The organism is Bradyrhizobium sp. UFLA06-24 (assembly GCF_054967145.1).
In genome coordinates, this window is sequence record NZ_JADFUE010000053.1 from 1 (window position 1) to 43,717 (window position 43,717).

The 43,717-nt window shown below is 64.2% G+C and carries 43 protein-coding genes; 25 read left to right on the forward strand and 18 right to left on the reverse strand.

The annotated features are described in order from the left end of the window. From IF809_RS29690 to IF809_RS29710, 5 genes are all read left to right on the forward strand, one after another. Positions 1 to 295, forward strand: a 295-nt coding sequence (locus IF809_RS29690) for a putative quinol monooxygenase (protein ID WP_462839346.1), incomplete at its 5' end; no start/stop codon positions are given. A 6-nt stretch (positions 296 to 301) separates the two neighbouring features. After that, entirely contained in the window at positions 302 to 937 is a 636-nt protein-coding gene (gene ureE, locus IF809_RS29695; protein ID WP_453995052.1) for an urease accessory protein UreE, read from the forward strand. Then, positions 918 to 1,646: an urease accessory protein UreF gene (locus tag IF809_RS29700; RefSeq protein ID WP_453997525.1), complete on the forward strand. Its 729-nt coding sequence runs from the start codon at positions 918 to 920 to the stop codon at positions 1,644 to 1,646. Before ureE ends, IF809_RS29700 begins: the two co-directional genes overlap by 20 nt. 48 nt (positions 1,647 to 1,694) lie before the next feature. Further along, positions 1,695 to 2,318, forward strand: coding sequence for an urease accessory protein UreG (gene ureG, locus IF809_RS29705; protein WP_128964087.1), 624 nt, complete (start codon positions 1,695 to 1,697; stop codon positions 2,316 to 2,318). Between the two features lie 294 nt (positions 2,319 to 2,612). Further along, on the forward strand, positions 2,613 to 4,271 hold the full coding sequence (locus tag IF809_RS29710; protein ID WP_453995054.1) for a CHASE domain-containing protein: 1,659 nt from the start codon (positions 2,613 to 2,615) through the stop codon (positions 4,269 to 4,271). Positions 4,272 to 4,293: 22 nt separating this feature from the next. On the opposite strand, the gene IF809_RS29715 is transcribed toward IF809_RS29710, so the two are convergent. From IF809_RS29715 to IF809_RS29740, 6 genes are all read right to left on the reverse strand, one after another. Beyond that, on the reverse strand, positions 4,294 to 4,647 hold the full coding sequence (locus tag IF809_RS29715; RefSeq protein WP_462839347.1) for a RidA family protein: 354 nt from the start codon (positions 4,645 to 4,647) through the stop codon (positions 4,294 to 4,296). Between the two features lie 57 nt (positions 4,648 to 4,704). Beyond that, complete coding sequence (locus tag IF809_RS29720; RefSeq protein ID WP_462839348.1) at positions 4,705 to 5,313, reverse strand: TetR/AcrR family transcriptional regulator; 609 nt, start codon at positions 5,311 to 5,313, stop codon at positions 4,705 to 4,707. Between the two features lie 106 nt (positions 5,314 to 5,419). Then, entirely contained in the window at positions 5,420 to 6,562 is a 1,143-nt protein-coding gene (locus IF809_RS29725; RefSeq protein WP_462839349.1) for an OpgC domain-containing protein, read from the reverse strand. Positions 6,563 to 6,751: 189 nt separating this feature from the next. After that, a complete protein-coding gene (locus IF809_RS29730; protein ID WP_128964092.1) occupies positions 6,752 to 7,204 on the reverse strand; it encodes a hypothetical protein in 453 nt (150 codons plus the stop codon). An 85-nt stretch (positions 7,205 to 7,289) separates the two neighbouring features. Next, complete coding sequence (locus tag IF809_RS29735; protein ID WP_453981924.1) at positions 7,290 to 7,661, reverse strand: ElaB/YgaM/YqjD family protein; 372 nt, start codon at positions 7,659 to 7,661, stop codon at positions 7,290 to 7,292. Positions 7,662 to 7,739: 78 nt separating this feature from the next. Continuing rightward, positions 7,740 to 8,852 (reverse strand): AI-2E family transporter, encoded by a 1,113-nt coding sequence (locus tag IF809_RS29740; protein ID WP_453995060.1) that lies wholly within the window; start codon positions 8,850 to 8,852, stop codon positions 7,740 to 7,742. Between the two features lie 207 nt (positions 8,853 to 9,059). Between IF809_RS29740 and IF809_RS29745 the strand changes: the two genes are divergently transcribed. Then, positions 9,060 to 9,830: a L,D-transpeptidase gene (locus tag IF809_RS29745; protein WP_462839350.1), complete on the forward strand. Its 771-nt coding sequence runs from the start codon at positions 9,060 to 9,062 to the stop codon at positions 9,828 to 9,830. A gap of 19 nt (positions 9,831 to 9,849) precedes the next feature. Next, positions 9,850 to 10,503 carry a DUF2865 domain-containing protein gene (locus IF809_RS29750; protein WP_462839351.1) on the forward strand — a complete coding sequence of 218 codons (654 nt, stop codon included), beginning with the start codon at positions 9,850 to 9,852 and terminating at the stop codon, positions 10,501 to 10,503. Positions 10,504 to 10,511: 8 nt separating this feature from the next. Here IF809_RS29750 and IF809_RS29755 read toward each other — a convergent pair whose 3' ends face one another. Continuing rightward, positions 10,512 to 12,605, reverse strand: a complete 2,094-nt coding sequence (locus tag IF809_RS29755) for a methyl-accepting chemotaxis protein (protein ID WP_453995066.1) — start codon at positions 12,603 to 12,605, stop codon at positions 10,512 to 10,514. Positions 12,606 to 12,872: 267 nt separating this feature from the next. Here IF809_RS29755 and IF809_RS29760 point away from each other — a divergent pair, with 267 nt between their 5' ends. Then, a complete protein-coding gene (locus tag IF809_RS29760; RefSeq protein ID WP_008546817.1) occupies positions 12,873 to 13,028 on the forward strand; it encodes a Thivi_2564 family membrane protein in 156 nt (51 codons plus the stop codon). Between the two features lie 71 nt (positions 13,029 to 13,099). Here the strand turns inward: IF809_RS29760 and IF809_RS29765 are convergent, their stop codons facing one another. Next, positions 13,100 to 15,265, reverse strand: coding sequence for a malate synthase G (locus IF809_RS29765; RefSeq protein WP_453995068.1), 2,166 nt, complete (start codon positions 15,263 to 15,265; stop codon positions 13,100 to 13,102). Between the two features lie 159 nt (positions 15,266 to 15,424). Next, the gene (locus tag IF809_RS29770) at positions 15,425 to 16,345 is read right to left on the reverse strand and encodes a LysR family transcriptional regulator (RefSeq protein WP_453995070.1); all 921 of its coding nucleotides are present in this window, start codon (positions 16,343 to 16,345) and stop codon (positions 15,425 to 15,427) included. Positions 16,346 to 16,474: 129 nt separating this feature from the next. Between IF809_RS29770 and IF809_RS29775 the strand changes: the two genes are divergently transcribed. Further along, positions 16,475 to 17,290 carry an alpha/beta fold hydrolase gene (locus IF809_RS29775; protein WP_453995072.1) on the forward strand — a complete coding sequence of 272 codons (816 nt, stop codon included), beginning with the start codon at positions 16,475 to 16,477 and terminating at the stop codon, positions 17,288 to 17,290. Positions 17,291 to 17,366: 76 nt separating this feature from the next. Here IF809_RS29775 and cysC read toward each other — a convergent pair whose 3' ends face one another. Both cysC and cysD read right to left on the reverse strand, forming a co-directional pair. Then, positions 17,367 to 19,283, reverse strand: coding sequence for an adenylyl-sulfate kinase (cysC, locus tag IF809_RS29780; protein ID WP_453995074.1), 1,917 nt, complete (start codon positions 19,281 to 19,283; stop codon positions 17,367 to 17,369). Between the two features lie 22 nt (positions 19,284 to 19,305). Next, a complete protein-coding gene (gene cysD / locus IF809_RS29785; protein WP_092293395.1) occupies positions 19,306 to 20,100 on the reverse strand; it encodes a sulfate adenylyltransferase subunit CysD in 795 nt (264 codons plus the stop codon). A 244-nt stretch (positions 20,101 to 20,344) separates the two neighbouring features. On the opposite strand from cysD, the gene cysG reads away from it, so the two are divergent. The 12 genes from cysG (at position 20,345) to IF809_RS29845 (ending at position 31,534) form a co-directional block, all read left to right on the forward strand. Next, positions 20,345 to 21,769 (forward strand): siroheme synthase CysG, encoded by a 1,425-nt coding sequence (gene cysG, locus IF809_RS29790; RefSeq protein WP_453995076.1) that lies wholly within the window; start codon positions 20,345 to 20,347, stop codon positions 21,767 to 21,769. Continuing rightward, positions 21,766 to 22,083 (forward strand): DUF2849 domain-containing protein, encoded by a 318-nt coding sequence (locus IF809_RS29795; RefSeq protein ID WP_128964101.1) that lies wholly within the window; start codon positions 21,766 to 21,768, stop codon positions 22,081 to 22,083. Before cysG ends, IF809_RS29795 begins: the two co-directional genes overlap by 4 nt. A gap of 11 nt (positions 22,084 to 22,094) precedes the next feature. Continuing rightward, positions 22,095 to 23,750 (forward strand): nitrite/sulfite reductase, encoded by a 1,656-nt coding sequence (locus tag IF809_RS29800; protein WP_453981932.1) that lies wholly within the window; start codon positions 22,095 to 22,097, stop codon positions 23,748 to 23,750. After that, positions 23,737 to 24,252, forward strand: a complete 516-nt coding sequence (locus tag IF809_RS29805) for a DUF934 domain-containing protein (RefSeq protein ID WP_128964103.1) — start codon at positions 23,737 to 23,739, stop codon at positions 24,250 to 24,252. Before IF809_RS29800 ends, IF809_RS29805 begins: the two co-directional genes overlap by 14 nt. Beyond that, on the forward strand, positions 24,249 to 24,974 hold the full coding sequence (locus tag IF809_RS29810; protein ID WP_462839352.1) for a phosphoadenylyl-sulfate reductase: 726 nt from the start codon (positions 24,249 to 24,251) through the stop codon (positions 24,972 to 24,974). Before IF809_RS29805 ends, IF809_RS29810 begins: the two co-directional genes overlap by 4 nt. A 112-nt stretch (positions 24,975 to 25,086) precedes the next feature. Then, positions 25,087 to 26,088: a sulfate ABC transporter substrate-binding protein gene (locus tag IF809_RS29815; protein ID WP_462839359.1), complete on the forward strand. Its 1,002-nt coding sequence runs from the start codon at positions 25,087 to 25,089 to the stop codon at positions 26,086 to 26,088. Positions 26,089 to 26,124: 36 nt separating this feature from the next. After that, positions 26,125 to 26,961: a sulfate ABC transporter permease subunit CysT gene (gene cysT / locus IF809_RS29820; protein WP_462839353.1), complete on the forward strand. Its 837-nt coding sequence runs from the start codon at positions 26,125 to 26,127 to the stop codon at positions 26,959 to 26,961. Between the two features lie 9 nt (positions 26,962 to 26,970). Continuing rightward, on the forward strand, positions 26,971 to 27,879 hold the full coding sequence (cysW, locus tag IF809_RS29825; RefSeq protein WP_462839354.1) for a sulfate ABC transporter permease subunit CysW: 909 nt from the start codon (positions 26,971 to 26,973) through the stop codon (positions 27,877 to 27,879). Beyond that, the gene (locus tag IF809_RS29830) at positions 27,869 to 28,906 is read left to right on the forward strand and encodes a sulfate/molybdate ABC transporter ATP-binding protein (RefSeq protein ID WP_462839355.1); all 1,038 of its coding nucleotides are present in this window, start codon (positions 27,869 to 27,871) and stop codon (positions 28,904 to 28,906) included. The genes cysW and IF809_RS29830 overlap by 11 nt, the downstream gene beginning before the upstream one ends. A 79-nt stretch (positions 28,907 to 28,985) precedes the next feature. Next, positions 28,986 to 29,489 carry a CAP domain-containing protein gene (locus IF809_RS29835; RefSeq protein ID WP_453995087.1) on the forward strand — a complete coding sequence of 168 codons (504 nt, stop codon included), beginning with the start codon at positions 28,986 to 28,988 and terminating at the stop codon, positions 29,487 to 29,489. Positions 29,490 to 29,567: 78 nt separating this feature from the next. Then, entirely contained in the window at positions 29,568 to 30,743 is a 1,176-nt protein-coding gene (locus tag IF809_RS29840) for a DUF3734 domain-containing protein (RefSeq protein ID WP_462839356.1), read from the forward strand. A 2-nt stretch (positions 30,744 to 30,745) separates the two neighbouring features. Then, a complete protein-coding gene (locus IF809_RS29845; protein ID WP_128964110.1) occupies positions 30,746 to 31,534 on the forward strand; it encodes a 3-hydroxybutyrate dehydrogenase in 789 nt (262 codons plus the stop codon). Between the two features lie 137 nt (positions 31,535 to 31,671). Here IF809_RS29845 and IF809_RS29850 read toward each other — a convergent pair whose 3' ends face one another. The 3 genes from IF809_RS29850 to IF809_RS29860 all read right to left on the reverse strand — a co-directional run bounded on the left by IF809_RS29850 (position 31,672) and on the right by IF809_RS29860 (position 35,218). Further along, entirely contained in the window at positions 31,672 to 32,496 is an 825-nt protein-coding gene (locus IF809_RS29850) for a sulfite exporter TauE/SafE family protein (protein WP_128964112.1), read from the reverse strand. 195 nt (positions 32,497 to 32,691) lie between these two features. Further along, positions 32,692 to 34,059, reverse strand: a complete 1,368-nt coding sequence (locus IF809_RS29855; protein ID WP_462839360.1) for an oligosaccharide flippase family protein — start codon at positions 34,057 to 34,059, stop codon at positions 32,692 to 32,694. A 319-nt stretch (positions 34,060 to 34,378) separates the two neighbouring features. Continuing rightward, positions 34,379 to 35,218 carry a protein-disulfide reductase DsbD domain-containing protein gene (locus IF809_RS29860; protein ID WP_462839357.1) on the reverse strand — a complete coding sequence of 280 codons (840 nt, stop codon included), beginning with the start codon at positions 35,216 to 35,218 and terminating at the stop codon, positions 34,379 to 34,381. A 142-nt stretch (positions 35,219 to 35,360) separates the two neighbouring features. Here IF809_RS29860 and IF809_RS29865 point away from each other — a divergent pair, with 142 nt between their 5' ends. Continuing rightward, the gene (locus IF809_RS29865) at positions 35,361 to 36,005 is read left to right on the forward strand and encodes a YqgE/AlgH family protein (protein WP_453981938.1); all 645 of its coding nucleotides are present in this window, start codon (positions 35,361 to 35,363) and stop codon (positions 36,003 to 36,005) included. Between the two features lie 139 nt (positions 36,006 to 36,144). Here IF809_RS29865 and IF809_RS29870 read toward each other — a convergent pair whose 3' ends face one another. After that, complete coding sequence (locus IF809_RS29870) at positions 36,145 to 37,032, reverse strand: TauD/TfdA dioxygenase family protein (protein WP_462839358.1); 888 nt, start codon at positions 37,030 to 37,032, stop codon at positions 36,145 to 36,147. Positions 37,033 to 37,128: 96 nt separating this feature from the next. After that, positions 37,129 to 37,908, reverse strand: a complete 780-nt coding sequence (locus tag IF809_RS29875; RefSeq protein ID WP_128964116.1) for an SDR family NAD(P)-dependent oxidoreductase — start codon at positions 37,906 to 37,908, stop codon at positions 37,129 to 37,131. A gap of 98 nt (positions 37,909 to 38,006) precedes the next feature. Between IF809_RS29875 and IF809_RS29880 the strand changes: the two genes are divergently transcribed. Next, positions 38,007 to 38,744, forward strand: a complete 738-nt coding sequence (locus IF809_RS29880; protein WP_128964117.1) for an SDR family NAD(P)-dependent oxidoreductase — start codon at positions 38,007 to 38,009, stop codon at positions 38,742 to 38,744. Between the two features lie 77 nt (positions 38,745 to 38,821). Further along, on the forward strand, positions 38,822 to 39,196 hold the full coding sequence (locus IF809_RS29885; RefSeq protein ID WP_128964118.1) for a CsbD family protein: 375 nt from the start codon (positions 38,822 to 38,824) through the stop codon (positions 39,194 to 39,196). 157 nt (positions 39,197 to 39,353) lie between these two features. On the opposite strand, the gene IF809_RS29890 is transcribed toward IF809_RS29885, so the two are convergent. Then, positions 39,354 to 41,039, reverse strand: coding sequence for an SGNH/GDSL hydrolase family protein (locus tag IF809_RS29890; protein ID WP_128964119.1), 1,686 nt, complete (start codon positions 41,037 to 41,039; stop codon positions 39,354 to 39,356). A 149-nt stretch (positions 41,040 to 41,188) separates the two neighbouring features. Next, complete coding sequence (locus IF809_RS29895; RefSeq protein WP_188637355.1) at positions 41,189 to 42,559, reverse strand: lytic murein transglycosylase; 1,371 nt, start codon at positions 42,557 to 42,559, stop codon at positions 41,189 to 41,191. A gap of 202 nt (positions 42,560 to 42,761) precedes the next feature. On the opposite strand from IF809_RS29895, the gene IF809_RS29900 reads away from it, so the two are divergent. Continuing rightward, positions 42,762 to 43,637: a UTP--glucose-1-phosphate uridylyltransferase gene (locus IF809_RS29900; protein ID WP_128964121.1), complete on the forward strand. Its 876-nt coding sequence runs from the start codon at positions 42,762 to 42,764 to the stop codon at positions 43,635 to 43,637. Positions 43,638 to 43,717: the final 80 nt, after the last annotated feature.

Here is a 43,717-nt window from a genome sequence, read left to right on the forward strand (position 1 = left end):
CTACGTTGTTGCTACCTTGACCATCAAGCCTGAAACCCGCGCCGAATTCATTGCCGCCGCCATCGCCTGCATCAAGGAGACGCGGAAAGAGCCCGGCAATATCGCCTATGATCTGCACGAGAGCGTCACCGATCCCACCAGGATGGTGTTCGTCGAGCAGTGGGAAAATGCCGAGGCGCTGGTGCCGCATCGCGCCCAGGAACACATGAAAACGTTCGGTCGAGTCGCGGTGAAGTGCTTTACCGCTCCGCCGAAGATCGAGATCATCACGCCCGAGAAGGTCGAGACGAGGTAACAGCGCATGATCCGGGCGACGCAGGTTAGGGGACAGCACCGCTTCACGGAAACGCCGGCGGATACGGTCGTGCTCGACTTCGACGATCGGCACCGCCGCCGCATGGCGATGACGGGGACGCGGGGGCTCGAGTTCCTGCTCGACCTGGAGAACGCCGTCGCGCTGCGCGGCGGAGATGCGCTGGTGCTGGAGGACGGAAGGCTGGTCGAGGTGGTCGCGGCGCCCGAGCCGCTGCTCGAGATTCGTGGTCGCGATCCGCACCACCTGATCCGCGTTGCCTGGCATCTCGGCAACCGCCATCTGCCGACGCAGCTGATGGCCAAAGCCTTGCGTATTCGCCGCGACCACGTGATCGAGGCGATGGTGAAGGGCCTCGGCGCGCGCGTGGTCGAGATCGAGGCACCGTTCGATCCCGAAGGGGGCGCCTATGCCGACGCTGGCCATGCGCATGCGCACGACGATAATGCGCATCATGATCATGGTCACCACGGTCATGGCCATCATCACCATGATCATCACGACCACGGCCACGGCCATGACCATGCCGCGCATGACCATGGCCACGATCACCACCATCACGACGATCATTGCGACCATCCCGACCATCACCACGGCCACAAGCATGCTCATGACCACAAATGAGCCTGTCGGCGCGGGCGACCTCGCCGAGCGTGAGGCGGCGGCGCTGTACCGGCTGATGACGTGGTTGTCGCCGGCGTTCCCCGTCGGCGGCTTCTCCTATTCCAGCGGCATCGAATGGGCGGTCGAAGCCGGGGATATCACCGATATCGCGACGCTCGCCGACTGGCTCGATGCCATGCTCGGTGACGGCTCGGGCTTTTGCGACGCGACGTTCCTGGTCCAGGCCTACCGCGCCGCTGAAGCCGGCGAAGACGCCGCCTTGAATGACATCGCAGAGCTCGCGGCCGCCTTTGTGCCGTCGCGCGAGCGGCAGCTCGAGACGACCTCGCAGGGCCGTGCCTTCATCGACATCTCCCGCGCCGCGTGGGATGCCGAGGGTTTGGATGCCATGGTCGCGGCATGCCGCACGCCATTGGTCTATCCCGTCGCCGTCGGGGTCGTCGCCGCGCTGCACGGCGTACCGCTGGCACCGACGCTGCACGCCTTCCTGCATACGCTGGTCTCGAACTGGATTTCGGCCGCGAGCCGCCTCATTCCGCTGGGCCAGACCGACAGCCAGCGTGTGCTGGTGAAACTGGAAGCTGCTGTTGCCGCGACCGCCAATCGTGCGCTGAATGCGACGCTGGACGATCTCGGCAGCGCGACCTTTCGCGCCGATCTCGCCGGTATGCGGCACGAAACGCAATATACGCGGCTGTTTCGCTCGTGAGCACGAGGCCATCCTGTCGCCGGGACGACATCAAGAGAGAGCAATTACATGACAACTTCTCACGGCCCGTTGCGTGTCGGCGTCGGTGGCCCGGTCGGATCGGGCAAGACCGCGTTGATGGATCTGCTCTGCAAGACCATGCGCGAGCGCTACGACATCGCCGCGATCACCAATGACATCTACACCAAATGGGATGCGGAGTTCCTTGTGCGATCGGGATCGCTGACGCCGGACCGCATCGCCGGTGTCGAGACCGGCGGCTGCCCGCACACCGCGATCCGCGAGGACGCTTCGATGAACCTCGCCGCCGTAGCGGATATGCGCGCGAAATTCCCCGAGCTCGACCTCGTGCTGATCGAATCCGGTGGTGACAATCTCGCTGCCACTTTTTCCCCGGAGCTCGCCGACCTCACGATCTATGTCATCGATGTGGCCGCCGGCGACAAGATCCCGTCCAAAGGCGGTCCCGGCATCACCCGCTCAGACCTCCTGGTCATCAACAAGATCGATCTCGCGCCCCATGTCGGGGCGTCCCTCGAGAAGATGAACACCGACGCCAAGCGCATGCGCGGCGAGCGTCCCTTCGTGATGACCAACCTGAAGAAGAGCGAAGGGCTCGACCGTATCGTCGGCTTCATCGAGGCTAAAGGTGGATTGAAACGGGCGGGCTGACGGGCCGCGGCGACATGGCGCAGGCATTTTCTAACGTTAACGTCTGAGGCAAGGCCGGCCAAGCGGAACTAAATTCGGACGTAGCGATTGTCTACCTCCGGTGCCCGGACCAAAGCCGCGGCTTGACGATCGGGGGCAGATTAAGCTTTTTGGGCGACCCAAGTTGCGTATAGATGCCTCCTCCGTCATTATCTCTTTCACGGGGCCCCACCCTGTTTCGGCACATGGCCGTTCGAGCGGCGTTGATATGCTCCGCGTTTATTGCCGACCTCCCGCTTTCGGTTGAGTAGTCCCGTGGTCCGGCTGGGTTTCATCATCGGCTTCATCGCTCTGCTCGGAGCCTTGCTCTCCGGGCTGGCCGCGTATCGCGTTCACGACCAGGAGCTGGCGTTGGACCGGATCGCGTTGGCGCGCGCGATCGATGTTCATGCGAGCCTGGTCCAGGACAGGTCGACTGAGCGCGAGCTGTTGGCGCGTGTCGCGTCAGGCCTGTTCCGCGCGCCCTCGGTGCTGAAGCCCAACATGCTGGAGCCGCTGCGCTCGGCCATCTACGCCTTCAAGACCGATTTCGTCGTGGCCGGCTGGGTTGCCCGTCTGCAGCCGAGCGAACTTGCCGCGGCACAGACCGCGCTCGCGGCCGCCGGCTTCCCGAAGCCGCAGATACGCGACTACGGCGACAGGCCGATCGACCCGGCAAGCCTGACCCAGCCGATCGACGTGCTGATGGACCTCGAGCCGCGCAGCGACGAGACCAAGGGGTTGCTCGGTCGTAGCTACGATAACGATCCCGTTCGCAGCGCGATGCTGACGCGCGCCAGGGTCGAGAAGCGATCGATCGCCTCAGACCCCGTGCCGCTGCTGCGCGACAACGGTTCGATCGGCGTCATTGTGGCGGCCCCCGTCATTCCCGAAGGTGCAACCGAGCCGGCCGGCTTCGTCACGTTTTCTTACGAGCTGGCCTCACTGATGCTGACGAATGACGATTTGTCGTTGTTCTCTGTCGCGCTGAAGGACCCGCGCAAGGAAGGCAGCGAGCTCGTTGCCAACGATCAGGGCGTCGTCTCCACCCGCATGACGTCGCCGGAGGGGCCGTCGCCGTCGGCGACCCGCACCATCAGCTTCGGCGGCCGGGACTGGCAGCTCGGCTATTACGCCAAGTCCAATTCGGCGCGTCGCGCCGAGCAGACCGCGATCATTGTCGCCGCCATCGGCTTTGCGATCACCGCGATGGTGTGCGGCCTGTTCGGCTACGTCGCCTACAACAATCTGAGACTCAGCCGCGAGATCCAGGTGCGGATCGGCTTCGAGCGGCGGCTGACCGCGGTGATCGACGAGCTGAATCATCGCGTGAAGAACATTCTCGCGGTGATCCAGTCGATCGTGACGCGCACGCTGCGCCATGGGTCGGACATCGATGTGGCGCGCGAGCTCCTGATCGGCCGCATCCACGCCATGTCCAACGTGGTCTCGCTGCTCAGCGAGAGTCAGTGGCAGGGCGTCAAGCTCAAGGGACTGTTCGAGGCGCGCGCCATTCCGCACGCCGATCGCATCGCCGTCAGCGGCCCGGACATCGCCGTCAGTGCGCGCGCCGCCCAGAGCCTGTCGCTGCTGTTCTTCGAACTCGCGTCGCATTCGGACGAAGGCTTGTCGTTGGTCGGCAAGCATCCGCATATCACCGCGAACTGGACGGTGACGGGCGAAGAAAATGGCGAGATCTTCCACTTCCGCTGGGAGGAGTTCAACACCAGCGAGGCGACGCGCCGGCCGGATTCGGATTTCGGCCTGATCCTGCTCGACCGGGTCGCTCCGGAAGCGCTTGGCGGCACCGCCAAGCGCTACTTCACCGACGTGTCCTATGTCTACGAGCTGACGGCGCCGATGGAGACGGTCGTTGATATGACCGAGCGCGACCGTACGGACAAGATCTCGGCGCCGGTGCGGCCCGCGAAGTAGATCTCGTGCCGGAGCTTGAATTCTAGCCGGGTCGAGCCGCCATTGCCGTCATCTCGAGTTTGACGTTCGGGCCGAGATCGGCCACGCCGACGGCGGCGCGCGCCGGCAGGTGAGCTTCGGCGAAATGCGCCTTCCAGGCGGCATTGAACGCAGCCTTCTCGCTCAGGTCGGTCATGAAGATGGTCACCTGCAAGACCTTGGACATATCTGATCCGAGAGTCGCCAGCAGGCGCGACATCTGGCCGAGCACATCGTGAGCCTGGCCAGACATATCGAGGCTCGTGTCCTCGGGGACGATTCCACCGATGTAAAGCACACCTGCGTGCTCGACCACTTCGTGGAGCAAGCCTTCGTACGGCGAGATGCGTTTGATCATGACGAGAATGGTGCTCCTGTCGAAAGAGGGATGAGATTGGCCGCATCTAGCGCCGGTCTAGAACTTCGGCCGCAGCACCAGGTCGACCAGATTGCGCGCGTAGGCCGGCGTGATCGGCGCGATACCGAAGACGTAGCGGTAGAACAGGCTGCCATAGATGGCGTCGTACAGATCTTCCGGCGGGCCTTCGGCGAGAATGCTGCCATCCTTTTGCCCGGCGGCAATCATCTTCACCAGCGCGTCGCGGCGGAATTGCAGGTAGCGGGCATAGAACAGTTCGGCCGAGCCGGTTTTCGAGATGCATTCGGAGATGACGGCCAGCTGCACCTTGCCGAACTCGCCCTGCAAGGCTTCGGCATAGGCCGCGGCATGGCGGCGCGTGCGCGCCGCGGGCGTGCCCGCGCTCACCGGGGGCAGCGGCAGCATTTGGGCTGCGTGATGGAGAAAGGCGTCGATCAGCAGCGCCTCTCGCGAGGGCCACCATTTGTAGATCGTCATCTTGGAGACGTTGGAATGGCGTGCGATCGCATCAATCGTGGTTGCGACAAGGCCGGTTGCGGCCATCAGCGCGTAGGCGCTTTCGAGAATGGCGTTGCTGGTCTCGATCGAACGCGGCCGGCCGCGCCGGGGAGCGCCCTCGGCCGCATCGCTCGTGTCTTTCGCCATGACCAAGCCGGTCTCTCCTCGTGCAGAGGCCGCCATTCCGCGGCAGCCTCGTCACGCATAGCGTAGCGGGGGGCTCCGGCCTAGCGAAATCGCGCGGTCGTTGCGGCTAGGCCCGTTGACGCAAGGCCGCCGGCTCGTCCTGCCGCTTCGACCAGGAGATATAATAGGCCACAGCCGTCATCGCAGCGAAACCGACGAGGCTCACGCCGATCTGCATCACGACCAGATTGGCGCCGGTGATCAGGATGAGATGACCGGCGAAGGACAGGAATACGGCGACGCAGAACACGGCGAGCCATTCCTCGCCGCATTTGATGACCATCCGGAGCGGCTTCAATTGCAGCCCCGGATGGTCGGCCGGAATGAGATAGGTTGCGATGAAGGCGAGCGCCAGGAAATGGACCACGCGATAGGGCGCGAGATTTTCCTTGTCGGTCGGCGAGATGCCGTTGAGCACGACATCAGGGAGATAGGCGGACAACGCCGGCGAATGGCGCATCAAGGTGATGGCCATCGCCGACAGCAGATAGACACCCGCGAGTGCGCGCAGCCAGGACAGATTGCGCAAGCCGTGGCCCGAGGCGCCGGTGACCGCGAACCAGCCGCCCAGCACCATCAGCATCTGCCAGCAATACGGATTGAACGTCCATTCCCGGTCGGGAAAAGCGTGAAAATTCCAGCCGAACCAGCGCGCCGCGAGATACAGCGCGACCGAGGCAGCCAGCGTCAGGTTCGGGTGTCGTAGCAGACCCCACAAGGCGAACGGGAAGAACGCCATCAACGGAATCATCAGCTGCAGGAGGTCGAGATTGAGCGGCTCCTCCTGCAGTACCAATCCCTGGACCAGGATGCGCAGCGGGTGCTCGAGAATTCCCGAGATGTTGTATTCCTCGATGATCTCAGGCGCCATCGATTGAGAGGCGACGTAGGCAATGGCGTCGATATAAATCACGAACAGGACGACATAGGCCGCATAAAGCCGCCAGACCCGGCGGAAGATGCGGGTCGCGGCAACGACATAGCCGCGCTCGAATGCCATCCTGCCGTAGATGATGGCCACCCCATAGCCCACCACGAACACGAACAGGTCGGCCGCGCCGCTGAAGCCGAAATTGCGCAGCGTCAGCAAGTTGACGACATTATTGGGGATGTGGTCGACGAAGACCGACCAGTTTGCAATGCCGAGCGTCAAATAGAGCCTGGCGTCGTGTTGGAATGCGGCAAGGTTCGCCTTGACGGACGGTTTCATCGTGAAATTGACTTCTGGAATCAGGGGCGATGCTTTTAGCGGCAACCGCCAGCCTATCCGAGTAGCGATTGCGTGAGGCCGGATGGATTTACCGCGCCTTATGAAATATTGCGCAGAGGCGGGCCATCGGATTCCTGCCAGCCGGCGTCTCCCGGCCCGCAGCGCAACTTTCTTAATGCGGTCTCACTCTTACTCCGCCGGCTCGGCCGAAGTCTCGTCGATAGCGCCGCCGCGGCTTGCCATGATTCCGAGCGCGACGCCACCGATCGCCAGGATCGGCAGCAGGCGCTTGACGCCGATGGCGCGGACGATCTGCAGGCCTGTGGCGAGCAGCATGGGATCGGCGAGCATGCTCGGGGCCGCCTTCGCGGCGCGCTCGGCGGCGAGATGTGCTTCCCGACGCAGCTCTCGTTTATAGGCCCAATAGCTCACTGCCGCGGTCAGCGTCAGCAGGAAGAAGACGCCGGCACCTGCGAGGCAAGCCTGCACCGGACCGTATTTCTCCAGGACCGAGATGAAGGCCGCCGCGCACAGGAAGCACGTGGTGATGAAGAGTGCGAAGGCCGCGCCCGCCGCCAGCGAGGTCAGCCGGACCGTCGTGCCGGTTGAGGCACTGATGCCGTCGAGAATACGCTGAAACATGGCCTAGCTCCTCAAATCACGCGTCGCCATAAGCCGGCATCGGCGGCGCTGCGGCCGCGCTGTGCTTCCAAGATTGCTTCGCCTCTCACCGGCGCCAGGCGAACCCGATCAGAAAGCCGATGCCGAGGGCAATGCCGACGGTGGCGAGCGGCCGCTGCGTGATCGCGTCTTCGAGTGTTTCCTCGATCGAGCCGTAGGCGTCCTGCGCCGCGTCCATCATCGCGCTGCCGCGCTCCGAGAAATCGTCGAGCGTCGTATCCATGTTGTCGCGGGCCTGCTTGTAACCGCGCCGCGCCTGCTTGCTCGTGGCGTTGGCGAAGGTATTGAGCGCGTCGGTGATCTGGTCGGTGAGGGCGGCGATATCGCTTTTCACGGCTGCTACATCCTTCTGAAGACGTTCTGCATTGGCCTTGTCAGTCCAGCCTCTCATCCCGGCTTCGGTATCGGTCGTGGACATCGGGGGCTCCGAGCTGTTCGGCGGTTGAGATGGGCGGAAAACGTTTCGTCGGGACGGAAGTTCCGTCGCGGAAACCAGTCATTCCTCCGGCAGCTGCGGCGAATTCTCCGGCAACAGATGCTCCTTGAGGATCAATCCGACGATCAATAGCGGCGACGACAGGAACGCGCCCATCGGTCCCCACAGCCAGGTCCAGAACGCCAGCGCGACGAAAACGGCGAGCGCATTCAGCGCCAGTCTGCGACCGATAATGGTGGGCGTGACGAAATGCCCTTCCAGGAAGGTGATGCCGCCGAAGGCGATCGCCGCGGCGAGCCCGCCGCCGATGGTCGGGAAGGTCAAAACGCCGACGAGGGCCAATATGAGGAACATCGCGACCGGCCCGATGATCGGGATGAAGTTGAGCGTTGCAGCAAGGGCGCCTAGGCCGGCCGGATTGGGCATGCCCGTGATTGCGCAAACGATACCGGCCGCAATGCCCACGCCGACATTGATGATGGTCACCGTCAGCAGATAGTTGCCGAGATGGACCTCGATCTCGTTCAGGATTCGCAGCGTGCGCAGCCGGGCATCGCGCTCGGCGAACGTCATGATCAGCGCTCGCCGCAGATCGCGCCAGCTGGCGATGAACAGGATCAGGGTCGCGAAGAACAGCAGGAATTCGGCAAAGGTCGGCGACAGGAATTCCAGCGTCGGCTGCACCCATTCCATCTTGGGCAGCTGGAAGTTTGGCAGCCCGTCCGAGCCGCCGAGCATGCTTTGGAGCTCCCGCCAGAGTGACAGGGGACGGTCGAAGACGTGCATCTTGTCCTTGAGCTGGCCCGCAAGCTGCGGCAGGCGAGAGCTCCAATCCATCACTGGTGAAGCAATGAGTGCGAAGATGAACGCGACGATGGCGGTCACCGCGGCCACGATGAGCACGGCCCCGACGGCCCGCGGCACGCGACGCTTTTCCAGGAAGGTCGCGGCCGGCGACAGCATGGTACCGGCGACCACGGCCATGACGACAGGCAGGAAGAACGCCTTGGCGAAATAGAGCACCGCGACGACGGCGATCAGGAGCAGGCCGGCAAGGGCAAAGGCAACGAACTCGGTTCGCCGGATCACCGGCGGTAGTTCGGCATGGCTGTCAGGAAGCGGGGTGCCCTCGTCGGGGCCGGACATCAGTCGTTCAGTGGGAAGGACGCGCACAATTTCTCTCCCCGCGCGGAAGTCTCCGTGCGCCCGTTGATGGCATTGAAACGCACGAGCGGGCGTCGCGGTTCCATCTCGGCCTCGTGAAGTGGTGATCGCTTGACTGTGACACGGCGGTCGCAGCGTCATCGGAACTTGAGTCGTCACCGCCGCGTTGAGGCGACAGCAGCATCACCCAGATGCACACATCCAACGGGGCACCACATGACAACGTTCTCCGGAATCCGTCGCAGCGTCTCGCCGCGCGTCGTCACCGCTTGTGCATTCGCGACAGCTTTGCTGGCCGTTCCGTTCACGGCTCAGGCGCAAACGCTGGGCTATGCGCCGATGCAGCCGCAGGCTTATCAGCAGGACCCGTCCTACGCGCAGGGTTACACCGGCGAGGCGCCGCAAGCCGCCGACGAGGATGCAGCACTGCCGGATCGCCTTCGTCGGCAGATCGTGAGTTTCGACCGCAACGAGCCGGCCGGCACCATCGTCATCGATACCGCGAACACTTATCTCTATTATGTGCTCGGGAACGGGCGGGCCATCCGCTATGGCGTCGGCGTCGGCCGCGAGGGATTTACCTGGTCGGGCGTGCAGAGCGTCAGCCGCAAGGCGGAATGGCCGGACTGGCATCCGCCGGCAGAGATGATCGCCCGCCAGCCCTATCTGCCGCGCTTCGTGGCCGGAGGGCCCGGAAATCCGCTGGGTGCCCGTGCGATGTATCTCGGCTCCAGCGAATACCGCATCCACGGCACTAACGATCCCACCACCATCGGCAAGTTCGTCTCCTCCGGCTGTATCCGCCTCACCAATGAGGACGTGACCGATCTGTTCAGCCGCGTCAGCGTCGGTACCAAGGTCGTGGTGCTGCCGAAGAATGCGCCGCTGATGGCGCGCGGCGGCGACGGCGTGCGCAAGCGGCCGGCGGTCACGACCCTGCCCTCGGGGCGCCAGGCGCTGAACGTCCCGGCGTCGTCGGTGGACTGAAGAGACTAAGCGAGGTCATATGATGAGACGTTCGATCAGCAGGCTGGCTTGCGGAACGGCCGCATTCGTCGCGATTGCTTCGCTTGGCCTCGCGCTGACGCCTTCGGCACGTGCGGAGGATTTCTTCTCGGCGCTGTTCGGTGGCTTCCGCCTGCGGCCGCCGCCGGAGATCAGGGTGCCGTTCCCGAACGACGAGGAGCCGCGCTACGATGCGCCGCGCCAGCGCGCGTCCTATGGTGGCGGCACGGCCTATTGCGTGCGCGGCTGCGACGGGCGCTACTTCCCGGCGCAAGGCAATGATGCCGAGAGCAAGGCGCAATCCTGCAAGAGCTTCTGCCCGGCGACGGAGACGTCGCTGGTCTATGGCAACGATATCGACGACGCCACCACCGACAAGGGAAAATCCTATTCCGACCTGCCCAACGCCTTCCGCTATCGCAAGGAAATCGTCGCAGGCTGTACCTGCAACGGCAAGGATCCGGTGGGGCTCGCCCAGCTCAAGATCGACGACGATCCGACCCTGCGCAAGGGCGATATCGTTGCGGGCGCCGACGGCCTCGTCGTCGCCAATCGCAACGCCAACGATCGCCGCGGCGTCGCGATGAACTTCTCGCCATTGCCTGACAAGATGCGCGCCAAGTTCCGCCAGATGCCGGTAGTGGCGAAGGAGTAGCGGGCCACTTACGCGGCGCGGATTTTGCCGAGGAAGTCGCTGACCTCGTGGCCGAGCTGGCGGCTTTGGCGCTCCAGCACTTCCGAGGCGCTCTTCACATTGTCGGCAGCCGCGGCTGCCGCATCCGCATCCGCCTTCACGCCGGTGATGTTATCCGAGACGTTCTTGGTCCCCTGAGCGGCGTATTGGGTACTGCGCGTGATCTCCTGCGTCGCGGCGCCCTGCTCCTGCACGGCGGCGGCGATCGCGGTAGCGACCTCGTTGACCTCGCCGATGATGCCGCCGATCGCCTGGATCGCGTTGATGGCGTCGCCGGCGACCTTCTGGATGTCGGCGATCTGCTCCGAGATTTCCTCGGTCGCCTTTGCGGTCTGGCTTGCCAGCGACTTCACCTCGGAAGCGACCACAGCGAAGCCCCGCCCTGCGTCACCGGCGCGGGCAGCTTCGATCGTGGCGTTGAGCGCGAGCAGATTGGTCTGCGCCGCGATCGTATTGATCAGGCCGACGACTTCGCCGATACGGCCTGCGGATTGCGCCAGGCCCTGAACGGTGCCGTCGGTCTCACGTGCCTGGGTGACGGCACGGCTGGCGATGCCTGCGGCATGGGCGGCCTGCTGGCTGATGTCGTTGATCGAGGCGGACAGCTCTTCCGCGGCCGCCGCGACGCTGTCGACGCTCATCGAGGCGTCACTGGAGGCCTTGCCGGCCACCTGCACCCGGTCGTTGGTTTGACGCGACACCGCGGAGAGATCGCCCGAGGTCTTGCGCATCTGCCCCGACGCATCGTTCAGTTCGCCAAGCGTGTTACGCACTGCGCTCTCGAACTCGCCTACATAGGCTTCGACCGCGCGCTGGCGCGCGGCGGCGCCCGCATTGCGCTCGCGCTCCTGCTCTTCGATCCTGAGCTTGTCGACGGCCTGTTGCTTGAACGTCTCGAGCGCGCCGGCCAGGGCGCCGATTTCGTCCCTGCGATCGAGATAGCCGCTGTCGACCGCAAGATCGCCGCCGGCGACCTTCAGCATCGCGTCGCGGATGGTGTTGAGCGGCTTGATGACGCGGCGGCTGACCAGCACGTTCGCGCCGACCGCAAGGGATACCGCGAGCGCGAGCAGCACCAGCTGCAGGATCAGTGCACGCTCCGCGGCGCCGCGCTGCTCCTGCGTATGGATTTTGGCGGCGTCGAGCGCGGCTTCGGCCACGGAGACCGCGCTGGCCATGCGGCCGACCGTGAGCGGGCTCCACTGGTTCGCGGTCATTTCGGCCTTCTCGCCCTTGACCAGTGTGTCGGCGAGGCGGTCGCGCAGGCCCAGATATTGCGGCTCGAAATAGGCGGTCTTGGCCGCGGCCATGGCTGAGGTGAGCGCCGGTGGCAATTGCATGCCGGACGTCGACAGTTCCAGCGCCTTCCACATCGCGGCCGTTCCGCCGACATATTGGGTGTAGCTGTAGCGCCCCTCGGGAGTGATCTTGCCGGCTGCAAGTCCGGTCGAAACAATCAGCGAGGCCTCGCCAGCCGTGTTGCGCAGCAGCCAGGCGTTCTGCTTGATCGACAGCAGCTGGTCGATCTCGGCGTCCTGGTGGTTGACGGTGGCGGCCAACGTGTTCGAGAGATTATCGAGCACGTCGAGCAGCCCCTGCGTCGTCTCCATGTATTCCTTGGTCAGCCCCGCGCGGCGCTGGTCCTTTGGCTTGGCCACGTTCTCCCAGAATTCCTTCTGTTCCTCGATCAGCAACTTGTTGAGGCGCGCCAGCTCCGGCACCAGCGTGCCGGCTTGTGGGAAATCCATGCCGGGCAGCAGCACCAGCGCCCGTGCAATGGCCGGCATCTGCGCATCACGCAGCGCGCGGAGGTACTTCTCGATCTCGGAGTCCATCGGCTCGGTCGCGTTCAGGAGCCGCGAGGTGGTCGAGCGGTCGGTGCGCAGATTGTGCATTGCCTTGAACAGATCGGCGGAGGCGTCGGCGATCTGCGAAATACGGTTGGCGGTCTTGAGGCGATCCCACGAGCCGTAGGCCGTGAGCGAGAGCGTGATTACCACGCAGACCGACGTGATCGCGATCACTGCCTTCAGCAGCGCAGATACGGTCAGGCGATGAAGCATCGAAGTCCCCCAAATTCCCATTTCGAAGTTCGCAAGCCCCGGCAAAATCGAGAAACAGGGGGCGTGTCACGATCGGCAATCACACCGTTCGCGGCTCGGGCCAGCGACGGTCTGCGATATCTGAAATGAAAAGGGTAAAATTTTAAGCAGACGCTCAGCCGGTAGAATTACGCATTTACTAGAAGTTGCAACAGGTTGCGTTGGTGGAACCGATACGCGAGACAAACGTTAGGACCTCGTTAGCAATTGCCTGAAGGGGGCCCTGCGATGCTGGTCGGCGTACTCGTCACCTTTCTCGTCGTCATTCTCGTGCTCTATCTCATCAACATGCTGCCGATGGACGGCCGCGCCAAGCAGATTGCGCGCGTTATCGTCATCATCATCGGCATCGTTTCGCTGCTGAAATATCTCGCGGTGTTCTAGCCCGCTTTCTGATCCCCGCAGCAAAAAAGCCCCGGCTTGTGCCGGGGCTTTTGATGTTCCAACAATCGGTCTCAACCCAGCGCCTTGGCCTCGCGGCGGCGCGCGGTGAGGATGTATTCCGTATAGCCGTTCGGCTGCTCGCGTCCCCTAAAGATGAGATCGCAGGCGGCCTTGAAGGCGACGCCGTCGAAGGCGGGTGCCATCGGCTTGTAGATCGGGTCGCCCGCGTTCTGCTTGTCGACGACGACGGCCATGCGCTTGAGCGATTCCATCACCTGCGCTTCCGTGATCACGCCCTGGTGCAGCCAGTTGGCGAGATGCTGGCTGGAGATGCGCAAGGTCGCGCGGTCTTCCATCAGGCCGACATCGTGGATGTCAGGCACCTTGGAGCAGCCGACGCCCTGGTCGATCCAGCGCACGACATAGCCGAGAATACCCTGGCAGTTGTTGTCGATCTCCTGCTTGACGTCGTCAGGCGCCCAGTTCGATTTCGACACCGGAATGGTGAGGATGTCCGACAGCTTGGCGCGCGGGCCGCCCTTGGTCAGCTCCTGCTGGCGCGCGATGACGTTGACCTGGTGGTAGTGCAGCGCGTGCAGCGTCGCCGCGGTCGGCGAGGGGACCCAGGCGGTGGTGGCACCGGCCTGTGGATGCGCGAGCTTCTGGGCCAGCATGTCCGCCATCTTGTCCGGCGCGGCCCACATGCCCTTGCCGATCTGGGCATGGCCGGGCAGGCCGTCGATCAGGCCCATGTCGACGTTCCAGTCCTCGTAGGCCTTGATCCAGGCCTGCGCCTTCATCTCGTTCTTGCGGATCATGGGACCCGCTTCCATCGAGGTGTGGATCTCGTCGCCGGTGCGGTCGAGGAAGCCGGTGTTGATGAACATGATGCGCTTGGAGGCGCGCTGGATGCAGGCCTTGAGGTTGACGGTGGTGCGCCGTTCCTCGTCCATGATGCCGACCTTGAGCGTGTTCTCGGGAAGGCCCAGCATCTTTTCGACCCGGTCGAAGATCTCGCAGGTGAACGACACCTCGTCGGGGCCATGCATCTTCGGCTTGACGATATAAGCGGATCCCGTGCGGCTGTTCCTGACCTTGGAATTGCCCTTGAGGTCGTGAATGGCAAGCAGGCCGGAGACGGCGGCGTCAAGCAGGCCTTCCGGCACTTCCTCGCCCTTCTCGTCGAGCACGGCGTCGGTGAACATGTGGTGACCGCAATTGCGCATCAACAGCAGGCTGCGGCCGTGCAGCTTCAATTCGCCCTTGCCGTCCGGCGTCTTGTAGCTGCGATCCGCATTGAGCGAGCGCGTCAGCGTCTTGCCGCCCTTCTCGAAATCGGCGGATAGCGTGCCGTTCATCAGGCCGAGCGTGTTGCGGTAGACCAGCACCTTGTCCTCGGCATCAACCGCGGCAACCGAGTCTTCCATGTCGAGGATGGTCGAGACCGCGGCTTCCATGATCATATCGGCGACGCCGGCGGGATCGTCCTTGCCGATCGTGCTGCTGCGGTCGATCTTCACCTCGACATGCAGGCCGTTGTTGACGAGCAGCACCGCTGATGGTGCGGCCGCATCGCCCTGAAAGCCGGCGAATTGGGTGGCGTTCTTCAGCGCGGTGGCGTTGCCGCTCTTCAGCTTCACCGCGAGCTGGCCGGCGACGACGCTATAGGCGGTGACGTCGGTGTGGCTGCCGGTCGCGAGCGGCGCGGCGGTATCGAGGAACGCCTTGGCCTTGGCGATCACCTTGTCGCCGCGCGCCTTGTTGTAACCCTTGCCACCCTCGGACGGATCATGCGGGATCGCGTCGGTGCCGTAGAAGGCGTCGTAGAGCGACCCCCAGCGCGCATTTGCAGCGTTCAGCGCATAGCGCGCGTTGGTGAGGGGGACGACCAGCTGCGGACCGCAGATCTTGCCGATCTCTTCATCCACATTGGCGGTTTCGACCTTCTGTGTCGCCGGTTCGGGGACGAGGTAGCCGATCTCCTTCAGGAAGGCGGTGTAGGCGTCGAGGTCGAAGGCCTTGCCCTTGTGGGCGCGGTGCCAGTCGTCGATCTTGCCCTGGAGCGTGTCGCGGAAGGCGAGCAGCGAGCGGTTCTTCGGCCCCAATTCCTTGATGATGGCGGCAACCCCGGCCCAGAACGCATCCGGCGCGATCCCCGTTTTGGGGGCGGCTTCCTTGGCGATGAAATCGAAAAGGACAGGGGCGATCTTCAATCCGTGGGCGTCGACGCGTTTCATGATGGGCTTTCTTGTTGGAAATGGCTGTTTTTGGCTGCTTTTGACCCGTCAGCAGCAAAATGCGCCCACGCGGGGCGGCTTTCGGGACCTATTAGCCCCAAAATCGGGGCGGTGAGAAGACCCCCGGGCGCTTGTCAAAATGTCAAGGAGAGGTCGCCACTAGGAGTGGTCGCCCAGGTCATCCCAGGGCGGCCTGCCACCCAGTGCGGAGATGAGGTGGTCGACGAAGCTGCGCAGCTTGAGGGTCACGTGTCGGTTCGTCGGGTAGACTGCATGCACCGCCAGATCCACCGAGCGATATTGAGGCAGCAACCGCACCAGGCGGCCAGCGGCTATGCTCGGTCCAAAGACGAAGCTCGGGCCATATGCGACGCCAGCGCCGCTAAGCACGGCTGACAGCAGCATCGCCATGTTGTTGGCGCGCAATCGGATGGGCCCGTCGATCACCTGTGGGCTTCCGACCGCGTCCAGGATTGTCCAGTCGCCAGCAGATACGGCGTCGCTGAATGCCAGCCGCGGAGCAAGGCGCAGGTCCTCAATCGTTCCCGGCAGGCCGTGGACATCGAGGAACGAGGGCGCGGCGCAGAACACCATTGGGCAAGGCGCAAGACGACGCGCGATCAGATCCGAATTCCGTAACTGGCCAATACGAATTGCAACATCGATGTTGTCGGCCAGAAGGTCAACGTAACCATCGCCAAGAATGATATCGATAAGGACCTCCGGGTAGCGCGCCATGTAGCTGGCGACGAGTCCGCTCAAATGCATTTCCCCGAAGGTGAGCGGCGCCGCGACGCGAAGAACGCCGCGGATCATCGTCTGGGAGTCCGCGACTTCGCGTCTCGCTTCCTCGTACTCTTCGAGGATGCGCTTGGAGCGGACGTAGTAGGCCCGACCCGCTTCCGTCATGACAAGGCTGCGGGTGCTCCGCTGCATCAATCGGACTTTCAGCTCCGCCTCCAGACTGGCGACGTGCTTGCCGGCCATCGACGCTGAAAGACCGAAGCGGCGGGCGGCCGCTACCAGGCTCCCCTCCTCGGCGGCCGCCACAAAGACGGCCATGCTGGTCAGACGGTCCATCCGCTCCCCATTCGATCAGAATGTTATCGAATGCTGATAGCAAATCGCCAATTATCGACCAACCTAGCAGCTTCTATCTTGAGCTGGCAGGGCGCGAACAGCCGCCCCGCTCAAGCAGAGGACGCGTTCATGCAGGTCGCGGCAAACGGTATTCAGATCCACGTCGAAGAGCAGGGGAAGGGCGAACCAGCCATCGTTTTCCTGCACTACTGGGGCGGCTCGGCCCGAACCTGGCGGCATGTGGCCGCTGGGCTGTCATCCGCGTATCGGACGATTGCCACCGATCATCGGGGCTGGGGACAGTCGGAGGCGCCGCCCAGCGGCTATGCCCTGGATGATCTTGCCGATGACGCCCTCGGTGTCGTCCGGGCCCTCGGCCTGAAGCGATACATTCTTGTCGGCCATTCGATGGGCGGCAAAGTCGCTCAGCTGATAGCCTCTCGCCGTCCAGTGGAACTGGCAGGCATCGTCCTTGTCGCACCCGCACCGCCGACTCCGATCGTTCTGCCTGCGACAGCGCGGGAGATGATGGCCGGCGCCTATGTCTCGCGCGAGAGCATCGAGGCGATCATCGATCAGGTACTATCCGCTCGGCCGCTCAGCCCCGCCGATCGCGAGCAAGTGATCGCCGATAGCCTTGGCGGGGCTCCTCAGGCAAAGAAGGCTTGGCCGACGTCGACCAGCCTCGAAGACATCTCGGGGGTCGTTGGCCGCATCGCGGTGCCCACGCTGGTCATCAGCGGCGAGCAGGACCAGGTCGACCCACCGGCGACGCTTGAGGCGGAACTGATCGCACGCCTGTCCGACGCTGTGCTTCATGTCCTCCCTGGGGTGGGCCACCTGTTGCCCCTCGAAGCACCCGAGGCCCTGACCCGCCTTATCGCTGACTTCACGGCCGCGCTGGACCCCCCGGTCTCGCGCACGACCCGCAATCTCAGCACCTAGAGTTCACGCCCGCCGCGTCGCAGGCTTGGCCAGATCCAAGGAATCCCCAAGGCCTGCCATGGGCACAAGCAATCCCTCAGATATTCGCGGCGAGGTCCACGACTTCGTCGAACAGCACGCCCGATGACTTCAGCATCTGTTCGATCTCGTCGGCGGCCTCCGCGACTGTTCGCGTCGACGTGTCGATCACGAGCTCGGCAGCGTGCGGCGCCTCATAGTCGTTGCCGATGCCGGTGAACGATGCCAGCGCGCCGGCGCGGGCCTTCTTGTAGTGGCCTTTGGGATCGCGCTCCTCGCAGACCTCGGCCGGTGTCGCGACATGGATCTCGCGGAAGGCGGTGTCGGCGATGCGGCGCGCGATGGCACGGTCCTCGCGGGCCGGGGAGACCGCCGCGACGATCGCGATATGGCCGTTGCGCGCGAGATGCGTCGCGACCTCGGCAAGCCTGCGGATGTTCTCGCTGCGGTCGGCGGCGGAGAAGCCGAGATCGCTGTTGAGGCCGGCCCGCAATGTGTCGCCGTCGAGCAGGATCGGCGAGCCGCCATTGCTGAACAGCCGGCGTTCCAGCGCCTTTGCCAGCGTCGACTTACCCGAGGCGGGAAGGCCGGTCAGCCAGACCACGGCGCCGTTGTGATGGTAGCGCGCAGAGCGCTCGTCCGGCCGCAGCGCGGATTCCACCGGAACGATATAGACGGGCACGGCGCGTTGGCCGGCGTCGACCGACAGCACGAGGCCGCCGCCGGCGATGCGTCCCGACACCTCGATCACGAGGCGTCCGGTGCGCGGATTATCAGTGTAGGGATCGGTGGCAATCGGGCTCGACAGCGAGATGTCGATCTCGCCGACATGGTTGCGGCCGATCGCCTTGTTCTCGCTGCTCGAGAGCTCGCCGGGATCGACGGCCTTCTCGATCGCGACGACCGTGGCGCGGCTTTCCTTCGGCCCCGACCGCACCAGCAACTGGTCGCCCTTGGCGAGCGGCTTGTCGTGCAGCCAGAAGATCCGCGCGCGCAGGCGGCGCGTCTCGCGCGGGGCAGCGCTCGCGTGGGCGATGATGTCGCCGCGTTCGATGAACAATTCGCGGTCGAGCGTGATGCCGACCGAACGGCCCGCGCCCTGCCGTCCTGCGACCGGCGTTACCGGCCAGCTCTCGACCGTCTTGATCCTGGCGATCTTGCCGGCCGGCATGATCACGATCTCGTCGCCCGCAACCAGGCTACCGGACTCGATGCGGCCGGCAACGATGCGGCGGTCATCAAACTTGTAGATCGCCTGCACCGGCAGGCGCAGCGCCAAGGCTTCCAGCGCCCGGGCCGGTTCGAGGGCGTCGAGCGCCTCGACTACGGTCGGACCCTTGTACCAGCCGATGCGGCCGGTACGTTCGGCGACGCCATCGCCATCGCGCGCGGAAATCGGGATCACGGCCGTCGGCTTCACACCAAGACCGCTCAGATGTGCCGAGATCTCATCGCTGATCGCCTTGAAACGCTCGGCGCTGAAGTCGACGCGGTCCATCTTGTTGACGACGACTGCGACCTGCTTCACGCCGAGCAGGTGCAGCAGATAGCCGTGCCGCCTCGTCTGGTCGCGCACGCCTTCGAGCGCATCGATGATCAGCACCGCGCCGTCGGCCTGCGAGGCGCCGGTGATCATGTTACGCAGGAATTCGGCGTGGCCGGGCGCGTCGATCAGTACGATGTCGCGCGAATTGGTGCGGAAGCGGATCTGCGTGGTGTCGATGGTGATGCCCTGGTCGCGCTCGGTCTGCAGCGCGTCGAGCAGGAACGACCATTCGAACGGCATGCCGCGCCGAGCGCTGACGGCCTTCAGCATTTCGAGCTTGCCCTCGGGCAGGCTGCCGGTCTCGTGCAGGAGCCGGCCGACGAGCGTCGACTTGCCGTGATCGACATGGCCGACGATGACGATCCGAACCTGCGGACGGGTGGTGCCGTTCGGCGTGGCGGGCGAAGTCGGAGTGACGAGCATGTTCATGACCGCGTGCGTCCTTCAGGGATCAGAGATAGCCGGCGACGCGCAGGCGCTCGAAAGCGTCTTCGGTCTCGTGGTCGAGCGCACGGCCGGCGCGCTCCGGCACCTTGGTCTGCTCGAGCTCGATCAGGATCTCGTCGATGGTCGACGCATTCGAGTTCACGGGATTGGTGATGTCCTGATCACCCAGCGAGCGGTAGCGCTTGCCGTTCTTGGCGAGATACAGCGGGATGATCGGGATGTTCTCGCGCTTGGTGTAGGCCCAGATATCGGCCTCGGTCCAATGCAGGATCGGATGGATGCGCAAATGCGCGCCTTGCGGCGGCGAGGCGTTGAAATGATCCCAGAACTCCGGCGGCTGGTCGCGCACGTCCCAATTGCCTTCGAGGCCGCGCGGCGAGAACACGCGCTCCTTGGCGCGGGTTGCTTCCTCGTCGCGGCGGATGCCGGCGATCAGGCCGTCGAAGCCGTATTTGGCCAGCGCCATCTTCAGGCCTTCCGTCTTGCGCGCTGCGGAACGGGCGGCCGGCGGCAGCGTCGGGTCGACGGCGTCGATGGGCGGGCAGGGCTCGACGCGCAGGTCGAGATCCCATTCCTTTCCGTAATGATCGCGGAAGCGATACATCTCCGGAAACTTCTTGCCGGTGTCGACATGGAGGGCCGGGAACGGCATGCGGCCGAAGAACGCCTTGCGCGCCAGCCAGATCATGACGTTGGAGTCCTTGCCGAGCGACCACAACAGGGCGATCTTCTTCAACCGGGCAAAGGCCTCACGGAAGATGTAGATGCTCTGCGCCTCGAGCTGGTCGAGATGGTCCATGCTGGGCGCAACGTCGGCGGAAAATTCTTGCGAGCCCGAGCGTCCGATGGAGGCCGGGCTGCTCACTCCGATGTCCGCGGAATCGTCCTTGAGAAGATGCATCTCTGCCACTTTGCGTTTGGAGGCGAAAATTCTATAGTTGCAGTGCCGAAGAGAAGAAAAAATTTTCTCTTTGCGCGCTTGAAACGACACATATATAGAAAATAATTCCAGTCAACCCCGAATTGGGGGAAGCGAGTATCGCATGCGGTTCCTGCCGGTGTTTCTCGATCTCAAGGCCGGTCCGGTGGTCCTCATCGGCGCGGGTGAGCTGTTGCGCGCAAAATTGCGTGTGCTCGCGGCGGCCGGGGCGCGCGTTCGCGTGCATGCGATCGACGGCGATCATGAACTGGGCCTCAGCGGCGTGGACATCGCGCGTGTCGAGATCGCGACCGGTGATCCGCTAACCGCTGATCTCTCCGGCGTCATTGCCATCGTCTGTGCGGGAGCGGGCGACGTCGGCGTTGCCATGTCGGCGCGGGCGAAGTCGCTCGGTCTGCCCGTCAACGTCATGGACGATCTCGAACATTCCAGCTTCATCTTTCCGGCCATCGTCGACCGCGGCGATGTGGTGGTCGCGGTCGGCACGGGTGGCACATCGCCGGTGGTGGCGCGGCGCGTGCGCGAGAAGATCGAGGCGCTGCTGCCGGCGCGCATTGGCGAACTCGCCGAGTTCATCGGCAGCTTCCGCAAATCCATCAACGAGCGCATCGCCGAGTTTCCGCTGCGCCGCCGCTTCTGGGAGCGCGTCATCGACGGCCCGATCGGCGCCGCCGTGCTCGCCGGTCGCAAGGCCGAAGCGGATGCATCGCTCAAGGCGATCTCCGATCCGTCCGCGTTCGCGCGCGCCGACAAGCCCGAAGGCTCGGTGGCGCTGGTCGGTGCCGGACCCGGCGATCCCGACCTTCTCACCATCAAGGCGCTACGCGCTTTGCAGGACGCCGACATCGTCTTTCACGATGAGCTGGTCTCGCCTGAGATTCTCGACCGCATCCGCCGCGATACCACACGCGTTGCGGTCGGCCGGCGTGTCGGCAAGCCCGGCATCGGCCAGGATGCCATCAACAAACGCATGATCGAGGCCGCGCGATCGGGCCAGCGCGTGGTGCGGCTGAAGGGCGGCGATCCCTTCGTGTTCGGCCGCGGCGGCGAAGAGGTCGAAGCTCTGCGGGCGGCCGGGATCGCCTATTCGGTCATTCCAGGCATTACCGCAGGACTCGGCGGCGCCGCCGATTTCGAGGTGCCGCTCACCTATCGTCACGAAGCGACCCGCATCACCTTCCTCACCGCGCACAAGGCGCGCGATGCGGAAGCAGTGGATTGGTCGGCCCTGACCGATAACAGGATGACCGTCGTCGTTTACATGGGCATGACTGCGGCGCCGGCCGTGCGCGCCGGCCTGTTCGCGGCCGGCCGCTCTCCTGAAACGCCGGTCGGCGTGTTCGCCCGCGTCACGCGGCCCGATGCGCAGAGCGCGATCGGTACGCTGCGCGACCTGCCCGAGCTCGTGCGGCGGATCGATGGCGGTCCCGCCATTCTCATCATCGGCGACGTGGTCCGGCATGCCGGGCCGCTTCGCCGTCAAACACCCAACCAAATCATCTCTGACCTATTGGATGCAGCCGAATGACCTCTCCGCTCGAACAGAAGAAGATCAAGATCGCCGGCCCCTCGGTGGTGACCGCCAACCGCACCTGGGACGGCATCGTGGTGTATCGCACCGCCGCCAAGAGCTGGTCCGCGGACCTCTCGGAAGCCGCCATCGTGCGCAACTCCGACGAAGCCAAGGCGTTGCTCGCGGAATCGGTCGCCGATGACGTCGGCGCCATCGGTCCCTATATCGCGCCGGTGCAGGTCGGCGACGACGGCAAGATCGAGCCCGGCAATCTGCGCGAACAGATCCGCCGCACCGGCGTGACCATCGGACAGCCGGCCCAGCTTTAAGGCATTCGCTTATGTACGCTTACGACGAAATCGACCGCACGCTCGTCAACGAGCGCGTCTCGGAGTTCCGCGACCAGGTGAAGCGCCGTCTCTCGGGCGAGCTCACCGAGGACGAGTTCAAGATCCTGCGCCTCCAGAACGGTGTCTATCTGCAGCTGCACGCCTACATGTTCCGCGTTGCCATCCCGTACGGCACGCTGGCAACCAACCAGCTGCGGGCGCTCGCCCATGTCGCACGTAAATACGATCGTGGTTACGGCCATTTCACGACTCGGCAGAACATCCAGTTCAACTGGATCAAGCTCGCCGAGCTGCCGGACGCGCTGGCCGATCTCGCCAAGGTGGGCATCCATGCGATGCAGACCTCCGGCAACAACATGCGGAACGTCACCTCTGATCAGTGGGCCGGCGTCGCCCCCGGCGAGATCGAGGACCCGCGCATCTGGTCGGAGTTGATCCGCCAGCACACCACGCTGCATCCGGAATTCTCGTTCCTGCCGCGCAAGTTCAAGATCGCGATCACCGCGTCGGACCACGACCGCGCCGCGATCAAGATCCACGACATAGGCCTGCGGCTGGTCAAGAACGAGAAGAACGAGACCGGCTTCGAAGTGCTGGTCGGCGGCGGCCTCGGCCGCACGCCGTTCATCGCCAAGACCATCAAGCACTTCGTGCATGGCCGCGATATCCTCAGCTATATCGAAGCGATCCTGCGCGTCTATAACCAGTACGGCCGCCGCGACAACATCTACAAGGCGCGCATCAAGATCCTGGTCCACGAGCTCGGCATCGAGAAATTCTCGCGCGAGGTCGAGGAGGAGTGGCAGCACATCCGCAACTCCTCGCTCCAGATCGACGACGAGGTGATCGAGGACATCCGCTCGCGCTTCACTTATCCGGCTTACGAGAAGCTGCCGCACATGCCGGACGAGCTGCGCCAGGCCGCGGCCGACCCCGACTTCGAGGCGTGGCGCAAGAACTCGGTGGCCCCGCACAAAGTCCAGGGCTATTCCATCGTCACCATCTCGCTGAAACCGATCGGCAAGCCGCCGGGCGATGCGACGGCCGAGCAGATGGATGCGCTGGCCGATCTCGCCGACATCTATTCCTTCGGTGAGATCCGCGTCGGCCACGAGCAGAATTTGGCGCTGCCGCACGTCGCCAAGCGCGACCTGCCGGCGCTGTGGAAGGCGCTCGACAAGCTCGGGCTGGCGACGCCCAATGTCAATTTAATCACCGACATCATCGCCTGCCCGGGTCTCGACTATTGCTCGCTGGCAAATGCGCGCTCGATCCCGATCGCGCAGGAGCTGTCGCGGCGCTTCGCCAACCACGAGCTCGCCAATCTGATCGGCCGGCTGCACATCAACATCTCCGGCTGCATCAACGCCTGCGGCCATCATCATGTCGGCCACATCGGCATTCTCGGCGTCGAGAAGAACGGCGAAGAGGTCTATCAAATCACCATCGGCGGCCGCGCCGACGAGGGCGCTGCGCTCGGCACCCTGATCGGCCCCGGCGTCAAGTTCGACGAAGTTGCCGACGTCATCGAGGACGTCGTGGAAGCCTATCTCGCGCTGCGCGAGCGGCCCGAAGAGCTGTTCATGGACACCGTGAAGCGCCTTGGCGTCGAACCCTTCAAGGAGCGCGTCTATGCCACTCGTTAACGGCGGAAAAATCGTCGACGACAGCTTCGTCAAGCTTGCCGTCGACACGCCGCTGCCGGAGAGCGGCGACATCCTGGTCCCAGCCGAGCGCTTCATTGCCGAGGCGGATGCGCTGCTCAAGCGCCCCGGCAAGGTGGGCGTGATCTGGCCGAACAACCGCGACATCGACGAACTCGTGCCGTATCTCGGCAAGGTCGCCGCCGTCGCGCTGGTATTCCCGACCTTCCGCGACGGACGCGCCTACAGCCAGGCGCGGCTGCTGCGCGAGCGTTACAACTATCGCGGCGAGCTGCGCGCGACCGGCCAGATCCTGCGCGACCAGTTCGTGTTCATGCTGCGCGCCGGGTTCGATTCCTTCGAGGTCAAGAAGCAGGCGGATGCGGAAGCCTTCATGCAGACCGCAAAACGCTATTCGGTGTTCTACCAGCCGACCGGCGACGGTCGCATCACGGCGCTGCACCGGCGCATGCAGCTGCGTCATTCCGAAGGTGTCGGCACGTGAACGCCATCGCCCCCCAGGTCTCGTCCGCTGCCCCACAGCCTTCGGCGGCGGAGCTCGATCGGAGCTTGCGCGATGCCTCGCCTGCGGAGGTCATCGCTGCCGCGCTGAAGGCGGTCGGTCGCGACAAGCTCGCGCTGGTGTCGTCCTTCGGCACGGAATCGGCGACGCTGCTCAAGGTCATGGCGGACGTTGATCCGGCGATCCCCGTGATCTTTCTCGATACCGGCTGGCTGTTCGAGGAGACGCTGGCCTATCGCGATACGCTTATCGCGACGCTGGGCCTGAAGGACGTCCGCTCGATCAAGCCGGCGGAAGAGACGTTGTCGCGCGAAGATCCCGACCGCGAGCTCTGGTTTTCCGATCCGGATGCCTGCTGCCGTATCCGCAAGGTCGAACCGCTGGCGCGTGCGCTAAAGCCATTCTCGGCCTGGCTCAACGGGCGCAAGCGGTTTCAGGGCAATGCGCGTTCGGACATTCCCGTGGTCGAGGATGATGGCGCACGGTTGAAGTTCAATCCGTTTGCGAATGTCTCGCGCGAGGAACTCGAGGCGATTTTCGTCCGCGCCAAATTGCCGCGCCATCCACTCGTGGCGTCCGGCTTTCGCTCGGTCGGGTGTATGCCTTGCACCAGCAGAACGGCCGAAGGCGAGGATGAGCGCGCGGGTCGCTGGCGCGGCCGCGCCAAGACGGAATGCGGCATCCACACGATGAAGACTTCGTAGTACGGTCGCGCTGCGAGTTCGCGAACAAGAGAATCCGGTTCCGTTGACTTGAGAGCGTTTCGCCGCGAGTTTCGCCTGCATGCCTTCGTCGACATCGGCGTCGTCGAAGAGAATGGAGATGGACCTGATGCGCCGTATCGTTCCGCTCGCTGCAGGACTGCTTTGGGCAAGCTCGGCTCTCGCCGCTGACATCAATCTTTTGAACGTGTCGTACGATCCGACGCGCGAGCTCTATGTCGAGTTCAACAAGGCGTTCGCGACCGCCTATCAGAAGGAGACCGGCAAGAGCGTCGAGATCAAGCAGTCGCATGGCGGCAGCGGATCGCAGGCACGCAGCGTGATCGACGGCTTGCAGGCCGACGTGGTGACGCTCGCGCTCGCCTACGACATCGACGCGATCGCCGCCAAAGGTCTCACCGCGGCCGATTGGCAGAAGCGTCTGCCGCAGAACTCCTCGCCCTACACTTCGACCATCGTGTTTCTGGTGCGCAAGGGCAATCCCAAGGGCATCAAGGATTGGGACGACCTGCTCAAGCCCGGCGTCGCCGTGATCACGCCGAACCCGAAGACCTCGGGCGGCGCGCGCTGGAATTATCTTGCCGCCTGGGGCTTTGCGCAGAAGAAATACGGCTCAGTCGACAAGGCCAAGGAGTTCATCGGCAAGCTCTATCAGCAGGTGCCGGTGCTCGATACCGGGGCGAGGGGCGCCACCGTCACCTTCGTCGAGCGGGGTGTCGGCGACGTTCTGCTCGCCTGGGAGAACGAGGCGTTGCTCGCTCTGAAGGAGTTTGGCGCGCAAAAGTTCGAGATCGTGGCACCGCCGCAATCGATCCTGGCCGAGCCGCCGGTCGCCATCGTCGACAAGGTCGCCGACAGAAAAGGCACCCGCAACGCCGCCGATGCCTATTTGCAATATTGGTACACCAGGGAAGGTCAGGAGATCGCCGCGCGCAATTTTTACCGTCCGCGCGACGCCGAGATCGCCAGGAAGTACGAAAATGCCTTTGCCAAGGTCGAACTCTTCACGATCGACGATGTCTTTGGCGGTTGGACCAAGGCGCAGAAGGACCATTTTTCCGACGGCGGTATTTTTGACCAGATCTACAAGAACTGATCTGATGCGTCGTAAGGGACTTTCGCGGGGGGTTTGGTGAGCCTAAGCGCAGCACGACGCCGGACTCTTCCGGGCTTCGGTCTCACGATGGGGCTGACGCTGACCTGGCTGTCCGTCATCATCCTGATTCCGCTCGCTGGCCTGTTCCTGAAATCGCTGGAGCTCAGTCCCGAGCAGTTCTGGGCCATCCTCTCCAGTCGGCGCACCCTGAATGCGCTGCGCGTCTCCTTCGGCCTCGCGTTTGCGGCGGCCTGCGTCAATCTCGTGATGGGCAGCATCGTCGTCTGGGCACTGGTGCGCTATCGTTTTCCCGGCCGGCGGATCTTCGATGCCATCGTCGATGTGCCGTTCGCGTTGCCGACGGCTGTTGCCGGGGTCGCACTGACTGCGCTGTTCGCCGAGAAGGGCTGGCTCGGCGCGCCGCTCGCCGCTTTCGGCGTCAAGGTCGCGTTCACGCCCCTCGGCATCTTCGTCGCCATGATCTTCATCGGTATTCCCTTCGTGGTGCGCACGGTGCAACCGGTACTGCAGGATCTCGATCCCGAGATCGAGGAAGCTGCAGGCAGCCTGGGTGCCAGCCGCTGGCAGACCATCACACGCGTGATCCTGCCCTCGCTCGCACCGGCATTGCTCACCGGTCTCGCGCTCGCCTTTGCGCGCGCGGTCGGTGAATACGGCTCGGTGATCTTCATCGCCGGCAATCTGCCTAATGTTTCCGAGATCGCGCCGCTCCTGATCGTGATCCGCCTGTCCGAATTCCGCTATGCCGACGCGACTGCGATTGCGGTCGTCATGCTCGTCGTGTCCTTCGTCATCATCTTCGCCGTGAACCGGCTGCAGCGCTGGGCGCAGCATCGGGATGGGGAACGGTAGGAGGAGAGTATGGCGATGCAGATCACCGATTCGGCCATGCTCGACACGTCCGGAGCGGAGGCGCGCGTCCGAGCGGCCGCGCAGAAGAACATTCGCACCGAGCCTGCCGCGGTTCGCATCGCCATCATCACAATCGCAGTGTTGTTTCTCACGATCTTCGTCGTGCTGCCGCTGGTCCTGGTGTTCGCGCAGGCCTTTTCCAAAGGCGTCGTGGCCTATGTCGCGGCGCTGGCCGAGCCTGAGGCTCTGGCCGCGATCAGGCTGACGCTGCTGGTCGCTGCGATTTCGGTCACGCTCAATCTGGCGTTTGGTCTGGTGGCCGCCTGGGCCATCGCCAAATTCGATTTTCCCGGCAAGACCTTCCTGATCACGCTGATCGACCTGCCGTTCTCGGTGAGCCCGGTGATCTCGGGCCTCGTCTTCGTGCTGCTGTTCGGTGCGCAGGGTTATTTCGGAAGTTGGCTCCGCGAACATGACATCCAGATCCTGTTCGCGGTGCCCGGCATCGCGCTGGCAACCACCTTCGTGACCTTCCCCTTCGTGGCGCGGGCGCTGATCCCGCTGATGCAGGAGCAGGGCACCCAGGAGGAGGAAGCCGCGATCTCGCTCGGCGCCTCGGGCCTGCAGACCTTCTTCCGGGTCACGCTGCCCAACATCAAATGGGGCGTGCTCTACGGCGTCCTGCTCTGCAATGCGCGCGCGATGGGCGAGTTCGGCGCGGTTTCGGTCGTCTCCGGCCATATCCGCGGCGAGACCAATACGATGCCGTTGCTGGTCGAGATTCTCTACGACGAGTACCAGTTCGTCGCCGCATTCGCGATCGCCTCGCTGCTCGCCATGCTGGCGCTGATCACGCTGATCGCCAAGACAATCCTCGAGCGTCACCTCGACGAAGGACACGACGTCAATGACCATTGAAGTCAAAAATCTCGTCAAGACCTTTGGCAGCTTCAAAGCCCTCGATGGCGTCGACCTCAAGGTCGAAAGCGGCGAGTTGCTTGCACTGCTCGGCCCGTCCGGATCGGGCAAGACCACGCTGCTGCGGATCGTCGCCGGACTGGATTGGCCCGACGCGGGCGAGGTCTTCATCAACGGCGAGGATGCGCTGGCGCAGGGCGCGCGCGAGCGTCACGTCGGCTTCGTGTTCCAGCACTACGCGCTGTTCCGCCACATGAGCGTGTTCGAGAACGTTGCCTTTGGCCTGCGCGTGCAGCCGCACGCGCTCCGCAAGGACGAGGCGGCGATCCGCAGCAGGGTCAAGGAGCTGCTCGATCTGGTGCAGCTCGATTGGCTCGCCGACCGTTATCCGAACCAGCTCTCGGGCGGACAGCGCCAGCGCATCGCGCTCGCGCGTGCGCTTGCGATCGAGCCGCGCATCCTCCTGCTCGACGAGCCGTTCGGCGCGCTCGATGCGAAGGTGCGCAAAGAGCTGCGCAAATGGCTGCGTTCGCTGCATCATGAGATCAACGTCACCTCGATCTTCGTCACCCACGACCAGGAAGAGGCGCTCGAAGTCGCCAACCGCGTCGTGGTGATGGACAAGGGCAGGATCGAGCAGATCGGCTCGCCCGACGACGTCTACGAGACTCCGGCGACGGCCTTCGTTCACGGCTTCATCGGCGAATCCATCGAGCTGCCGGTCCAGGTCGAAGCCGGCGTCGTCAGTCTGGGCGAGCGGCCGCTACGGCTCGCGGCAGACGGCCTTGCGCCTGGCGCGTCAAAGCTGTTCGTGCGGCGACATGATATGTTGATCGGCCCGCCCGGCTCTGGCGCCTTCGAGGGCGCGGTCCAGCACGTCCGCAATTTCGGCCCCGTGCAGCGGGCCGACGTCGCGTTATCTGGTGGCCAGACCATCGAGATCGACGCCCCCCGAGACCGGGAACTGCGCGCCGGCGACACGATCGGGCTAAATCCTCGCCGCTACCGGATCTTTGCGGGCGCCTAAACCGCTCAAATCTTCTTCAAAATTCACCTTTCAGCCATTGTTGGTATGCAACAACGGCCCCTCATTTGGGGGCTCCTGTATGCGCGCTGCGGCCGCAATTCTCATCACTTTGCTTCTTGCCGGCTGCGCCGGGAACGAAGCGCCGGTCCAGCAGCCGTCGATGTATGCGGACATGTCGGTCCCGGGCGCCAAGCTCGATGCGCCGGCCGCCGCGATCATGATCTCGCAATACCGCCAGAACAACGGGCTCGGCTCCGTCGAGATCGACCCCGAATTGATGCGGCTGGCCGAATCCCAGTCCAACGCCATGGCCGCTGCCAACAAGATGGACCATGATGTCCGCGCGCCCCTGGGCAAGCGGCTCAATGCCGGCGGCTATCCCGCGACCGTGGCGGTCGAGAACATCTCGGCCGGCTATCATACGCTGGCGGAAGCGTTTTCCGGCTGGCGCGACTCGCCCCCGCACCGCGCCAACATGCTCAAGAGCGGTGTCACAAAATTGGGCATCGCCGCAAGCTATGCTCCGGGCACCAAGTACAAGGTGTTCTGGACCATGATCCTGGCGTCGACCGACCCCCGATAAGCCAGACTTGATCCCGGGATGCATTGACGCCGCGGCAGACTGTCGCCACGGTGGCTCGCATTTTGCTATTAGTCCCTGATGACAGATCATAGCCCGGAAGTCGCAACAGTCCCCGCAAAGGCGCAGCGCGTCCTGGTTCTCCAGGGCGGCGGTGCGCTCGGGTCCTATCAGGCCGGAGCCTATCAGGCGCTGTGCCATTTCGATTTCGAGCCCGAATGGGTCGCCGGCATCTCGATCGGCGCCGTCAACGCCGCCATCATTGCCGGCAACGAGGGCCACACCCGCGTCAAGCGGCTCAAGGAATTCTGGGAAATGGTTTCCGCGCCGGTGCCGTGGAAGCCGATCGGCAAGAGCGACCACAGCCGCGAGCTGTTCAATTCCACCAGCGCCGCGCTGATCGCGACCTTTGGCGTGCCGGGCTTCTTCGTCCCGCGCGTGCCGCCGGCGCCGCTCTGGCCGCCCGGCAGCAAGCAAGCCGAAAGCTATTACGACACCGCGCCGCTGAAGAAGACGCTGGAGCGGCTGGTCGACTTCGATCGCATCAACGATCTGAAGACCCGCCTGTCGGTCGGTGCGGTCGGCGTCACCTCCGGCAATTTCAAATATTTCGACAATTACGAGTTCAAGAAGCTCGGCAAGAAGATCGGCCCGGAGCACATCATGGCCTCGGGTGCCTTACCTCCGGGCTTTCCGTCCGTGGTCATCGACGGCGAACATTATTGGGACGGCGGCATCGCCTCCAACACGCCGCTCGACTTCGTGCTGGATGCGGAGCTCGACCGCGATCTCCTGATCTTCCAGGTCGACCTCTTCAGCGCCCGCGGCGACCTGCCGACCTCGCTGCTCGAGGCCACGGAGCGCGAGAAAGACATCCGGTTCTCCAGCCGCACGCGGATGAACACCGACAAGAACAAGCAGGTGCACAACACGCGCAAGGCGCTGCGCGAGCTGATCGACAAGCTGCCTGATTATCTGAAGAACGATCCGTCGGTCGAGATCCTCAACAAGGCGGCGCGCGAGAGCACGGTCACCGTCGTGCACCTGATCTACCGCAGCAAGAATTACGAATCCTCGTCCAAGGATTACGACTTTTCGCATGTCGCCATGGTCGAGCATTGGGAGAGCGGCGTGCGCGACGTGCATCTGTCGATGCGCCACAAGGATTGGCTCGAGCGGCCGCAATCCGGCGAGACCATGGTGACTTACGATCTCACGGGGGACGTCACCGCGCCCCCGGCAAATAGGAGCGAATAATTATGGGTACTCTCTCAGGCAAGAACGCCGTCGTGACAGGTTCGACCAGCGGCATTGGCCTTGCATATGCGCGAGCCTTCGCCGGCGCCGGTGCCAATGTCGTCATCAACGGCTTCGGCTCGCCGGAGGACATCGAGAAGGAGCGCGCCAAGATCGAGTCCGATTTCGGCGTGAAGGCGATCTATTCGCCCGCCGACATGACCAAGCCCGCCGAGATCGCCGGCATGATCGCGCTCGGCGAAAAGACCTTCGGCTCGGTCGACATTCTCGTCAACAATGCCGGCATCCAGTTCGTCTCGCCGGTCGAGGAATTCCCGGTCGAGAAGTGGGACCAGATCATCGCGATTAACCTGTCCTCCGCCTTCCATGGCATCCGCGCCGCCGTGCCCGGCATGAAGAAGAAGGGCTGGGGCCGTATCATCAACACCGCTTCGGCGCACTCGCTGGTCGCTTCGCCCTTCAAGTCGGCCTATGTGTCGGCCAAGCACGGTATTGCCGGCCTCACCAAGACCGTGGCGCTGGAAGTCGCCACCCACAAGATCACCTGCAACTGCATCAGCCCCGGCTACGTCTGGACGCCGTTGGTCGAGAAGCAGATCCCCGACACGATGAAGGCTCGCAATCTCACCCGCGAGCAGGTCATCAACGACGTGCTGCTCGATGCGCAACCGACCAAGGAGTTCGTGACGTCCGAGCAGGTCGCAGCGCTGGCGCTGTTCCTGTGCAGCGACGATGCCGCGCAGATCACCGGCACCAATTTGTCGATCGACGGCGGCTGGACCGCGGAGTAACGACACTGTCTGTCATGCCCCGCCGAGGCGGGGCATCCAGTACGCCGCGGCCCGTCGATTGAATTACAACTTTCTCGGAATACTGGATCGCCCGGTTAAACCGGGCGATGACAGCGAGAGGGGGCGCGGTTCGAGGCCTAATGACTCCATGCCAGCGCCGTCACGATCGCGGATTGCAGATTCAATTCCGCGAACATGATCTTGCCGGCGACCAGCATGAGGACGCTGGCCAGTGTCAGGCGCAGCACCATTTCGGGCACGCGTGTCGCGCTGTAGCTGCCCACGATGATACCGGGCAGCGAGCCCATCAAGAGCACACCCATAAGGCCCCAGTCGACATCGCCGAGCGCCCAATGTCCGATCCCGGCGACCAGGGTGAGCGGCACGGCATGTGCGATGTCCGAGCCGACGATCGTCGCCACCGGGAGGCGCGGGTAGAGCATCAGCAGCACGGTCACGCCGACCGCGCCGGCGCCGACGGAGGAGATCGAGACCAGCACGCCGAGTACGACGCCGGTGATGACGGTTGCCACAGCCGTGGTGCGCCCGTCGATTTGCTCGAGGCGGCGACGATAGCGCTCCATGATCGATTTGCGGAAGATCAGCGACGTGGCAGTCAGCAGCAATGCGAAGCAAAGCACGATGTTGACGAGGTTGCGCTCGGCATCACTCTTCAGGTCGAGCTTCCACAACACGAGCAGCGTCAGCGCGCTCGCCGGAATGCTGCCGCAGGCAAGCCGCAGCACCGCCGGCCAGTGCACGCTGCGCGACCAGCCATGCACGATACTGCCGCCGGTCTTGGTGGCGGCGGCATAGAGCAGGTCGGTTCCGACTGCGGTGGAGGGATGGACGCCGAACAGCAGGATCAGCAGCGGCGTCATCAACGAGCCACCTCCGACGCCGGTCATCCCGACAAGCAGGCCGACGGCAAATCCCGAGGCGACGTACAGTGGATCGATCATATCAGCAGAATCTAAGTTGATCTCGTCGATTGAGCAATACGACGTAGGATAAACTTTCCCTGCGATGCAACCTCTTGGACCGAATAAGAAAATTTTCGCTGTCCATTGCAGGTAGAGAGGTGTTTCGCCTTGTTCGCGGGCTCGTTGCGAAACAGTCGTTCCCCGGGGCGAGGGGCGCTCCCGGATGTGTAATTCCTATTTACCAAACGCCAGGACGTGCAGCCCCAGACGCTGTCGCACGATCCAGAACAGCAGCACCGTCTCGAAGGTGAGCGAGATCGAGGTCGCTGCCGCGGCGCCATGACCGCCGAAGCGTGGTACCAGTGCCACGCACAGCAGCACGTTCAGCACGAACGCCAGCGCATAGGCCAATGCGCAGATCTTCTGCTGGCCGAGCATGTTGAGCAGCCGCTCGACCGGGCCGATCGCGGCGCGCACCACAAGACCGATCGCGGCGATGAACATGATATCGTAGCCGACAACGAATTGCGGCCCGAACAGCCACAGCAACGGCTTGCCGAGTGCGAGCAGCACGGCGGTGGCGGCGAGAGACGGCCAGAACGTCCAGACGATCGCGTGCGCGACATAGGCCGACAGCCGCGCCTTGTCGCCGCTGGCATTGTATTCGGCAAAGCGGTGCGCCGTCGTCGCCGACATCGCGTAGTGAATGAACGACACCAGCGCCAGCGTCTTCACCACGGCAAAGTAGACGCCGACCTCGTCGGAGGGGCGGAATTGCTGCAGCACCAGCACGTCGGTGTAGGACAGCAGCAGGTAGAAGCTTTCGACCAGCAGGATCGGCAGCGAGACGGCGAGCCAGCCGCCGACGTCAAAGGCCTTGGGGCCGGGTGTGATGTGATCGGCGAGCTTGCGGTTCAGCACCACCATCTGCCCGGTCATTGCGATCCATACCGCACCGAGGCTCGCGACCATCGCCGCGACGGCGCCGAGATGAAAGCCGAGCAGGAAGGCGATGGCCGTGATGCCGATGATCAGCGCCTGGCGGATGATGAATTGCGGCATGAGGCCGAGCTGCATCCAGTCATGCGAGCGCGCGATGCCGTCCTGGGTGTTGGCGACGACGAAGGCCGGCAGCGTCATGCAGCCGATGTAGAGCGGCAGCTCCTCGGCCGGATCGATCCAGGGCGACAGCAGTCTGACGAGGCCGGCAAGCGCCAGCGATATCAGCGTCGAGACGGCAAAGGTCAGCCAGCGGCTACCGGAGAGAAAGCCGCGCAGCAGCGCGTGGTCGCCGCTGGCGCGATATTCCGGAATGATCTTTTGCGCGGAAGCCGAGATGCCGAAGTCCAGCATGCTGCCGAGCAGCAGCACCCACGTCCAGACATAGACGTAGATGCCGTAGTCCGACGTGCCCATCCAGCGTGCGAGCAGCACCTGCGAGACATAGGCGAGGCCCGCACTGATGACGCGGATGAGGAAGATGGTGCCGGCCAGCCGCCGCGTCAGCGACGCTTCGCTCGAGCCGCCGGTCAGTTTGGCGCGCAGCCGCGCGATCAGCCCCGCCGGTCCGGTCGTTGCAGGTTCTGCATCCATCACGGCCAAATCGAGATCCCCAGGCGTGCCGCATGTTGCGGCAGGCTTGATGCGGTAGTCCTTGGGACTAGCAACCATTCGTTAAGATTCGGTTGGGTGGACGTGCTGTTGCCACATCCTTGGCGTCGTCCCCGCGAAGGCGGGGACCCATTACCACAGGGAGAGATTGTTGCGCGAACTGGTAACTCCTAGTCTTCGCCAAACCACTCCCTGTGGTCATGGGTCCCGGGCTCGCGCTCCGCGCGCCCCGGGACGACCGCGGAATATAAGCGCCGGCAGGGCAACTCACGCGCCGCGTCGTGACTACTGCCGGGACGCCACCGCGGGCTTACTCCAAGTTCGTATTGAACTCGTAGGATTTTTCCGGCCCGACCAGCGTGAACTTCAGCGCTGCGCCGTCAGGCTTGGCGCCGGGCGGCAATCCGTCGAGCTCGAAGGAAAACCGCTTCACGCCGGGCGGGCTGTGCTCGACCTTGTCGGGGATCGGCAGCGACCATTCGGGCGTCGGTCCTTCCACGAACAGATCGACCTTGCTGCTCTCGGGCGCGACGACGTCGACCACGACGTTCTTGGGGCCGTCGCGCTTGACGTCGCGGATGGTCAGGGGATTGGGATCGCCGATATTGGCCGGCTTCGGCACGGTGTCGAGTGCCGCGCGCAGATTGGCATCTTCGGTCGAGGCGACATTGTTGAAGCCGAGCTCGACATTGGCCGCGACGGGAACGCAGAGCTTCTCGCACACCGCGTAATTGATCTCGGCGCGCAACGTCACGGGCTTGTCCGCCGCCTTGGCGACGATGCGCAAGGGCAGCACGATCTGGTCGTGATAGCCGATCGAGTGGCCGCCTGCGCCATCGTCGAACTTTTGCGGTGCCGGCCACATGACGGTCACCGCTTCGACATTGTCGGACTTCGAGAAGTCGAACCGCGGCGGAACACCGGAATCGCCCGGCATGCGCCAGTAGGTTTTCCAGCCGGGCTGGATCTGGAACGCGATACCGCCGAGCAGCACTGCGCCGCTGCGCGATCCCGCCAACAGCCGCACCGCGGAATGGCCGTCGCGCTGCCACGGCGATGCATCGTCGGCATGGGCTACCGTCGCCAGCGATGACGCAAGCAGGGTTGTCGCGACAGCAATCGCCGCATGCAGGGGAACTCTTGTCAGCATGGTACGTCTTTACAGGGTCACCCCAAAGCAAACCATTGAATTGCTTGTGATGGATGTACCCGAATCATGTCGCTGCAAGCCTTGATTTGACAGAGGCTCGGCCCGACATCAGGATAGGAATTGAAACCGGAGTGCTTCACCGATGGCTCCCACAGGCAAACGGACGGGCGAAAGCACCCGCAGTGCGGGTCCCGCGCTTCCCAGCTCGGCCGGTTATCTCGACGGACGGCTCCTGATCGCGATGCCCGTGATGGGCGACTCGCGCTTCGAGCGGTCGGTGATCTACCTCTGTGCCCATTCCGCCGAGGGCGCGATGGGCATTATCGTCAACCATCCCGCCGGCAGCATCGACTTCCCGGAGCTGCTGGAGCAGCTCGGCATCATCAAGAAGGGCGAGCATATCAAGCTGCCCGAAAATGCCGAAAGCATGAAGGTGCTGGCCGGTGGTCCGGTCGACACCGGTCGGGGCTTCGTGCTGCATTCCAGCGACTTCTATATCGAGCATGCCACACTGCGGATCGACGACGGTGTCTGCCTTACCGCGACTGTCGACATCCTGCGCGCAATCGCCAATGGCTCGGGGCCCAAGCACGCCATCCTCGCGCTCGGCTACGCAGGCTGGGCGCCGGGCCAGCTCGAGACCGAGATCCAGAGCAATGGCTGGCTGCATTGCGATGCGGATGCGGACCTGATCTTCGGCGACGACGTCGATGAGAAATACAGCCGCGCCCTGCGCAAGATCGGCATCGACCCCGGAATGCTGTCGAACGAGGCCGGGCACGCGTAGTCGGTGATGGCATCGCGTGACTCTCACCGCCGTCATTGCGATGAGCTCTTGCGACGAAGCAATCCAGGCTGTTTCCGTTGAAAGATTCTGGACTGCTTCGGTACGCTCGCAATGACGGAATTTGTTGAGGCCGTCGGTTCTACTCCGCCGCCTGCTGCTGTACCGTCGGCTCGGTTCCAGCGACCGTCGCGCGCCGCATGTCGCGGGGCTGCGATTGGTCGTAGCGGCGGACGCGGTGCATGGTCTGACGGTTGTCCCACATCACGAGATCATGCAGCTTCCATTTATGAACGTAGACGAACTCTGCTTGCGTCGCGTGCTCGGTCAAATCGCGCAGCAACAGCCGTCCTTCCGGGACGCTCATGCCGACGACCTTGCCGGCATGGGATGAGAGGTACAGCGACTTGCGGCGATGCACGGGATGCGTGCGCACCAGCCGCTGCAGCACCGGCTTGAACATGGCCTTTTCTTCGTCGGTATATTCGGTGAAGCCGAGCGATCCCCGCGAATACATCAGCGAATGTTCGCAGACGAGGTCGTCGATCTCGGCCTTGGTCTCGTCGTCGAGCGCGTCGTAGGCGGCGCGCATGTCGGCGAACTCGGTGTTGCCGCCCTTCGGATTCACCACGCGCGCCGACAGCAATGAGAATTTCGCCGGGATGGGGCGGAACGAGCTGTCGGAATGCCACAGGCAGTTGCCGAGATTGAACAGATGCGTGCGGCTGTCTTTCGCCAGCGGCTTGCCGTCCTTGCCGAGATTGGAGACGTCGTTGAGGCCGGACTGGAGCCGGTAGTCCTTTTGCTTCGTCACCGTGCCGCCGCGCGCATCCTCGCGCTGGCCGAAGTTCAGCGCAAAGGCCATCTGCTGCTCGTCGGTGATGTCCTGGTCGTGGAAGACCAGCACCGCGTATCTGTCCATGGCGGACTCGACTTCGCGGGCCTCATCCGGTGTGAGCGGCTTTCGCAGGTCGAGGCCGGAAACCTCGCCGACAAAATGCTTCTGAAGCTGCCGGATGGCGATCGTCATGGCGTCTCTCCCGCGAACCGCGAGCGGTTGGCCCGCTCTATTGACGAAAAAGCTACTCCCGCGTCTGGCGTTGTCAACGCTCCCCGCGCATGGCTCTTACGCGTTGCGCGCCATCAACCCGCCATCGACCGGGATCACGGCGCCGGTGAGGAAGGACGCCGCCGGCAGGCACAGGCTCAGCGTCATATGCGCGACCTCCTCGGGGTCGCCGTAGCGCAGAAGCGCGGTGCGGCGCTTGGCGTAGATGGTCTTGTGCTCTTCCGAGATGCGCTCGGTGATGGCAGTGCGGATCGGACCGGGACAGATGCAGTTGACGGTGATGCCCTCGCGGCCGAGCTCGACTGCGAGCGATCGCGTCAGGCTCGCGACACCGCCTTTCGCTGCAGAATACGGGCTGTGCAACGCGGTGGCGCCGAGCGCCTCGGTCGAGGCGATATTGACGATGCGAGGGGACTTCGATTTGCGCAGGTATGGCAGCGCCGCACGGATGATGCGCGGGTGAGCCGTCAGCATCACCGCGATGCCTTTGGCCCAGGCATCTTCGTAAGCCTCGTCGTCGATCGCGACGCGCACGGAGATGCCGGCATTGTTGACCACGATATCAAGCCCGCCGAAATGCGCCGCGACGTCGCCGACCACGCGTTTGATCTCGCCGCCGTCGGCAACGTCGAGCTTCCAAGCCTTGCCCGAGCCGCCGCTGGCCGCGATTTCCTTCGCGACGGCCTGCGCGCCTTGCTCGTCATGATCGGTCACGGCGACGTTGGCGCCTTCGCCTCCGAACACGCGCGCGGTCGCGCGGCCCATGCCGCTGGCGGCGCCGGTGACGAGAACGGTCAGGCCCTTGACGGAGCGGCTGAGCTCTTTGAACTCGGACATGCTGTTTCCTCGGGTCTCTTGTTTCTTGTGATGAGATGGACAAGGCTGGCGTCGATCCGCAGACAGGTCAAGCAAGCAAAACAAAAGGGGAGGCCGCGATGGCGAACGAGCTGGATTTCACGGGCAAGCAGGTTCTGGTCGTCGGAGGTTCCAGCGGCATCGGCAACGGCATTGCGCAAGCCTTTCGTGCCAGAGGCGCCAGCGTCGCGGTGTGCGGCACGCGTGCTCGTGCGGCGGAATATCAGGCGGAGGAGGGCTCCGATCTCAGCGGTCTTGCCTACGCGCAGCTCGACGTCAGCAGCCCCGGCGCGATCGAGGCGTTCAAGCCGTCCTTCGAGAACCTCGACATTCTGGTGCTCGCGCAGGGCGCCGTGATCTATCGCCGCGGCGAGTTTGAGATGGCCGGCTTCCGTAAGGTCGTCGAGGTCAATCTCATGAGCCTGATGGCGTGCGCGACGCGGTTTCATGCCATGTTGCGGGATTCGAAGGGCGCGCTGATCATGGTGTCCTCGACCGCGGCCTATCACTCGACCATGGGCAATCCGGCCTACAATGCCTCGAAGACCGGCGCCGTCGGATTGACGCGGACGCTGGGCGAGGCCTGGGCAGAAGACGGCATCCGCGTCAACGGCATCGCGCCCGGCCTCGTCGACACCAAGATGACGAAGGTGACGACCGACAATCCCAAGCGGCTCGAAGGCGCGTTGTCGCGCATTCCGCTGCGGCGGTTGGGCACGCCGGCCGACATGGCGGGCGCGGCACTGTTCCTGGCTTCGCCGCTGTCGTCCTACATCATCGGTCAGACGCTCGTCGTCGATGGCGGGCTCATCCTGTAGGGGACGACACTTTCGTCATCGCATGGAACTGCGCTCCTCCTGATCGGTTACTTGGGCAGACCCCGAGGAGGAGCATCATGGATACGGATCGGATTGTGGGATCGGCCAAGGAATTCGCAGGACGCGCGGAAGGCGCTGTCGGAGACATGGCAGGCGATGCCAAGACGCAGGCGTCGGGCAAGGCGCGGGAAGCCGCAGGCACCGTGCAGAATCTGTACGGCCAGGCCAAGGATGCGGTGCGTGACGCAGCCGACACTGCGACGAGCTACGCCAAGGACGCCTATGAGAACAGCGGCGATACCTTCCGCGATGGCTCCAAGGCGATCGCGCAGAAGGTGCAGGACAATCCGCTCGGCGCGCTGCTGGTCGCCGGCGGCATCGGCTTTGCGCTCGCGCTTCTGATGTCGCGCCCCGCGCGCCGTCCGCCGCCGCGCTGGCGCTATTACGGCTGAACGATCAGCACGCGTTCTCGTGCCCCGGACGCGCTGCAGCGCTAGAGCGCTGCTGCGCTGAGCCGGAGCCCATTCTCTGTTGATATTGAAAGAAGCTGTTCCGGCTCTGCGTCGCATCACCAAGAGGTGCTGCGCCGCGTCCGGAACACGCGATCGTCTACCGCACCACTTCCGCCGCCCGCCCGACGTTGCCCGGCGGACGCGGGACCGCGGGACCCGGGTTCGGGTTGCGCGGCGCCGGCGTGAATTGACGCGGCGCCGGCTGCGGCGAGCCGAAGCCGAAGAAGTCGCGCAAGGACGGCGTCGCCTGCGCCGGCTGCTGCTGTGATGCAGGCTTCTTCGGCGCGAGCGGCTTGGGCGGTGCGATCGCGGCGCCGGCACCCGGCGTGCCCGGCGCGCCGGGAGCCGCAACACCACCCTCAGGCGTCGTCGCCGCAACAGGCGTATCGCCCTTGGCCTGTTCACGGCCGACTTCGCGGCGCGGCCAGGCATAATCGTCAGCCCGGCCGGCGGGCGCCGCCAGCGGCTCGCCCTTCACCAGCGTTTTGGCGGCGAGGGCATCGACGGGGGCGGGGCGCGTGCCCGGTCCGCCCAGCAATTGATCGGTCGAGATCGAGGCCGCGACCAGCGGCACGATCGGGCCGGCGAGCGGCCGCGGCGCAGGCTTGCCGGGCTCGGCGCTGATGTCGGGCGTCGCCGGTTCGCTCGGCAGCGCGATCGGACCGGAGCGTCCGGCCAGCAGGCGCGTGATCTCGCGCTCGACATAATGGGCGAGTTTTCGTGCGCCCGGCTTGGTGAAGTAGACGCCGTCAGCGCTGCGGAGCTGGCGGATCTGGCCCTCGAAGTCAGGTCCCTTCTGCAGGAAGCGGCCGGCCTCGTCGACAAAGCCGTCCCAGACGTCGACATAGGTGATGCCGGCCTTGGCGGCGCCTTCGCGATAGAGCGAATCCAGGAACAGCATGTCCGCGGTGCCCTTCTGACCGCGGATTGCCGGCAGGCCGACCCAGAGCACGGGCACGCCCTTGGCTTTCAGCACACCCGCGAGCTCCTCGATCTTCTTGCCGTAGAGCTCGACCCAGCGGTCGTCGCGGAATTCGTAAAGGCCATTCGGATTGCGCGTGGCCTTCTCGGGCGTCGTCGCGGGCGTATCGGCGTTGTCGGCGTCATCCTGCGGCAGGTCGGTATCGACAGGCTTGTCCTCCGGCTTGGCGGCGGCGTCGGGCTTGGCCTCGCCGGGCTTTCCTTGCGGCTTGGCGTGCGCGCCCTTGTCGTTCTTCTTGTCCTTGTCAGCGGGCTTCTCGGCAACGGGTTCGCGGATCGCGATGCGGTCGTTGAGGCCGAGCATGACGACGATGACGTCGGGCTTCTCGGTCTCCAAAATGCCCTTCGCGGCCGCCGCCCAATCGGAGGGCTCACCCTTCGGCTGGTACTTGATCAGGCCTGAGGTGGTCCGGTGCTTGCGGATCACACCCATGTCGGGCTGTTCGGTGTAGGCGTCTTCCAGGCCATAGGCGAGCCAGTCGGCCATGGCGTCGCCGATCACCAGCACGTTCTTTTCAGGGACGGTGTCGCGCTTGGCGGGCGCGGGCGCGCGCGAAAAATCCTGGCGCGGGGCCTGCGGCTGCTGTTGCTGGAATGGCGCGAAGAAATCGCCGCCGAACCAGCCACCGCCGTGTCGCGGCGGCGGGGCCGCGCGTTGCGGCGGGCCGCCGAAGCCGGGGAAGTTGAAGAACTGCGCCGAGGCCGGTCCCGCGATCGAGACCAGGATCGCAAGCGCCGTTCCCAGCGCGATCAGCGGGCCGGTCTCGGTCAGCGCCTTGAAAAAGGATTTTGGCTTCGACATGCGATCTCGGGCGGCGCGCAACGGGTCTGGAATTGGCTCGCTATAATAACGGAATCGGGCGCCAAACGGGCAAATTCTCTCGCGGATTTCTGCCCCATACACCGCCGAACGGCCGGAATCCCCGCTTCAAGGTTACTTTCGGCGCGCTTTTACTGCCCGCGCAGCCGGTCCAGCACGTCGGAGGAGGCAAATCCGTCCGCGGGGACCCCGATCGAGGCCTGGAAATTGCGCAGGGCCTCCCGGGTCTGGCCGCCGAACTGGCCGTCCGGGGTGCCCTTGTAGAAGCCGCGCTGAGCCAGAAGCTGCTGGAGTTCCAGCCGCTCGGTGCGGGACAATTCGCGCTCCTGCCGCGGCCAGGGCTGCACGAAGGGCTGCCCGCCGCGCAGGCGGTCGGCGAAGTGGCCGATCGCCAGCGCATAGGCCTCGGCCGGGTTGTACTTCATGATCACCCGGAAGTTCTGCAGCATCAGGAAGCCGGGGCCCTGCGCGCCGGCGGGCGCCAGCAGGTAGGCTTTCTCCGCCGGATGCGGGAACGGCTGGCCCGTCGCCCGCTTGAGCCCGAGCTTCTCCCACTGCGCGATCGTCATCATCTTGGCGCGATCGGCCAGCATGTAATTGAACCCTTGGGGCACCACCACCTCAAAGCCCCAGGTCTGGCCGCTCTGCCAGCCGTCCTTCTTCAAATTGTTGGCAGTTGAGGCGATCAGGTCGGTCGGATTGTCGACGACGTCGCGCCGTCCGTCGCCATCGCCGTCCACGGCAAAGCGCTTGAACGCGGTCGGCATGAACTGGGTCGGGCCGAACGCGCCGGCCCAGGAGCCGCGCATCTGCTCGGGGCGCAGATCGCCCCGGTTGAGGATCTCCAACGCGGAGAGGAATTCATCCTTGAAGTAGGCCTGGCGGCGGCCGATGCAGGCGAGCGTCGCGGTCGATTGCAGCACGCTGCGGTCGCCCATCTGCGTCGAATAATTGGACTCGATGCCCCAGATCGCGGCGATGATGTAACGGTCGACGCCATAGGCCCTCTCGGTCGCGTCGAACTGCGCCTTGTACTTGGCGAGGATCTCCTTGCCCTTGGCGAGGCGGTTATCGTTCACCAGGATGTCGAGATAGTCCCAGATCGACCTGGAGAACTCGGGCTGCGAATCCATCAGGTCCATGATGCGCAGATCGGGGGCAAGGCCTTCGGTGAAGCGCTGGAAATTCTCCTGCGTGATGCCGCGACGTGCGGCATCGGGCCACATGCCGGCGACGCAATTGCTGAAATTGCCGGCAGCCTCGCGGATCGCGGCCGCCGTCATCAGCGGATGACCGGACGCGCCGTCTTCGCCGCTCCAGGGCTGGGCACCGCCTGGCGCTGCGGCCTGGGGCGCCGAGCTTGGTCCGGAAAAGATGCCGCCGAACAGGTTCGACAAGCCGTTCTGGGCCTGCGCCTGCGCCGGAAGCGGGAACAGCGAGGCGACCGCAAGCATTGTTGCGCCGGTCAAGGATCCCGCTACGCCTGTCACCAATTGCCTCATGCCCCACCTGTCCGGCCAAAAATCCGCCTTCAGGAGGCCCGGTTACGGTTGCCAATATCTTAACAAAGGTGAAATTTTGTAGGCGGCCTTGTCATCAAGTCCCTAAGCAAGGGCCCTACATCCGCCTTTGTTACCGGCTGCAAACCGGCTAGCAAGCTCGCATTGCTTCGTTCACGCATCTCTCAAGGTATTCGATCACCACATGAAGATCCGCAAAGCCGTATTCCCCGTCGCCGGCCTCGGCACCCGCGTCTTGCCTGCCACCAAGGCAATGCCGAAGGAAATGCTCACCATCGTCGACAAGCCGCTGATCCAGTACGTCTATGACGAGGCACAGGAAGCCGGCATCGAGCACTTCATCTTCGTGACCGGCCGCAACAAGAACGTGATCGAAGATCATTTCGACAGGATGTTCGAGCTCGATGCGACCCTGGCTGCGCGCGGCAAGAAGGCCGAGCAGGAAATCCTGGCACAGAACCAGCCGGACGCCGGCGCCGTCAGCTTCACCCGCCAGCAGGCGCCGCTCGGTCTCGGCCATGCGGTCTGGTGCGCGCGCGACATCGTCGGCAACGAGCCGTTCGCGGTGGTGCTGCCGGACGAACTCGTGCTCAACACGCCGGGCTGCCTCAAGCAGATGATCGAGATGGCTGCAACGCTCGGGGAGAAATCCAATTTGATCGCGGTCGAGGCCGTGCCCGATCATCTCACCCATCAATACGGCATCTGCGGCGTCGGCAAGCGCACCGGCAAGATGTTCGAGGTCGACGGCATGGTCGAGAAGCCGGCCAAGGGCACCGCTCCCTCCAACCTCTCGATCACCGGCCGCTACATCCTCCAGCCCGAGATTTTCAAGATCCTGGAGACCCAGGAGCGCGGCGCCGGCGGCGAGATCCAGCTCACCGATGCCATGATCGGTCTCGCCAAATCGCAAAACTTCTACGGCGTCGAGTTCGAGGGCGAGCGCCATGATTGCGGCTCCAAGCCCGGCTTCCTTCGCGCCAACATCGCCTACGCGCTGAAGCGGCCGGAGCTGCGCGAAGGATTGATCGCGGAGATGAAGAAGTATCTGGGGCAGTAGCTGCTCGTCATTGCTGTGCATGTTCACTAATTCGCTGATCGAATTCATCCTGTTCAGGGAGGATTCCGATGCGAGACAAC

Coding starts and splice junctions, on each gene's coding strand:
- ureE (WP_453995052.1), top strand. CDS start 302: ATGATCCGGGCGACGCAGGTTAGGGGACAGCACCGCTTCACGGAAACG.
- IF809_RS29700 (WP_453997525.1), top strand. CDS start 918: ATGCTCATGACCACAAATGAGCCTGTCGGCGCGGGCGACCTCGCCGAG.
- ureG (WP_128964087.1), top strand. CDS start 1,695: ATGACAACTTCTCACGGCCCGTTGCGTGTCGGCGTCGGTGGCCCGGTC.
- IF809_RS29715 (WP_462839347.1), bottom strand. CDS start 4,647: ATGATCAAACGCATCTCGCCGTACGAAGGCTTGCTCCACGAAGTGGTC.
- IF809_RS29720 (WP_462839348.1), bottom strand. CDS start 5,313: ATGGCGAAAGACACGAGCGATGCGGCCGAGGGCGCTCCCCGGCGCGGC.
- IF809_RS29725 (WP_462839349.1), bottom strand. CDS start 6,562: ATGAAACCGTCCGTCAAGGCGAACCTTGCCGCATTCCAACACGACGCC.
- IF809_RS29730 (WP_128964092.1), bottom strand. CDS start 7,204: ATGTTTCAGCGTATTCTCGACGGCATCAGTGCCTCAACCGGCACGACG.
- IF809_RS29735 (WP_453981924.1), bottom strand. CDS start 7,661: ATGTCCACGACCGATACCGAAGCCGGGATGAGAGGCTGGACTGACAAG.
- IF809_RS29745 (WP_462839350.1), top strand. CDS start 9,060: ATGACAACGTTCTCCGGAATCCGTCGCAGCGTCTCGCCGCGCGTCGTC.
- IF809_RS29750 (WP_462839351.1), top strand. CDS start 9,850: ATGATGAGACGTTCGATCAGCAGGCTGGCTTGCGGAACGGCCGCATTC.
- IF809_RS29755 (WP_453995066.1), bottom strand. CDS start 12,605: ATGCTTCATCGCCTGACCGTATCTGCGCTGCTGAAGGCAGTGATCGCG.
- IF809_RS29760 (WP_008546817.1), top strand. CDS start 12,873: ATGCTGGTCGGCGTACTCGTCACCTTTCTCGTCGTCATTCTCGTGCTC.
- IF809_RS29765 (WP_453995068.1), bottom strand. CDS start 15,265: ATGAAACGCGTCGACGCCCACGGATTGAAGATCGCCCCTGTCCTTTTC.
- IF809_RS29770 (WP_453995070.1), bottom strand. CDS start 16,345: ATGGACCGTCTGACCAGCATGGCCGTCTTTGTGGCGGCCGCCGAGGAG.
- IF809_RS29775 (WP_453995072.1), top strand. CDS start 16,475: ATGCAGGTCGCGGCAAACGGTATTCAGATCCACGTCGAAGAGCAGGGG.
- cysC (WP_453995074.1), bottom strand. CDS start 19,283: ATGAACATGCTCGTCACTCCGACTTCGCCCGCCACGCCGAACGGCACC.
- cysD (WP_092293395.1), bottom strand. CDS start 20,100: ATGGACCATCTCGACCAGCTCGAGGCGCAGAGCATCTACATCTTCCGT.
- cysG (WP_453995076.1), top strand. CDS start 20,345: ATGCGGTTCCTGCCGGTGTTTCTCGATCTCAAGGCCGGTCCGGTGGTC.
- IF809_RS29795 (WP_128964101.1), top strand. CDS start 21,766: ATGACCTCTCCGCTCGAACAGAAGAAGATCAAGATCGCCGGCCCCTCG.
- IF809_RS29800 (WP_453981932.1), top strand. CDS start 22,095: ATGTACGCTTACGACGAAATCGACCGCACGCTCGTCAACGAGCGCGTC.
- IF809_RS29805 (WP_128964103.1), top strand. CDS start 23,737: ATGCCACTCGTTAACGGCGGAAAAATCGTCGACGACAGCTTCGTCAAG.
- IF809_RS29815 (WP_462839359.1), top strand. CDS start 25,087: ATGGAGATGGACCTGATGCGCCGTATCGTTCCGCTCGCTGCAGGACTG.
- cysW (WP_462839354.1), top strand. CDS start 26,971: ATGGCGATGCAGATCACCGATTCGGCCATGCTCGACACGTCCGGAGCG.
- IF809_RS29830 (WP_462839355.1), top strand. CDS start 27,869: ATGACCATTGAAGTCAAAAATCTCGTCAAGACCTTTGGCAGCTTCAAA.
- IF809_RS29835 (WP_453995087.1), top strand. CDS start 28,986: ATGCGCGCTGCGGCCGCAATTCTCATCACTTTGCTTCTTGCCGGCTGC.
- IF809_RS29840 (WP_462839356.1), top strand. CDS start 29,568: ATGACAGATCATAGCCCGGAAGTCGCAACAGTCCCCGCAAAGGCGCAG.
- IF809_RS29845 (WP_128964110.1), top strand. CDS start 30,746: ATGGGTACTCTCTCAGGCAAGAACGCCGTCGTGACAGGTTCGACCAGC.
- IF809_RS29850 (WP_128964112.1), bottom strand. CDS start 32,496: ATGATCGATCCACTGTACGTCGCCTCGGGATTTGCCGTCGGCCTGCTT.
- IF809_RS29860 (WP_462839357.1), bottom strand. CDS start 35,218: ATGCTGACAAGAGTTCCCCTGCATGCGGCGATTGCTGTCGCGACAACC.
- IF809_RS29865 (WP_453981938.1), top strand. CDS start 35,361: ATGGCTCCCACAGGCAAACGGACGGGCGAAAGCACCCGCAGTGCGGGT.
- IF809_RS29870 (WP_462839358.1), bottom strand. CDS start 37,032: ATGACGATCGCCATCCGGCAGCTTCAGAAGCATTTTGTCGGCGAGGTT.
- IF809_RS29875 (WP_128964116.1), bottom strand. CDS start 37,908: ATGTCCGAGTTCAAAGAGCTCAGCCGCTCCGTCAAGGGCCTGACCGTT.
- IF809_RS29880 (WP_128964117.1), top strand. CDS start 38,007: ATGGCGAACGAGCTGGATTTCACGGGCAAGCAGGTTCTGGTCGTCGGA.
- IF809_RS29885 (WP_128964118.1), top strand. CDS start 38,822: ATGGATACGGATCGGATTGTGGGATCGGCCAAGGAATTCGCAGGACGC.
- IF809_RS29890 (WP_128964119.1), bottom strand. CDS start 41,039: ATGTCGAAGCCAAAATCCTTTTTCAAGGCGCTGACCGAGACCGGCCCG.
- IF809_RS29895 (WP_188637355.1), bottom strand. CDS start 42,559: ATGAGGCAATTGGTGACAGGCGTAGCGGGATCCTTGACCGGCGCAACA.
- IF809_RS29900 (WP_128964121.1), top strand. CDS start 42,762: ATGAAGATCCGCAAAGCCGTATTCCCCGTCGCCGGCCTCGGCACCCGC.